General features: G+C 63.9%; 49 protein-coding genes, 2 tRNA genes and 1 pseudogene (1 of these 52 running past the window's edge). 37 read left to right on the top strand and 15 right to left on the bottom strand.

Features of this window, described 5'->3' with window-relative positions; genetic code table 11:
• The 3 genes from BSG08_RS16655 to BSG08_RS16645 all read left to right on the top strand — a co-directional run.
• Window positions 1-531: the 3' portion of a YIP1 family protein gene (locus BSG08_RS16655; protein ID WP_245770732.1), read on the top strand. 66 nt of this gene lie to the left of the window's left edge; only the last 531 of its 597 coding nucleotides appear in the window; the start codon falls outside the window, past its left edge; the stop codon is at window positions 529-531.
• Between the two features lies 1 nt (window position 532).
• A complete protein-coding gene (locus tag BSG08_RS16650; RefSeq protein ID WP_093038977.1) occupies window positions 533-1,753 on the top strand; it encodes a cysteine desulfurase in 1,221 nt (406 codons plus the stop codon).
• 48 nt (window positions 1,754-1,801) lie between these two features.
• Window positions 1,802-1,878, top strand: a tRNA-Arg gene (locus BSG08_RS16645).
• A gap of 25 nt (window positions 1,879-1,903) precedes the next feature.
• Here BSG08_RS16645 and hpt read toward each other — a convergent pair.
• On the bottom strand, window positions 1,904-2,443 hold the full coding sequence (hpt, locus tag BSG08_RS16640; protein ID WP_093038976.1) for a hypoxanthine phosphoribosyltransferase: 540 nt from the start codon (window positions 2,441-2,443) through the stop codon (window positions 1,904-1,906).
• Window positions 2,444-2,514: 71 nt separating this feature from the next.
• On the opposite strand from hpt, the gene BSG08_RS16635 reads away from it, so the two are divergent.
• On the top strand, window positions 2,515-2,961 hold the full coding sequence (locus BSG08_RS16635; RefSeq protein ID WP_093038975.1) for a type II toxin-antitoxin system RatA family toxin: 447 nt from the start codon (window positions 2,515-2,517) through the stop codon (window positions 2,959-2,961).
• Window positions 2,962-2,970: 9 nt separating this feature from the next.
• On the opposite strand, the gene BSG08_RS16630 is transcribed toward BSG08_RS16635, so the two are convergent.
• The 3 genes from BSG08_RS16630 to ispF are packed head-to-tail and all read right to left on the bottom strand — an operon-like array spanning window position 2,971 to window position 5,077.
• Entirely contained in the window at window positions 2,971-3,441 is a 471-nt protein-coding gene (locus tag BSG08_RS16630) for a CinA family protein (protein ID WP_093038974.1), read from the bottom strand.
• A complete protein-coding gene (locus BSG08_RS16625) occupies window positions 3,438-3,935 on the bottom strand; it encodes a phosphatidylglycerophosphatase A family protein (protein ID WP_093038973.1) in 498 nt (165 codons plus the stop codon). Before BSG08_RS16625 ends, BSG08_RS16630 begins: the two co-directional genes overlap by 4 nt.
• Entirely contained in the window at window positions 3,917-5,077 is a 1,161-nt protein-coding gene (gene ispF, locus BSG08_RS16620; protein WP_093038972.1) for a 2-C-methyl-D-erythritol 2,4-cyclodiphosphate synthase, read from the bottom strand. The genes BSG08_RS16625 and ispF overlap by 19 nt, the downstream gene beginning before the upstream one ends.
• Before the next feature lie 160 nt (window positions 5,078-5,237).
• Here ispF and dusB point away from each other — a divergent pair, with 160 nt between their 5' ends.
• From dusB to ntrX, 5 genes are all read left to right on the top strand, one after another.
• Window positions 5,238-6,236, top strand: a complete 999-nt coding sequence (gene dusB, locus BSG08_RS16615; protein ID WP_093038971.1) for a tRNA dihydrouridine synthase DusB — start codon at window positions 5,238-5,240, stop codon at window positions 6,234-6,236.
• Window positions 6,233-7,306, top strand: coding sequence for a two-component system sensor histidine kinase NtrB (locus tag BSG08_RS16610; RefSeq protein WP_093038970.1), 1,074 nt, complete (start codon window positions 6,233-6,235; stop codon window positions 7,304-7,306). The genes dusB and BSG08_RS16610 overlap by 4 nt, the downstream gene beginning before the upstream one ends.
• A 3-nt stretch (window positions 7,307-7,309) precedes the next feature.
• On the top strand, window positions 7,310-8,674 hold the full coding sequence (locus tag BSG08_RS16605; RefSeq protein WP_093038969.1) for a response regulator: 1,365 nt from the start codon (window positions 7,310-7,312) through the stop codon (window positions 8,672-8,674).
• 98 nt (window positions 8,675-8,772) lie between these two features.
• The gene (locus BSG08_RS16600) at window positions 8,773-11,046 is read left to right on the top strand and encodes a sensor histidine kinase NtrY-like (RefSeq protein WP_342742622.1); all 2,274 of its coding nucleotides are present in this window, start codon (window positions 8,773-8,775) and stop codon (window positions 11,044-11,046) included.
• Between the two features lie 7 nt (window positions 11,047-11,053).
• Complete coding sequence (gene ntrX, locus BSG08_RS16595) at window positions 11,054-12,463, top strand: nitrogen assimilation response regulator NtrX (protein WP_093038967.1); 1,410 nt, start codon at window positions 11,054-11,056, stop codon at window positions 12,461-12,463.
• Window positions 12,464-12,969: 506 nt separating this feature from the next.
• Here the strand turns inward: ntrX and BSG08_RS16590 are convergent.
• Window positions 12,970-13,506, bottom strand: a complete 537-nt coding sequence (locus tag BSG08_RS16590) for a hypothetical protein (protein WP_093038966.1) — start codon at window positions 13,504-13,506, stop codon at window positions 12,970-12,972.
• A gap of 32 nt (window positions 13,507-13,538) precedes the next feature.
• Between BSG08_RS16590 and trkA the strand changes: the two genes are divergently transcribed.
• The 4 genes from trkA to hflX all read left to right on the top strand — a co-directional run bounded on the left by trkA (window position 13,539) and on the right by hflX (window position 18,102).
• The gene (gene trkA / locus BSG08_RS16585; RefSeq protein ID WP_093038965.1) at window positions 13,539-14,918 is read left to right on the top strand and encodes a Trk system potassium transporter TrkA; all 1,380 of its coding nucleotides are present in this window, start codon (window positions 13,539-13,541) and stop codon (window positions 14,916-14,918) included.
• A gap of 4 nt (window positions 14,919-14,922) precedes the next feature.
• Window positions 14,923-16,443 carry a potassium transporter TrkG gene (locus BSG08_RS16580; RefSeq protein ID WP_093038964.1) on the top strand — a complete coding sequence of 507 codons (1,521 nt, stop codon included), beginning with the start codon at window positions 14,923-14,925 and terminating at the stop codon, window positions 16,441-16,443.
• A 145-nt stretch (window positions 16,444-16,588) separates the two neighbouring features.
• Window positions 16,589-16,828, top strand: coding sequence for an RNA chaperone Hfq (gene hfq, locus BSG08_RS16575; RefSeq protein WP_093038963.1), 240 nt, complete (start codon window positions 16,589-16,591; stop codon window positions 16,826-16,828).
• Entirely contained in the window at window positions 16,825-18,102 is a 1,278-nt protein-coding gene (gene hflX / locus BSG08_RS16570) for a GTPase HflX (RefSeq protein WP_093038962.1), read from the top strand. Before hfq ends, hflX begins: the two co-directional genes overlap by 4 nt.
• Window positions 18,103-18,210: 108 nt before the next feature.
• Here the strand turns inward: hflX and purL are convergent, their stop codons facing one another.
• Window positions 18,211-20,376, bottom strand: a complete 2,166-nt coding sequence (gene purL, locus BSG08_RS16565; RefSeq protein WP_093038961.1) for a phosphoribosylformylglycinamidine synthase subunit PurL — start codon at window positions 20,374-20,376, stop codon at window positions 18,211-18,213.
• Window positions 20,377-20,560: 184 nt separating this feature from the next.
• Between purL and BSG08_RS16560 the strand changes: the two genes are divergently transcribed.
• On the top strand, window positions 20,561-21,592 hold the full coding sequence (locus BSG08_RS16560) for a pyridoxal-phosphate dependent enzyme (protein WP_093038960.1): 1,032 nt from the start codon (window positions 20,561-20,563) through the stop codon (window positions 21,590-21,592).
• On the top strand, window positions 21,592-22,719 hold the full coding sequence (locus tag BSG08_RS16555; protein WP_217649907.1) for a M24 family metallopeptidase: 1,128 nt from the start codon (window positions 21,592-21,594) through the stop codon (window positions 22,717-22,719). Before BSG08_RS16560 ends, BSG08_RS16555 begins: the two co-directional genes overlap by 1 nt.
• A gap of 217 nt (window positions 22,720-22,936) precedes the next feature.
• Here the strand turns inward: BSG08_RS16555 and BSG08_RS16550 are convergent, their stop codons facing one another.
• Window positions 22,937-23,842 (bottom strand): LysR family transcriptional regulator, encoded by a 906-nt coding sequence (locus BSG08_RS16550; protein ID WP_093038958.1) that lies wholly within the window; start codon window positions 23,840-23,842, stop codon window positions 22,937-22,939.
• A 168-nt stretch (window positions 23,843-24,010) separates the two neighbouring features.
• On the opposite strand from BSG08_RS16550, the gene BSG08_RS16545 reads away from it, so the two are divergent.
• The 10 genes from BSG08_RS16545 (at window position 24,011) to BSG08_RS16500 (ending at window position 35,347) form a co-directional block, all read left to right on the top strand.
• Window positions 24,011-27,430 carry an indolepyruvate ferredoxin oxidoreductase family protein gene (locus BSG08_RS16545; protein ID WP_093038957.1) on the top strand — a complete coding sequence of 1,140 codons (3,420 nt, stop codon included), beginning with the start codon at window positions 24,011-24,013 and terminating at the stop codon, window positions 27,428-27,430.
• 78 nt (window positions 27,431-27,508) lie between these two features.
• On the top strand, window positions 27,509-28,372 hold the full coding sequence (locus BSG08_RS16540) for a lysophospholipid acyltransferase family protein (protein WP_093038956.1): 864 nt from the start codon (window positions 27,509-27,511) through the stop codon (window positions 28,370-28,372).
• Between the two features lie 18 nt (window positions 28,373-28,390).
• Window positions 28,391-29,203, top strand: coding sequence for a glutamate racemase (locus BSG08_RS16535; protein ID WP_093038955.1), 813 nt, complete (start codon window positions 28,391-28,393; stop codon window positions 29,201-29,203).
• A gap of 76 nt (window positions 29,204-29,279) precedes the next feature.
• On the top strand, window positions 29,280-30,308 hold the full coding sequence (gene argC, locus BSG08_RS16530; protein WP_093039004.1) for an N-acetyl-gamma-glutamyl-phosphate reductase: 1,029 nt from the start codon (window positions 29,280-29,282) through the stop codon (window positions 30,306-30,308).
• Between the two features lie 15 nt (window positions 30,309-30,323).
• Complete coding sequence (gene ccmE, locus BSG08_RS16525) at window positions 30,324-30,770, top strand: cytochrome c maturation protein CcmE (protein ID WP_093038954.1); 447 nt, start codon at window positions 30,324-30,326, stop codon at window positions 30,768-30,770.
• 60 nt (window positions 30,771-30,830) lie between these two features.
• Complete coding sequence (locus BSG08_RS16520; RefSeq protein WP_093039003.1) at window positions 30,831-31,439, top strand: holin-associated N-acetylmuramidase; 609 nt, start codon at window positions 30,831-30,833, stop codon at window positions 31,437-31,439.
• Complete coding sequence (locus tag BSG08_RS16515; RefSeq protein ID WP_093038953.1) at window positions 31,433-32,023, top strand: holin family protein; 591 nt, start codon at window positions 31,433-31,435, stop codon at window positions 32,021-32,023. The genes BSG08_RS16520 and BSG08_RS16515 overlap by 7 nt, the downstream gene beginning before the upstream one ends.
• A 58-nt stretch (window positions 32,024-32,081) precedes the next feature.
• A complete protein-coding gene (locus BSG08_RS16510) occupies window positions 32,082-34,046 on the top strand; it encodes a heme lyase CcmF/NrfE family subunit (RefSeq protein WP_093038952.1) in 1,965 nt (654 codons plus the stop codon).
• A complete protein-coding gene (locus BSG08_RS16505) occupies window positions 34,043-34,495 on the top strand; it encodes a cytochrome c-type biogenesis protein (protein ID WP_093038951.1) in 453 nt (150 codons plus the stop codon). Before BSG08_RS16510 ends, BSG08_RS16505 begins: the two co-directional genes overlap by 4 nt.
• Before the next feature lie 72 nt (window positions 34,496-34,567).
• The gene (locus BSG08_RS16500; RefSeq protein WP_093038950.1) at window positions 34,568-35,347 is read left to right on the top strand and encodes an enoyl-CoA hydratase-related protein; all 780 of its coding nucleotides are present in this window, start codon (window positions 34,568-34,570) and stop codon (window positions 35,345-35,347) included.
• A 63-nt stretch (window positions 35,348-35,410) separates the two neighbouring features.
• Here BSG08_RS16500 and gltA read toward each other — a convergent pair whose 3' ends face one another.
• Complete coding sequence (gene gltA, locus BSG08_RS16495) at window positions 35,411-36,706, bottom strand: citrate synthase (RefSeq protein ID WP_093038949.1); 1,296 nt, start codon at window positions 36,704-36,706, stop codon at window positions 35,411-35,413.
• 74 nt (window positions 36,707-36,780) lie between these two features.
• A complete protein-coding gene (gltX, locus tag BSG08_RS16490) occupies window positions 36,781-38,193 on the bottom strand; it encodes a glutamate--tRNA ligase (protein WP_093038948.1) in 1,413 nt (470 codons plus the stop codon).
• An 80-nt stretch (window positions 38,194-38,273) separates the two neighbouring features.
• Between gltX and BSG08_RS16485 the strand changes: the two genes are divergently transcribed.
• The gene (locus BSG08_RS16485; protein ID WP_093039002.1) at window positions 38,274-40,289 is read left to right on the top strand and encodes a ComEC/Rec2 family competence protein; all 2,016 of its coding nucleotides are present in this window, start codon (window positions 38,274-38,276) and stop codon (window positions 40,287-40,289) included.
• On the opposite strand, the gene lexA is transcribed toward BSG08_RS16485, so the two are convergent.
• From lexA to trpA, 3 genes are all read right to left on the bottom strand, one after another.
• Window positions 40,283-40,984: a transcriptional repressor LexA gene (gene lexA / locus BSG08_RS16480; RefSeq protein WP_093038947.1), complete on the bottom strand. Its 702-nt coding sequence runs from the start codon at window positions 40,982-40,984 to the stop codon at window positions 40,283-40,285. The two genes, BSG08_RS16485 and lexA, sit on opposite strands and share 7 nt — an antisense overlap.
• An 89-nt stretch (window positions 40,985-41,073) precedes the next feature.
• On the bottom strand, window positions 41,074-42,237 hold the full coding sequence (locus tag BSG08_RS16475) for an alpha-hydroxy acid oxidase (RefSeq protein ID WP_093038946.1): 1,164 nt from the start codon (window positions 42,235-42,237) through the stop codon (window positions 41,074-41,076).
• A gap of 120 nt (window positions 42,238-42,357) precedes the next feature.
• Window positions 42,358-43,149, bottom strand: a complete 792-nt coding sequence (trpA, locus tag BSG08_RS16470; RefSeq protein WP_093038945.1) for a tryptophan synthase subunit alpha — start codon at window positions 43,147-43,149, stop codon at window positions 42,358-42,360.
• 125 nt (window positions 43,150-43,274) lie between these two features.
• Here trpA and ychF point away from each other — a divergent pair, with 125 nt between their 5' ends.
• The 9 genes from ychF to BSG08_RS16425 all read left to right on the top strand — a co-directional run bounded on the left by ychF (window position 43,275) and on the right by BSG08_RS16425 (window position 52,240).
• The gene (gene ychF, locus BSG08_RS16465; RefSeq protein ID WP_093038944.1) at window positions 43,275-44,372 is read left to right on the top strand and encodes a redox-regulated ATPase YchF; all 1,098 of its coding nucleotides are present in this window, start codon (window positions 43,275-43,277) and stop codon (window positions 44,370-44,372) included.
• A gap of 136 nt (window positions 44,373-44,508) precedes the next feature.
• Window positions 44,509-44,598 (top strand) — tRNA-Ser (locus tag BSG08_RS16460).
• A 308-nt stretch (window positions 44,599-44,906) separates the two neighbouring features.
• On the top strand, window positions 44,907-45,083 hold the full coding sequence (locus tag BSG08_RS16455) for a phage head-tail joining protein (RefSeq protein ID WP_425439304.1): 177 nt from the start codon (window positions 44,907-44,909) through the stop codon (window positions 45,081-45,083).
• Window positions 45,083-46,627: a phage portal protein gene (locus BSG08_RS16450; RefSeq protein ID WP_093038943.1), complete on the top strand. Its 1,545-nt coding sequence runs from the start codon at window positions 45,083-45,085 to the stop codon at window positions 46,625-46,627. The genes BSG08_RS16455 and BSG08_RS16450 overlap by 1 nt, the downstream gene beginning before the upstream one ends.
• Before the next feature lie 5 nt (window positions 46,628-46,632).
• Window positions 46,633-48,699, top strand: a complete 2,067-nt coding sequence (locus BSG08_RS16445; RefSeq protein ID WP_093038942.1) for a prohead protease/major capsid protein fusion protein — start codon at window positions 46,633-46,635, stop codon at window positions 48,697-48,699.
• A gap of 74 nt (window positions 48,700-48,773) precedes the next feature.
• Window positions 48,774-49,109 carry a DUF2190 family protein gene (locus tag BSG08_RS16440; RefSeq protein ID WP_093038941.1) on the top strand — a complete coding sequence of 112 codons (336 nt, stop codon included), beginning with the start codon at window positions 48,774-48,776 and terminating at the stop codon, window positions 49,107-49,109.
• Window positions 49,109-50,275 (top strand): phage tail tape measure protein, encoded by a 1,167-nt coding sequence (locus BSG08_RS16435; RefSeq protein ID WP_245770731.1) that lies wholly within the window; start codon window positions 49,109-49,111, stop codon window positions 50,273-50,275. Before BSG08_RS16440 ends, BSG08_RS16435 begins: the two co-directional genes overlap by 1 nt.
• Window positions 50,268-51,317, top strand: a complete 1,050-nt coding sequence (locus BSG08_RS16430) for a hypothetical protein (RefSeq protein WP_093038940.1) — start codon at window positions 50,268-50,270, stop codon at window positions 51,315-51,317. Before BSG08_RS16435 ends, BSG08_RS16430 begins: the two co-directional genes overlap by 8 nt.
• Before the next feature lie 74 nt (window positions 51,318-51,391).
• A complete protein-coding gene (locus BSG08_RS16425) occupies window positions 51,392-52,240 on the top strand; it encodes a phage BR0599 family protein (RefSeq protein WP_093038939.1) in 849 nt (282 codons plus the stop codon).
• Window positions 52,241-52,247: 7 nt separating this feature from the next.
• Here BSG08_RS16425 and BSG08_RS16420 read toward each other — a convergent pair whose 3' ends face one another.
• Window positions 52,248-52,682, bottom strand: a complete 435-nt coding sequence (locus BSG08_RS16420; RefSeq protein ID WP_093038938.1) for a hypothetical protein — start codon at window positions 52,680-52,682, stop codon at window positions 52,248-52,250.
• A 191-nt stretch (window positions 52,683-52,873) separates the two neighbouring features.
• Here BSG08_RS16420 and BSG08_RS16415 point away from each other — a divergent pair, with 191 nt between their 5' ends.
• Together BSG08_RS16415 and BSG08_RS19735 are read left to right on the top strand one after the other, a co-directional pair.
• Entirely contained in the window at window positions 52,874-53,182 is a 309-nt protein-coding gene (locus BSG08_RS16415) for a hypothetical protein (RefSeq protein WP_245770730.1), read from the top strand.
• Window positions 53,179-53,400: pseudogene (locus tag BSG08_RS19735) on the top strand (DUF6127 family protein); the annotation flags it as partial. The gene BSG08_RS16415 and the pseudogene BSG08_RS19735, both read left to right, overlap by 4 nt.
• A 182-nt stretch (window positions 53,401-53,582) precedes the next feature.
• Here BSG08_RS19735 and BSG08_RS19530 read toward each other — a convergent pair.
• Both BSG08_RS19530 and BSG08_RS19525 read right to left on the bottom strand, forming a co-directional pair.
• Complete coding sequence (locus tag BSG08_RS19530; protein ID WP_175544814.1) at window positions 53,583-55,421, bottom strand: helicase-related protein; 1,839 nt, start codon at window positions 55,419-55,421, stop codon at window positions 53,583-53,585.
• Window positions 55,418-57,328, bottom strand: coding sequence for a hypothetical protein (locus BSG08_RS19525; protein ID WP_175544813.1), 1,911 nt, complete (start codon window positions 57,326-57,328; stop codon window positions 55,418-55,420). Before BSG08_RS19525 ends, BSG08_RS19530 begins: the two co-directional genes overlap by 4 nt.
• Window positions 57,329-57,671: the final 343 nt, after the last annotated feature.

Genomic DNA, 57,671 nt, shown 5'->3' with positions numbered 1-57,671 from the left:
GTGCTGATCGGGATGGATTTGCCCCGGCAATGGCTGTGGATGGCGCTGGCGCTGATGTCGGTGCTCAACGCAATCGTCTATTCGCTCTCGTTGCAGATGACTGCGTCGGGCGATCCTACCGCAACGGCGCTGATGCCACCTGCGTTTCACGCGCCCCTGCTTTTCGCGATATTTCTCTTCGGCGCGCTGGCGATCACCGTGCTGACACTCACCTGGATCGGGCAGAGGCTGGGCGGCAGGGCGGAGATGGATGATATCCTCGTGCTGATCGGCTGGCTTCAGGTGCTGCGCCTGATCCTGCAGGTGGTGGTCGTGGTTCTTGTTCTCGTGGTCCCTGTGCTGGGCGCGATGGTGATCTTTGTGGGCTCGCTCTGGGGCATTTATATTCTGGTGGGGTTTGTCGATGCCGCACATCGCTTTGACAACATGTTCAAGGCGGTCGGGGTGATCCTGTTGTCGTTGATCGCAATGGCGGTGGCGCTGAGCATCGTCCTTAGCGTGCTCGGCGTCGCAGTCGTGGGAGGGGCATGAGATGTTCGATGTGGAAAAGATCCGGGCCGATTTCCCGATCCTCGCGCGGCAGGTGAACGGCAGACCGCTGGTCTATCTCGACAATGGCGCATCGGCGCAGAAGCCGCAGGCGGTGATCGATGCGATCACACATGCTTATTCACAGGAATATGCAAATGTTCACAGGGGTCTGCATTACCTGAGCAACCTCGCGACCGAGAAATACGAGGCCGTGCGCGGCACTATCGCCCGATTTCTGGGTGTGGCGGACGAGCATCAGATCGTGCTCAATACCGGCACCACCGCGGGGATCAACATGGTCGCCTATGGCTGGGCCATGCCGCGGATGCAGGCGGGGGATGAGATCATCCTGAGCGTGATGGAGCATCACGCCAACATCGTGCCCTGGCATTTCCTGCGCGAACGGCAGGGGGTGGTGCTGAAATGGGTCGATGTGGATGCGCGCGGGCACCTCGATCCGCAAAAGGTGATTGACGCCATCACGCCGCGCACCAAGTTGATCGCAGTTACCCATCTTTCCAACGTGTTGGGAACAAAAGTTGATGTAAAGGCGATTTGCGACGGGGCACATGAAAAGGGCGTCCCGGTCCTGATCGACGGCTCTCAGGCGGCGGTGCATATGGCGGTCGATCTCGACGAGATGGGCTGTGATTTCTACGCCATCACCGGGCACAAGCTTTACGGGCCATCCGGGTCGGGCGCGATCTTTGTCCGCAAGGACCGCATGACCGAGATGCGCCCCTTCATGGGCGGCGGCGACATGATCCGCGAGGTCAGCAAGGATCAGGTGATCTACAACGACCCACCGATGAAATTCGAGGCCGGAACGCCCGGCATCGTGCAGACCATCGGGCTTGGCGTGGCGCTCGACTACATGATGGGTGTGGGCATGGACGCGATCGCGGCGCATGAGGACGATCTGCGTGACTATGCGCAGGCGCGGCTGGCGGGACTGAACTGGATCAGCGTGCAGGGCACCACGCCGGACAAGGCGGCGATCTTTTCCTTCACGATGGAGGGGGCGGCGCATGCGCATGACATATCAACCATCCTCGACAAGAAGGGCGTCGCGGTGCGCGCTGGCCATCATTGTGCCGGGCCGCTGATGGATCATCTGGGCCTCACGGCCACCTGCCGGGCGTCGTTCGCCATGTACAATACCCGTGCCGAGGTGGACGCGCTGGTCGACGCGCTGGAACTGGCGCACGAACTGTTTGCCTGATTTTGCGATTGCGGGGCAAGGCGCGCCCCGCTATATCACGGCCCCAGTGGACCCATAGCTCAGCTGGATAGAGCGCTGCCCTCCGAAGGCAGAGGTCAGAGGTTCGAATCCTCTTGGGTCCGCCAGATCACACTTGTCCGCGCCGGGAGTTCAGTCGGTGAACCGCACCTTGCCGATATAGGGCAGGTTGCGGTTGCGTTGGGCAAAGTCGATGCCGTAGCCGACGACGAATTCATCCGGGATTTCGAAGCCGATCCAATCGGCGCGGATATCGGTCTCGCGGCGCGATGGTTTGTCGAGAAGGGCGATGGTGCGCAATTTGCGCGGTTGGCGGCTGGCCAGCAGATGCAGCACATGCGCGAGCGTGTATCCGGTATCGACGATATCCTCGACCACCAGCACGTCGCGCCCTTCAATGTCGCCGCGCAAGTCCTTGAGAATACGGACTTCGCGGCTGCTCTGCATCCTGTCGCCATAGGAGGAGGTTTCGACGAAATCGACCTCAACCGGCAGATCGAGTTCGCGCACCAGATCGGCGATGAAAACGAACGAGCCGCGCAGCAGCCCGACCACTACCAGTTTCTTCGTATCGGCGAATTCAGCCTCGATTTCATGTGACAGCGCTTCGATGCGGGCGGCGATGCTCTTGGCGGAAATGAGTTTGTCGATGACATAGTTGCGTTCCGGCATGTGACCCTCTTGAATCTTCCGCCTCAGTCTAAGACAAAGCGCGCCACTGTCACGTGGAAACCGGGGGCGCGATGCCATCACATTCCGAAACGCGAAGGCTGCATTACACTGCGGACCAGATGTATGCGCTGGTTGCGGATGTGGCGAGCTATCCGCAGTTCTTGCCCTGGACAGCGGCGGCGCGGGTACGCAGCGTGACGCCACAGGCGGACGGTTCCGAGGTGATGGAGGCGGATCTGGTGATCAGCTTCAAGGTATTCCGCGAGCGGTTCGGCAGCCGTGTGTTGCTCTGGCCGGAACGGCGGCGGATCGAGACCGAATACCTGGACGGGCCGTTCCGGCATATGCGCTCGAACTGGGAATTTCACGACGCCAAAGGGGGTTGCGAGGTCAGTTTCGATGTCGATTTCGCGTTCAGGAACAAATTTCTGCAATCCGCTGCCGATCTGTTTTTCCATGACGCGATGAAGCGGATCGTGCGCGCGTTCGAGGAGCGGGCGGCAGATCTCTACGGGTGAGGCGCAGGGCTACCGGGTCAGGGCGTCAAGCAGCAGCGTCAGCGCGTGATCGCGGGCAAGCCCGCGCACCATGGCCCGGCCCTGTGCGCCGTAGTCCTGCGTTTCGGTCTGCGTGGCGCGGCCGCGCATGGCAAGGCCGAAGCAGACCCGGCCCTCGGGCTTGTGGTCCGAGCCGCCGGGTCCGGCAATGCCGGTGACCGAAACGGCGAGTTGCGCGGCACTATGAGCTAGGGCGCCGTCAGCCATCTCGCCCGCCACCACTTCGGAGACCGCACCATACGCTGCAAGCGTATCAGGCGACACTCCGAGCATCTCGATTTTCGCCTTGTTCGAGTAGGTTACAAAGCCCCGTTCGACCACGTCGGAGGAGCCGGGAATATCAGTGAGTGCAGCCGCAACCATGCCGCCCGTGCAACTTTCGGCGGTGGCGATCATCACACCCTGCGCGCGGGCGGCGCGGAGAATCTCTTCTGTCCTCACAGCCCCAGAATCCCGTGATAGAGCGCGGCGGCCAGCACGACAAACATCCCGGCGGCGATCCCGGCGAATATGTCATCCAGCATGACGCCCAACGCCCCCCGGCGACTGTCGGCCCAGCCGATGAGACCGGGCTTGAGGATGTCAAACATCCGAAAGGCGAGAAAGGCGACGACAAAACCGGGCCAGAGGTCAGGGACTACCGCACCGGCATGGGCGGCTCCGATCGAAACCGGCAGCACGGCGAGCCACTGCCCCGCCACCTCGTCAATCACGATCTCGGACGGATCATGATCGTCTTTTCCGCGTGTTTCCAGATGGGTAGCCCACAATCCTGCCGCAAAGACCAGAACGATTCCCAACCCAAGCAGCCAGGCTCCGCCCGCGACATGCAACCCCCAGGCCAGTGGCAGCGCGGCCAGCGATCCCCAGGTGCCTGGCGCGGGGCGCAGATAACCAACATAAAAGAACGTACAGATCAACCGGGTAAGGTGCATTTTTTCACCAATAATACAACGGCCTGCGCGGCGATGCCTTCCTCGCGACCAGTAAAACCAAGCCGTTCCGAGGTCGTGGCCTTGACGGAAATTCGGTTCGGGGCGACCCCGGTGACGGCTGACAGGGCAGATTGCATGGCGGGTGCATGCGGGGTGATCTTGGGGTGTTCGCAGATCAGTGTGATGTCTACGTTGTTGATTGTAAATGCGTTTGTCAGCGCAAGGTTAACCGCGTGACGCAGGAATACATGGCTCCTGGCCCCCTTCCATTGCGGATCGGTGGGCGGAAAATGGCGGCCGATATCGCCCATCGCCATTGCACCATAGATCGCATCGGTAAGTGCGTGCATGCCGACATCCGCGTCGGAATGACCCTGCAGCCCGCGATTGTGCGGAACGGCCACGCCACAGAGCATGCAGTGATTGCCGGGGCCGAAGCGATGCACGTCAAAGCCGAAGCCGATTCTTGTATCCATGTGATGTCCCAGAATTCTGCCCGCCCTTGCAAAGTCAGCCGGGTAGGTGATCTTGAGGTTGTCGTCGTCGCCTTCGACAATGGTAACGCCCAGTCCGGCGGCGCGGGCCACCTCGACATCATCGGCGGCGGCGCCAGGATGCGCACGATGGGCGGCAAGGATGGCGGCGAAATCAAAACCCTGCGGCGTTTGTGCGCGAAACAGACCCGAGCGATCCTGAGCGCCGCTGACGCGATCGGCAGCGCCTACCCAGAGCGCGTCGGTCACGGCGACAGCGGGGGCGACGGCGGGGGTGTCAGCGCCCTCCAGAGCGCGAAGAATGCTGACAACATGCGAGGGCTTTATGCAGCAGCGCGCGACATCGTGAATGAGGACATGCGCCGGGGCAGAGTCCGGGCATTGCGCGAGGTATTCCAACCCTCCTCGCACCGATGCGGTGCGGGTCGCGCCGCCGATCGTGACCTCGACGCGCGGCGGCGGGGCAAAATGGGCGGCATCGTCCGGGTGCAGAACCACGACGATACGGTCGATTTCCGGCACGACCAGAAACGCATCGAGCGTCCAGTCGATCACGCGTCGCCCGACGAGGGGCTGCCATTGCTTTGGGGTATCCCCGCCTGCGCGGGTGCCCCGGCCTGCGGCGACAATGAGGGCTGCGGTTGTCATGCTATCTGATTACGGTGAGGCGCAGGACAGCGCAATGGCTGAGCGCGCGCCTAAAACTTAGGCATCACCCCGCGATGTGATCGCAACTTAAGCCAGAACGCATTGTTTCAGGGGTGATTCACGGTTAGACAAACGGTGTTGCACAAGGATTAGGCACAAGATGCGTGCATTCGCTGACAGACAACTCTACCCACCGGTGATTCTGGCGCCCATGGCGGGAATCACCGATTTACCGTTTCGCGCTCTGGTGGCGCGGTTCGGCGCGGGGCTGGTGGTCAGCGAGATGATTGCGAGTCAGGAAATGGTGCAGGCCCGACCGGTCGCGCGCGACAAGGCGGAACTGGGTCTTGGCATCGAAAATACCGCCGTGCAGTTGGCGGGATGTGACCCCTACTGGATGGCCGAAGCCGCGCGCATGCTCGAGGCGCGCGGTGCGCGGATGATTGATATCAACATGGGCTGCCCGGCCAAAAAGGTGGTGAGCGCCAGCGGTACCGGCGCCTCGGGTTCTGCGCTGATGCGCGAGCCGGATCACGCGCTGCGGTTGATCGAGGCGGTGGTGAGCGCGGTCGGCGTGCCGGTTACGCTCAAGACACGGTTGGGCTGGGACGATGACAGCCTGAATGCGCCCGAAATCGCGCAGCGGGCCGAAGCGGCGGGCATTGCCATGATCACCATTCACGGGCGCACCCGATGCCAGTTCTACAAGGGGCGGGCCGACTGGGCGGCTATCCGCGCTGTCAGGGCAGCCGTGCGCGTGCCGGTCATCGCCAATGGCGATATCGTTGACGCAGCATCGGCACGTGCGGCGCTGGCAATGTCGGGGGCCGATGGGCTGATGGTGGGGCGCGGGGCTCGCGGGCGGCCGTGGCTGCTGGCGGGGATCGCGGCGGCAGTGCATGGCGGACCGCGCCCGCACGTGCCGGAAGGGGCGGCGCTAGCCGATCTGGTCGCCGGGCATTACGAGGCGATGCTTGGCTTTTACGGGCGCGATCTAGGCCTGCGCGTCGCGCGCAAACACCTGGGCTGGTACATGGATCACGCCGGCACGGACGCCACGCTGCGCCGTGAAGTACTGACGGCGGTGGAGCCGGCCGAAATCCTGCGGCTATTGCCCGGCGCGATGACGGGTCAAAGTGCCCGCAGGAAGGCGGCATGAGCAAGGACGAGGCAATCTGGACCTCTCTGCCAGTTCCGGCGCTGGAACTTGACGAGGCCGACCGGATCGTGCGCATCAATCCCGCCGCCGAAGGGTTCATGATGACCTCGTCGCGCGCGCTGGCCGGTCAGCCGGTCTGGGACCGGCTGGCGGTCAACGCTCCGCTGGAAGAGGCGTTTGAGCGGGCACGCGCCAACGATGCGCCGCTTTTCGTCAATGATGTGGATGTGGGGACGGGCGAACGCGCGCCTATGCAGTGCAACCTGCAGGTAGCGCCGCTGAGCGGGACGCCGGGGCATATGCTCATGCTGATCAGCCCGCGCGAACTGGCCGGCCGCATGGTGCAGAACAGCAGCGTGAAATCGGCGGCAAAATCGGCCATCGGCATGGCTGAGATGCTGGCGCATGAGATCAAGAACCCGCTGGCGGGGATTACCGGCGCGGCGCAACTGCTGTCGATGACGCTGGGCAAGGAGGATCTGGAACTGACCGACCTGATTGTCAGCGAAAGCCGTCGGATCGTGTCCCTGTTGGAGAGGGTCGAGCAGTTCGGTAATGTCAGCGCGCCTGATTTGCGGCCCGTGAATCTTCATGATGTGCTGGACCGGGCGCGGCGTTCGGCGATGCTGGGCTTTGCCGCGCACATGACGCTGGTCGAGGATTACGACCCCTCTCTGCCGGCGGCGCTTGGCGACATGGATCAGCTCTTGCAGGTGGTGCTGAACCTGCTGAAGAACGCGGCCGAGGCGACGGGCGGCAGACCTGGCACGATCCGGCTGCATACCTATTACGAACAATCGCTGAGGGTGCGGCGCGGCGATGGCGTAGGCAAGGCGCTGCCGCTGCAGATCGAGATCATCGACGACGGGCCCGGATTGCCGCCCGAGATCGCCGATGAGGTATTCGATCCTTTTGTCTCGGGACGCGAGAACGGCACCGGGCTGGGATTGGCGCTGGCGGCCAAGATCATTTCCGACCATGACGGCTGGATTTCGGTGAGTTCGGTGCCCGGGCGCACGGTGTTTCGCATTTCGCTGCAACGCGCAGAAATGACAAGTCAGGGAGACTAGGCAATGGATGGCACGGTATTGGTGGCAGATGATGACCGCACGATCCGTACGGTTCTGACGCAGGCGCTGACGCGGGCGGGATGCCGGGTGCATGCCACGTCGTCGCTGACCACGCTGATGCGGTGGGTGGCCGAAGGCAAGGGCGATGTGGTGATCACCGATGTGATGATGCCCGATGGCAATGGGCTGGAGATGCTGCCCAAGATCGGACAGGATCGCCCCGGCCTGCCGGTGATCGTGATTTCGGCGCAGAACACGATCATGACGGCAATCAAGGCGGCAGAGGCCGATGCCTATGATTACCTGCCCAAACCGTTCGATCTACCCGATCTGATGAAGCGCACGGCGCGGGCGCTTGAGGCGCGCGCGCGGCGACCCGCGCGCGCGGCCGAGGTGGAACGACCCGAGGATCTGCCGCTGATCGGGCGCACCCCGGCGATGCAGGCGCTCTACCGCGTGGTCGCGCGGATCATGAACACAGACCTGCCGGTGATGATCAGCGGCGAATCGGGTACCGGAAAATCGCTGCTGGCCAAGGCTATCCATGACTTCTCGGACCGGCGCACGCTGCCATTCATCACTGTCACGCCGGGCGATCTGCGCGAGATGGACGGACCCTCGCGGGTGATGGCGCGCGCGCGCGGCGGCAGTATCGTGCTTGACGAACTGACCGATCTGCCGCTTGAGGCGCAGGGTCGCGTGGTGCGGATGATGGATGCGCCGGGCGATCATGTGCCGCGCTTCATGGCCACCAGTCGGGTGCCGCCCGCTCAGGCACTGGACGAGGGGCGGCTGCGGGAGGATCTGTATTACCGCCTGAGCGGCGCGGTGATCGACGTGCCTTCCTTGCGAGAACGGGTCGAGGATATCCCGCTGCTGGCCGGGCATTTTCTGGCGCGCGACGAGCGTGACGGACAACCATTGCGGCGGCTGTCGGAGCCTGCGGCGGAACTGATGCGCGCCTATAGCTGGCCGGGCAATGTACGGCAACTTGAGAACGCGGTGCGGCGCATTGGCCTCACGGCTATGGCCGAGGAGATCAGCCGCGCCGAGGTGGAGGCGGTGCTGGGCAATCAGCCGAGCGCTGAACCGGTGGTCCTTGGCAAGCTGCGCGGTGAGAGCCTGTCCGCCTCGGTGGCGGGGCATCTCAAGCGCTATTTCGATCTGCACGGAACAGAACTGCCGCCTGCCGGACTCTATACCCGAATCCTGCGCGAGGTCGAGGCGCCGCTGATCGGGATCGCGCTGGATGCCACGGCGGGAAATCAGGCGAAATGCGCCGATCTGCTGGGGATAAACCGGAATACCCTGCGCAAGAAGATCACGGAACTGGATATTCAGGTGACACGCCGCCGCAAGTTGATGTAAAACTGCAACAGGACTGTGACCTGATGTGAATCCAAGCACGTTACGGTCCATATGTTGCGGGGCGCACCAGTTGCGCCACTACTTGAATGAGGGAGCGCGTGGCAACACGGACACGCACGTTGAAGGGCAGACGCCTGTCCTGGGACGGAATCAGCCGCCTGCGTCGCCTGCAGAGATTGCAGAACGGGGCGACGCTGGGTCTGGTGGTGCTGGGGCCGTTGCTGGCGCTGGCCACCTATCTGTTGATGGGGCCGCTCGATCAGGGGGCCTCGTCGAACGGGCTGCGCCTCGTGCTGCTCTTCGACATGATCTATGTGCTGATGGTCGCGGGGCTGGTGCTGCAACGGGTGGCGCGGATGGTGGCCGCGCGCCGCAGCCGTTCGGCGGGCTCGCGGCTGCATCTGAGGCTGACGGGGGTGTTCGCGCTGATGGCGCTCTTGCCCACGGTGATGGTGGCGGTGTTTGCCATGCTGTCGGTCAACATGGGGCTGGAGGCGTGGTTCTCCGACCGGGTGGGCCGGGTGGTGGACAGTTCGGTCGCCGCAGCACAAGCCTATGAAGACGAGCATCGGCGTGATCTGGTGACCGATGCGCGGGTGTTGGCGCAGGTGATCGACGCCACCAAGCGCGCCTCGGTCTTCATGACCGACGGCGATATCCGGCAAGTGCTCTCCTCCGGGCAGCGCGAGATTCAGCGCGGGTTGCGCGAGGCTTTCGTGATCGACGGCAGTGGCACGATCCGGGCGCGCGGCGAGCGGTCCTATCTCTTCGATTACGAAGAACCGACCGCAGAGCAGATTGCGCAGGCCTATGCCGAGGGCGTGCTGGTGATCCGGGACTGGGACAATGACGAATTCCGCGCCCTTATCCCTCTGGCCGGGTTTGCCGACCGCCTGCTCTATGTCAGCCGGACGGTGGACGGCGCAATCCTGAACCTGCTCGACGACACGCAGGAAACGGCGGTCTTCTACAAGCAGCGCGAGAGCGAACGGGGTCGGGTGTTGTTCGAATTCGGGCTGCTCTATCTGGGGTTCGCGGTCATTCTGATCCTGGCGGCGATCTGGCTGGGGATGTGGTTCGCCGAACGCCTGTCGCGCCCGGTAGGGCGGCTTACATCGGCTGCGCAACAGGTGGGCGAGGGCGATCTGGACACGCAGGTGCGCGAGGAAGAGGGCGATGACGAGATCGCGCAGTTGAGCACTTATTTCAACCAGATGACCCGGCAACTGAAACGCCAGCGCGACACGCTGCTGGCCAATACCCAGCAGATCGAGCGGCGGCGGCGGTTGTTTGACTCGGTGCTGGGTTCGGTTTCGTCGGGTGTGGTGGGGCTGGACGCCAAGGGGCGGATCACTTTTGTCAATCGCGCCGCCGAGCGGCTGCTGGACTGGCAGGAGGATCAGCAGTCGCTGTCGCTAAGCGTGGCAGTGCCGGAATTTGCGGCGCTGTTCGACCGGCTGCGGGCCAACCCCGGTGGGTTTGTCCAGGAAGAGATCAGGGTGGCGCGCGGCACGCGGCAGGAAAATCTGCTGGTGCGGATGTCTACCCGGATCGGTGAGGCGGGACGGCGCGAAGGCTATGTGGTGGCGTTTGACGATGTGACCGATCTGGTCACTGCACAGCGCATGGCCGCCTGGGGCGATGTGGCGCGGCGGATCGCGCACGAGATCAAGAACCCGCTTACACCCATTCAACTGAGCGCCGAGCGGATCAAGCGCAAGTTTTCCCGGCAGTTGGAGCCGGATCAGTCGGAAAGCCTGGAACAGTTGACAGATGTGGTGATCCGGCAGACCAGCGACCTGCGCCGAATTGTCGACGAGTTTTCGAAATTCGCCCGCATGCCCGAACCCCAGACCACTCAGGAGAGCCTGACCAAGGTGCTACGCGAGGCGATTCTGCTGCAGGAAAGCGGGCAACCCGACGTGCGTTTCGAGGTGGCCCTGGATGAGGCCCCGCTCTGGGCAGAGATCGACGCGACGATGATCAGCCAAGCGCTGAACAATCTGATCAAGAACGCCGGCGAGGCGATAGAGAGCCTGCGCGAACGCGGTGCGCCCGAGGAATTTGCCCCCGAGATCCGGGTAGAGAGCACCGCCGAGGGGGGCGAGGCGGTGATCCGCATCTCGGACAACGGCATTGGCCTGCCGCAGGACCGCGCCCGGCTGTTCGAACCCTATGTGACGACGCGCGAAAAGGGCACGGGGCTGGGTCTGCCGATCGTCAAGAAGATCATCGAGGAACATGTCGGCACGCTGGTGCTGGAGGATGCAGAGCCGTTTCATCCGGGCGCACACGCGGGCGCCATGGCAGTGATCCGCCTGCCGCTTGTCGGCGCGATGCCCGGATTAGCAGAGGCCAAGGCGGCCGTATGAGGAACCAATGAGTGATATTCTGATTGTCGATGATGAGCGCGATATCCGCGAACTGATCTCGGATATCCTGAAGGACGAGGGTTACAGCACCCGCTTGGCCGGAAATTCCGATGAGGCGATGTCTGCGATTGCCACCGAGCAGCCGGGTCTGCTGATCCTCGACATCTGGCTCAAGGACAGCAACATGGACGGGATTGACATCCTGAAGACGGTCAAGCGCGACTATCCGGATGTGCCGGTGGTGATCATCTCGGGTCATGGCAATATCGAGATCGCGGTGGCCGCGATCAAGCAGGGCGCCTATGATTTCATCGAAAAGCCTTTCAATATCGACCAGCTGATGGTGGTGATCCGGCGCGGTATGGAAACCAGCCGCCTGCGCCGCGAGAACCAGGCGCTGCGGCGGCGCGAGACGGCGCCCTCGGAGATGTTGGGCGGTTCGGCGGCGTTCCGCGCGCTGGTGAGCCAGCTCGACAAGGTGACGAAATCCAATGGCCGGGTGCTGCTCACCGGGCCTGCCGGTTCGGGCAAGGAACTGGCGGCACGCTATATCCATGCCAATTCGCTAAGGTCCAATGCACCATTTGTCTGCGTCGGCTGCGCCTCGATAGAGGCGGACCGGATGGAAGAGGTGCTGTTTGGCCGCGAAAGCGCGGATAGTGGCGTGACACCCGGGCTGCTCGAAGAGGCCAATGGCGGGGTGATCTATTTCGACGAGGTGGCGGACATGCCACCCGGCACGCAGTCCAAGATCCTGCGGGTGCTGGTGGATCAGACATTCCTCAGGGTGGGCGGCAACGAAAAGGTCAAGGTCGACCTGCGGGTGCTGTCCTCGACCAGCCGTAATCTCGAGGCCGAGATCGCCGCCGAGCGTTTTCGCAGCGAACTCTATCACCGGCTGAACGTGGTCCCGATCGCGGTGCCCAGCCTTGAGGAGCGGCGCGAGGACATTCCGGCGCTCGCCGCGCATTTCATCGAGATGTTCCACAAGACCCAGGGTCTGCCGCTGCGTGATCTGAGCGAAGAGGCGGCGGCACTGTTGCAGACCATGCGCTGGCCTGGCAATGTACGGCAGTTGCGCAACGTGATCGAGCGGGCGCTGATCCTGGGCGACGAGACCGGTCCCATTGCCGTGCGCGACCTGCCCGGCGAGGCCGGCGGCGGTGTGGACGAGGGGCGCGTAGTGTTGTCGGGTGCGATTGCCACCATGCCGCTGCGCGAGGCGCGCGAGGCGTTCGAGCGTGAGTATCTGCTGACCCAGATCAACCGCTTCGGCGGCAATATCAGCCGCACGGCGGAATTTGTCGGCATGGAACGCAGCGCGCTGCATCGCAAGCTGAAATCGCTGGCGGTGATGAGCGGCGTCAGGAACGGCCGGTCCGGCGAGGATGAAATGGAGAGCGAGGCGGCGGACTGAGCGCACTCATACGCAGTGGCGGAGCCGCCAGTCACCGGGGTGCAGTCGCCATTTGCCACTGTCGGTCAGCGCCACGACACGGCTGCGATTCCCAGCACGAGCCAGAACGCAGTCTGCGCCAGGCCGGGCAGAGCGGGAATCAGCATATGCGACAGCACAGTGGGCGGCGGCCGATTTTGAGATCGTGCTTCGGGGTCGGGCTGGAGCGATGAAAGTGGCCAAGTTCGGTCGCGGCATTTCTCATTGAGCAGCATCTGAGGACGGCCAGGACAACACGAGGATCGTCATAAAGTTGGGAAAACGAGGCGGTGGAGTCGAGAGATTTCACTACTGGCAAGGGCCTTTCATCAGGGGGGATTGAAAACGGCGGGCAAAAGGTCCGCATTGTTGACCAACATGGCCTGAGGCAATCACACAATCACAATTTGCAACCGGAGTCGCTGCATAGCCGCTATTATATGCGGACATCCCCGGTCCGGGAGGGCGAAAACGACTTTGGAACCGTGCTACTGCGGCGTCACGATCCGCCACTTGCCCGAGGCCAGGCGCAGCGCGCAGCTGCCGGGGCCAAGAGGCGGCTGCGCCGGATCGGCGGGCAGGGCGGACAGCCGCACCTCGGCGGGGTCGCATTGCGGTAGCGAGACCGGGCGATAGCCCGCCTCGGCCATACACTGCTCGGTGACTCGGCCACGCAGGGCTGCGTTGGCGTCATAACTCTCGGTGCGCGCCGGCTGGACGAGGTAGGTTCTGGGATAACAGCGACCATAGCTGTTGCAATAGGTCCGGGTCGAATACTGCGCCGGGATGAACCGTGTGCGTATATCGCGCGGTACCCGGTCCAACGCCGCCACTGCGCAGTTGGTGAGGTTGCTCTCGACCTGCGCAGGGCTGGCGCCGGGCTTGTAATAGAGCGCAGGCGGCGCGCAGGCGGTGAGCGCGGCAAGAAGGACGGCGGGGCCATGTTTCAGCAGTTGCATGGCGGCAGTATAGAAGCTGGTCGCGGTCAGGACAAAGCAATTGACCAGGGTTGGGCCATCTGTCATGCAACAGCCTCAGACAGGATGAGGCAAGAAGCATGAAGGTCATCATCTGCGGCGCCGGTCAGGTGGGCTGGCAGATCGCACGGCATCTGTCGGGGGAAAGGAACGACGTTACGGTTGTCGACAACAACCCCGATCTGGTGCGCCGCGCCAGCGATACGCTAGACGTTCAGGGCATCACCGGCTTTGCCTCTTATCCCGATGTTCTGGAGCGCGCGGGCGCGCGCGACGCCGACATGATCATCGCCGCCACCCATTCCGACGAGGTGAACATGGTGACCTGTCAGGTGGCGCATTCGGTCTTCGGCATCAGCCGTAAGATCGCGCGCCTGCGCAGTCAGTCCTATCTGGATGCGATCTATTCCGATCTCTATCGGCGCGATCATGTGCCGATCGACGTGGTGATCAGTCCCGAGCGCGAGGTGGCGCAGGCCGCGTTGCAACGTCTGGCGGCCCCGGCGGCCTTTGACACCGAGATGTTCATGGGCGGCACCGCGCAGCTGATGGGACTGCGGTTGGAAGAGGACTGTCCGGTGCTCAACACGCCGCTGCGGCAGTTGAATGATCTTTTCTCGACCCTACGGGTGGTGGTTCTGGCGGTACGCCGCGAGGGGCGTCTGTTTGCGCCCGAGGCGGGCGATCAGCTTTTTGAGGGCGACGAATGCTATCTCTTTGCGCCGGTCGAGGATGTGCCGCGCACGCTGGAGGTGTTTGGCAAGTCGCAGAAGAAACAGGAGCGCGTGGTCATCATCGGCGGTGGCAATATCGGTCTTGCGGTGGCGCAGGCGCTGGAAACCCGACCCGGCGGGCGGATTCGCGCCAAGATGATCGAAAAGAGTCGCGCGCAGGCCGAACGAGCGGCGGATGCACTTGAGCGCACCATTGTGCTGAATGGCGACGGGTTGAGCGCCGCGCTGCTCACCGAGGCGGGAATTGCCCGCGCCGACGCGGTGCTGGCAGTCACCGATGACGACAAGACCAACATGCTGGCGGCCGTGCGCGCCAAGTCCGAAGGCTGTCCCTTTGCCATTTCGCTGATCAACGATCCCACCATGGTGCCCTTGCTGGAACCTCTGGGGATCGACGCATATATCAACCCGCGCGCCACCACCGTCAGTTCTATCCTGCGCCATATCCGGCACGGCAAGGTGCGTGGGGTCTATTCCATAGGCGACGCCGAGGCCGAGGTGATCGAGGCCGAGGTGATGTCGACCTCGTCCATCGCCGGGGCGGTGCTGCGCGATATCGACTTTCCCGAAGGTGTGCTGGTCGGCGGTGTCCGAAAAGGCGGCAAGATCGTCAAGCCCGCAGGCGGATTGCGGATCGAGGCGGGTGATGTGGTCGTGATCTTTGCGCTTGCGGCGGATGTGGCAGCGGTCGAGCAGCTGTTGCAGGTCTCGATCGACTTTTTCTGATCCGATGACCGCGCGGCTGCTCAGCTTTCCCCTGATCCTGGTCCTCGCCGGAATGGCGGCGCTGCTGATGTTCCTGCCCGCCATCGACGCCCTGATGCGCGATGACACCAGCGTGGCGCGACCGTTTTTCTATTGCGGCATCCTGGGTCTGGCGCTGATGCTGGTGATCGGGTTGGCGATGTCCGGGCCAAACCGGCGGGCTGCCAGCGATACGCAGAACCTTTTTTCGCTGTTGCTGGCCTATGCGTTCCTGCCATTCTATCTGGCGATTCCTTTTTATGAGGGGGTTGGCAACACCACCTTTCTGAATGCCTGGTTTGAGATGGTGTCGAGCTTCACCACCACCGGGGCCACACTGTTTGGCGCGCCGGGCCGGATCGCGGACAGCCTGCATCTGTGGCGGGCGCTGGTGGGCTGGGGCGGCGGGCTGCTACTCTGGATCTCGGCCTCGGCGGTGCTGGCTCCGCTGAGCCTTGGCGGGTTCGAGGTGACGGCGCGGGCCGAGCCGGGGCAGGATGACACGCTGCAGGGTCGATTCGAGCGTGCCAATCCGGCGCGGCGGCTGGCACAGGCCACGGCCACGCTCGGGCCTGTCTACATAGGACTGACCGGGGCCCTCTGGATCATCCTGATGATCGGCGGCGAGCGCGCCTTTGTGGCGCTGGTGCATGCGATGTCCACCATGGCCACAAGCGGCATTTCCTCGATCGGCGGGGTGCAGAACGGGGCGGCGGGCTTTGCCGGAGAGTTCGCTATCTTTCTCTTCCTATTCTTTGCTCTGTCTCGACTCACGTTCTCGTCGGACACGATCACCACGGCACGGGCCGGTGTGATCCACGATCCTGAATTCCGGCTGGGCATGATCCTGATCACCGGGGTGCCGCTGGTGCTGTTCCTGCGCCACTGGATCGCGGCCTTCGACGTCGACGAGATTGAAAATCTTGGCTTGGCGTTGCGGTCGCTGTGGGGGGGGCTGTTTACCGCGCTGTCGTTCCTGTCGACCACCGGGTTCCAGAGCGCTGACTGGCAGGCGGCGCGCGACTGGTCCGGGCTGGGCACGCCGGGCCTGATCCTTTTGGGCCTATCGCTGGTGGGCGGCGGGGTTGCGACCACGGCGGGCGGGGTCAAGCTGTTGCGGGTCTATGCGCTCTATCTGCACGGTCGGCGCGAGGTCGAGCGGTTGGTGCATCCGTCCTCGGTCGGGCGCGACACCGGTCTGGGTCGGCGGATCCGGCGACAGGGGGCCTATATCGCATGGATATTCTTCATGCTGTTTGCGATGTCACTAACGGTTGTAGCGGCACTTCTGGCGCTATTCGGGCAGGGGTTCGAGTCCGCGCTGATCCTTGCCATATCGGGTCTGTCGACCACCGGGCCACTGGTGCAGACCGCAAGCGATGTGCCGATCCGGCTGATCGAACTGAGCGCGGGGGCCAAGATCGTCTTCGCTGGGGCGATGGTGCTGGGACGGCTGGAAACGCTGGCGCTCATCGCACTTCTGAATCCTGCATTCTGGCGCGATTAACCGAGGTCGCTCCGCCACGTCCTGAGCCTTGGAATGATTTCATTTTTGGGCTGGAAACTCGCGCGTGGGCAGGACATACTCACGCTCGATTACCGACCCTGAGCGCCGATGCGCGGCGCAGGCAAGAAAAAAGGCAGGAAGACGCATGGCTTCTGATCGACAAAATTTGCAGGACGCATTTCTCAATCAGGTACGCAAGACCAAGATCCCGGTCACGATATTTCTGATCAACGGGGTCAAGTTGCAGGGTGTCATCACCTGGTTCGACAATTTCTGCATCCTGCTGCGCCGCGACGGGCAATCGCAACTGGTCTACAAACATGCGATTTCGACGATCATGCCGTCGCAGCCGGTGAATCTATATGACGGTGACGAGGCGACTTGAGCGATACCGCGCGCCCGCGCACACGGGCCTGGGTCATACATCCTGACATTGCCGGGGCCGGCAGGCTCCGCGATCCGGCGCTGGCGCTGGAAGAGGCTGTGGCGCTTGCCCATGCCCTGCCGGATCTGGAGGTGGTGGGGTCAGCGGTCGTGCGCCTGCGCAAACCCGACGCCGGGCGGCTTCTGGGCCGGGGCAAGCTGGCGGACCTGGGGCAGGCGATCACCGCATCGGAGGCGGATCTGGTGCTGATCGACGGACCCGTCAGCCCGGTGCAGCAGCGCAACCTGGAAAAGGAATGGGGTGTCAAGCTGCTCGACCGCACCGGGTTGATCCTCGAAATCTTCAGCGACCGCGCCGCCACCCGCGAAGGTGTGCTGCAGGTGGAAATGGCGGCGCTGAGCTATCAGCGCACCCGGCTGGTGCGGGCCTGGACCCACCTTGAGCGGCAGCGCGGCGGCCTTGGCTTTGTCGGCGGTCCCGGCGAGACTCAGATCGAGGCGGACCGGCGGGCGATCGACACGCAACTGGTGCGCCTGCGTCGACAGCTGGACAAGGTGGCGCGCACCCGTGGCCTGCACCGCGCCGCCCGCGCCAAGGTGCCCTTTCCGATCGTGGCGCTGGTGGGTTATACCAACGCTGGCAAGTCCACTCTGTTCAACCGCCTTACAGGGGCCGAAGTTCTGGCAAAAGACATGCTTTTTGCCACGCTTGACCCGACCATGCGGCGGGTGCACCTGCCGGATGGCGGGCCCGAGGTGATCCTGAGCGACACGGTGGGTTTTATCAGCGATCTGCCAACCGAACTGGTGGCTGCGTTCCGCGCCACGCTGGAAGAGGTGCTGGAGGCCGATCTGATCTGCCATGTGCGCGACATCGCCCACCCCGAAAGCCGCGCGCAGGCGGCGGATGTGGCGGCGATTCTGGGCAAGCTGGGGGTCAGGGACACGGTGCCCCGGATCGAGGTCTGGAACAAGATCGACCGGCTGGATGAAGAGACCCGCATCGCGGCCGTGACGCAGGCCGCGCGCCAGGGTAATGTGCTGGCGGTCTCGGCGGTCACCGGGCAGGGTATCAGTGATCTGGTGGCCGCGATCACCCGTGCACTCGCCGACGTAACCCACGAGAGCCAACTGCGCCTTGGCTTTGACGAGGGGCGCAAGCGGGCTTGGCTGTTCGAAAAGGATCTCGTCGAAACAGAACGTCAGACCAGCGAAGGGTTTGAGATTACCGTGCGCTGGTCCACCCGGCAGGAGGCGCAGTTTCACGAACTGTGACGGGGTGCGCGGTCTGGCAATCGCAGCGTCTGACGAGGGTTTGGTGATCGTGCAACCTATCACCGGGGCCCAGATATCCGTTCCAGATCACAAGAGCGTATCTGTTCTTCAACCAAAGATCATGTCAAATGTGCTGCGAAAGATGTCAGACAACTCGGCGAGCGGGGCTTCGGAGCGGCCCATGCGGACTATGTCGCCGGTAAACCGGCCCACACAGCTGAGCGACACACCCGCCTGTCCGGCAGCGATCATCAACGCCTCGGCCTGATCGAAATTGCAGGCGATGAGATAGCGCGCCTGATCCTCGCCAAAAAGCGTGGCGGTATCGTCGGCATCAAGGTGAACGCCGATGCCCGCCGCCTCTGCCATCTCGAAGGCCGCCAACGCTAGCCCGCCATCGGAAAGGTCGGTGCAGGCGCGGATCAGCGCGTGATTTGCGCGGATGAAATCGCCGTGACGTTTCTCGGCCTCGAGATCGACCGTAGGTGCGTCGCCCTCAGTGCGGTTGAATACCTCTGCCAGCAGCGCCGATTGTCCGAGATGGCCACGGGTTTCACCCAGGACCAGCGCCACATGCCCCTCGCGCGCCTGCCCGGTGATCGCCGTGGCGGGGTCGCGGATCAGACCTACCGCGCCGATGGTGGGGGTGGGCAGGATCGCCGCACCATCGGTCTCGTTGTAGAGCGAGACGTTGCCCGAGACGATGGGCATGTCCAGGGCCGCGACGGCCTGACCGATGCCTTTGATCGCGCCGACGAATTGCCCCATGATTTCAGGCTTTTCAGGATTGCCGAAATTTAGGTTGTCAGTGGTGGCGAGCGGCAACGCGCCAAGTGCTGTAAGGTTGCGATACGCCTCGGCAACCGCCTGTTTGCCGCCCTCAAAGGGGTTGGCCCTGACGTAGCGAGGGGTCACATCGGAGGTGAAGGCCAGCATCTTATCGGTGCCGTGCACGCGGATCAGCCCCGCGCCCTGTCCTGGCGTGCGGACGGTATCGGCCATGACCATGGTGTCGTATTGCTGATAGACCCATTCGCGCGAGCAGTAGTTGGCCGACCCGATCAGCGCCCGAAGCCCGTCGATCGGATCGACCGAGGGCACCGAGGCGGAGTCAAGCGGCGCAGGCGGTGGGGTTTCCGCCCAAGGCCGGTCGTATTCCGGGGCCGATCCCGATAGTGTGGCGAGGGGCAGGTCGGCCTTGACGTCATTGCCATGCAGGATGAGAAAGCGGTCCTCGGCGATGGTCTCGCCAACGATGGCAAAATCGAGATCCCATTTTTCGAACACCGCGCGCGCCTCGGCCTCAAGTTCGGGGCGCAGGACCATGAGCATGCGTTCCTGGGATTCCGAGAGCATCATCTCGTAGGCGGTCATGCCCTCTTCGCGCTGTGGAACGGCGTCGAGTTGCAGCTTGACACCAAGCCCGCCCTTGTCGCCCATTTCCACTGCCGAACAGGTCAGGCCGGCGGCCCCCATGTCCTGAATGGAAATGACCGCGCCGGTGGTCATCAGTTCCAGACAGGCCTCCATCAGGCGCTTTTCGGTGAATGGATCGCCGACCTGCACTGTGGGACGCTTCTCCTCGATGGTTTCGTCGAATTCGGCCGAGGCCATGGTCGCGCCGCCGACACCGTCGCGCCCCGTCTTGGCACCGAGATAGACCACCGGCATGCCGACACCGGAGGCGGCGGAATAGAATATCTTGTCGGCATCGGCCAGGCCTGCGGCAAAGGCGTTGACGAGGCAGTTGCCGTTATAGGCCGGATCGAACCGCACTTCGCCACCCACGGTCGGTACGCCAAAGCAGTTGCCATAGCCACCGATGCCCTCGACCACGCCATGCACGAGGCGGCGGGTTTTAGGGTGATCAAGCGCACCGAAGCTGAGCGCGTTCATCGCGGCTATGGGGCGTGCGCCCATTGTGAACACATCGCGCAGGATGCCGCCCACGCCGGTGGCCGCACCCTGATAGGGCTCGATATAGGAGGGATGGTTGTGGCTCTCCATCTTGAAAACCACGGCTTGCCCGTCGCCGATGTCGACGACTCCCGCGTTTTCACCTGGCCCGCATATCACCTGCGGCCCGGTGGTGGGCAGGGTGCGCAGCCATTTCTTCGAGGACTTGTAGGAGCAATGTTCGTTCCACATGGCCGAGAAGATGCCAAGCTCGGTGAAGGTCGGCTCGCGTCCGATGATGTCGAGAATGCGTGCGTATTCATCGGGCTTGAGGCCGTGGGCCGCGATCAGCTCTGGCGTGATGGACGGTTCCTGCATGGCGCGACGATCCTTCAAGGCTGTGGATGCGCGCGTCTTTAAAGCATGGTTGCGGCGGGGGGAAGGGGCCTTGCGGGCAGTGCGAGTGGCGGATGCGGGATATGGGTATTTTTGCCAAGAAGAAACAGGGACGGCTTGACCTCAGGACGGATATCGCCTTGCCTGTGTGAAAAAGGGGGATGAGATGCAGCGGCTAGATAATCCCTGGCGGGGCAAAGGGCTGCCCGAAGCGGTGCTGGCGGGTGCGCCTTGGCCGAGTGTCAAGGCGAGCGCGGTACGCGACCTGCTGGCGCGCTGCCCGGCGGCGGCGGAAACGCCGCTGCTGCGCGTACCGGGGTTTGGTGTGGATCTCTGGGTGAAAGATGAGCGCGGGCGCATGGGGCTGGGCAGTTTCAAGGCGCTTGGTGCGGCCTATGTGATCGCTCATGCCGCCGCCGGGACGGGCGCGCAGGACATGGTGCGCGCGCTGGCGGGGTGGACCTATGTGACGGCAAGCGCGGGTAATCACGGGCTTTCGGTGGCGGCGGGGGCGCGGGCTTTTGGCGCGCGGGCGGTGGTCTGTCTTGCCGAGACAGTGCCTGAGGGTTTTGCCGGGCGACTGCATGCCAAGGGGGCGGAGGTGATCCGCGCGGGCGCGGATTACGAGGCGAGCATGGTGGCGGCGGGTCGGCTGGCGCAGGACAACGACTGGATATTGCTGTCGGACAGTTCCTGGCCAGAATACTTCGAACTGCCGCACCGGCTGATGGAGGGCTATCTGGCGATGGCCGAAGAGGTGACGCGGGCCATGACAACCCGGCCCTCGCACATCCTGTTGCAGGCCGGTGTTGGCGGGCTGGCGGGGGCCTGTGCGGCGTGGTTTCGCAATGTCTGGGGGGATGGTCCGCAGATCATTGTGGTGGAGCCGGACCGCGCGCCCGCGTTGCAGGAGAGCATCCAAGCGGGCCGCCCGGTCGAGACGACGGGGCCGGTGTCGGTCATGGGACGGCTCGACTGCAAGGTGCCCTCTCTGATTGCTCTGAAGGGGTTGGCGCGGGACGCGGATGCCTTTGTAACGATCACCGATCAGGAGGCGCAGGCGGTGCTGGGGGATCTGGCGGCGCGGGGGCTGGCCACAACGCCGTCCGGCGGGGCAGGGATTGCGGCGCTGCGGCATCTGGACCTGCCGGAAGCGGCGCGGGTACTGTGCATCCTGAGCGAAGAGGCCGAGGCGTGATGCGCGGATTCGATGTGGCGGAGTATCGTGCGCGAGTGGCGCGCGCGCAGTCGATGATGGCACGCGAGGGACTGGGGGCGCTCTTGCTGACGACCGAACCGGAACTGCGCTATTTCACCGGATTTCTGACGAGGTTCTGGGAAAGCCCCAGCCGCCCGTGGTTCCTGATCCTGCCCGCGGCGCGCGATCCGGTGGCGGTCATTCCCTCGATCGGGGCGACGCTGATGGAGTGGACATGGCTGCGTGATATCCGCACATGGGCCGCACCCGACCCGGATGACGATGGGGTATCGCTGCTGTGTGAGGCTCTGCGTGAGGTGGGCGGACCCGTGGGAGTACCCTCGGGGCCGGAGAGCCATCTGCGCATGCCGTTGGCGGATTTCGAGCGGCTGAAGCGTGCGAGCGATCTGGAATGGTGCGGCGATGCGGGGATTGTGGCGGGGTTGCGCGCGGTGAAATCGCAGGCCGAGATCGTCAGGATCGCGCATGTCTGCGGGATCGCGGGACGCGCGTTCGACCGGGTGGCCGAGATTGCGGCGCCGGGCGTGGCGCTCAGCCGGGTATTTCGCGATTTCCAGCGGCTATTGCTCGAGGAGGGGGCGGACTGGGTCCCCTATCTGGCGGGCGGTGCGGGGCCGGAGGGCTATGCCGATGTGATCTCGCCCGCCTCTGACGTGCCGCTGGCGTGGGGCGATGTGCTGATGCTGGACACGGGCGCGGTCCAAGACGGGTATTTCTGCGATTACAACCGGAATTTCGCGATTGGTGCGGCACATGGGCGGGCAAGGGCCGCACATGCCCGCCTGATCGAGGCAACACTGGCGGGCGAGGCCGCGGCGCGCGCCGGGGTGCGGGCCAGCGATGTCTGGCAGGCGATGGCCGCAATCACCGGTGGCGGGGCGGGCGCGGGGCGATTGGGGCACGGGCTGGGCATGCAACTGACCGAGGGGTTGTCGCTGACGGCGAAGGACCATACCGTGCTGACCCCCGGTATGGTCATCACGTTGGAGCCAGGGGTGGAGACCGTGCCAGGGCGGATCATGGTGCATGAAGAGAATATCGTGATCACGCAAGGCGCGCCGCAGCGACTGTCGCGGTTTGCCGGTCCGGACCTGCCCGTGATCTGACAGATCTGCATAAAATCCGGGCAGCGCGAAAAAAAGGCCGAGCACTAAGCTCGGCCATAGTCCAACAGGGAGGTATGATAGTGACCGCCTTGCGGCTATCACCGTCACAACCGGCAATTAAGGGTGCGTCCCTGTCCGATCAAGGGAAATAATGCCGCAGGTGCAGCATGGCCGCTATGCGACTGGCGCATATCTCACGCGGCGCGCGCTGAAAAGGTCAGCCAAGCGCCTGTTCCTTCATCGTTTTGCGGTAGGATGAGATCTCGTCCTGAATGAAATCACGAAAGGCGGCGATCCGCTTGGAGTGGCGCAATTCCTCGGGATAGGCGAGGAACACGGGCACCTCGACCGATTGCACTTCGGGCAGAACGCGTATCAGCTGCGGCACATCGCGGATCACGTAATCCGGTAGAACGCCGATCCCGAGATCCTGAAGCACGCCTTGCAGAACGCCGAAATAGTTGTTGACGGTCAGCAGGGATTGAATGTCATTGGTCATCAGTTCACTGACCAACGTCGCGGCTGCGCCCACCTGTGCAGAGCGGGGATTCTGACAGATCAGGCGATGATACTGCAAATCCTCGGGCGTTTCAGGCGCGCCGTGCTTTTCAATATAACTTTTTGTGGCGCACAGGCACATATGCACGCTCATCAGGCGTTTGCGGATAAGATCGGCCTGGCTTGGCTCTTTCATACGGATGGCGACATCGGCCTCGCGCATGGGCAGATCAAGCACGCGTTCCTCGAGCATCAGGTCGATCTTGAGGTCAGGGTATTTTTCGTAAAGTTTGGGCAGACGCGGTGCGAGCCAAAGAGTGCCAAAGCCAGTTGTTGTGGTCACGCGCAATTCGCCGAACACCTCTTCTTCGCTGTCGCGGATGCGGGCGGTGGCGGTTTCGAGCCGTTTGAGCATGGCGCGAGTGGCGTCGAACAGAAGTTCTCCCTGTTCCGTGAGAATCAGCCCGCGCGCATGGCGGTGAAACAGCGTCGCGTTAAGCGATTCCTCAAGCGCGCGAATCTGACGACTGACGGCGGATTGCGACAAATGCAGCTGATCCCCGGCATGGGTGAGGCTGCCCGCATCGGCCACGGCATGAAAGATTCTGAGCTTGTCCCAATCCATAACGCTAACTTTCTGAGGAAATGAACATCTGAAACGCAATAGCAGATAATCCCTCTCCGGCCATAGCAAACGATCAGGATTCTCACGAAATTCTGCTTGGTAGGTCATTAATTATGACCTAATATTGCCCTATATTGAGGCATGGCCCTCAGACAAGGGAGGCAGGACATGACCACGCAGAAGGTATCGCTGAACGATCGTTTCGACCTGGAAAAATCTCCGGTTCTCTTGAACGGAACGCAGGCTTTGGTGCGCTTGATGCTGATGCAGGCCGCGCGCGACCGGGTCGCGGGGCTGAACACCGCCGGGTATGTGACGGGCTATCGTGGCTCGCCCTTGGGCGCGGTGGACATACAGATGCGCAGGGCCGAGAAAATCCTGACCGCATCCAATGTGCGTTTCGAGGAGGGGTTGAACGAGGATCTGGCCGCGACCGCGCTCTGGGGCAGTCAGCAGGCGGAACTGCGCGGCGAGGGGCGCTATGACGGCGTCTTTGGTCTGTGGTATGGCAAGGGTCCGGGAGTGGACCGCTCGGGTGATGTGATGCGGCACGCCAATATGGCGGGCACCTCGCAACATGGCGGTGTGCTGATGGCCATGGGGGATGACCACACCGGCGAATCCTCGACCGTGTTGCATCAGAGCGAGTGGGCACTGGTAGATGCCTATATGCCCGTGGTCAGCCCGGCGGGCGTGCAGGAAATTCTGGATTACGGCATCTACGGTTATGCGCTGAGCCGCTTTTCAGGTCTCTGGGTGGGGCTCAAGACCATGAAGGACACGGTCGAGGCGACGGCGGTGGTCGACGGGCGACCGGACCGTATGAGGCTGATCACGCCCGATTTCCCGATGCCCGAGGGCGGGCTGAATATCCGGCTGATTGACACGCCGCACGCGCAAGAGGCGCGGATGATCGATTTCAAGCGGTTCGCGGCAGAGGCGTTCAGCCATGCAAACCGCATGGACCGGCGCGTCTGGGGCAAACCGGGGGCCAGAATCGGGTTTGTGGCTGCGGGCAAGAACTGGCTCGATCTGGTGCATGCGCTGGACCTGTTGGGGATCGACGCCGCTGAGTCGGAGCGGCTTGGCATCACCACCTACAAGGTTGGTCAGACCTTTCCGCTGGACATGAAAGGGTTTCACGACTGGGCCGAGGGGCTGGATCTGATTGTCGTGGTCGAGGAAAAGCGCAAGCTGATCGAGGTGCAGATCAAGGAGGCGATTTTCGACGACCGGCGCGGACGGCGTGTCTATGGCTGGTACAAGGGCGGCGCGGGCGGCATGCACCGGGACGAGTTGTTCCCGACGCGCGGTGCGCTCGATCCCATATGGATCGCGGAAAAGCTGGGCGGCATCCTGATCGAGGAGGGCCGCGGCACCGACCGGATCAAGGCGGGGCTGGCGGCGCTCAATGAGGCGCGGGCGGGCGACAATGCCGAGGAGATTGCGACGCGACTGCCTTATTTCTGTTCGGGCTGCCCGCATAACACCTCGACCCGTCTGCCCGAGGGCGCTCGTGCCTATGCCGGGATCGGCTGTCACTACATGGTGCAGTGGATGGACCGCGAGACGGTTGGGTTCACTCATATGGGCGGTGAGGGTGCGAACTGGATCGGTGAGGCACCGTTTTCCACGCGCAAACATGTGTTCCAGAACCTCGGCGACGGCACCTACAACCATTCCGGCGTGCAAGCGATCCGCGCGGCCCTGGCCGCTGGCACGACGATCACCTACAAGATCCTCTACAACGATGCCGTGGCGATGACCGGCGGGCAAGCCAACGAAGGCGGGCTCGATGCGCCGCGCATCGCCGCCGAATTACAGGCGATGGGGGTAAAACATCTTGCGGTCGTTTATGATGAAAAGGAAGATGTGAACTTCAAATCATTCCCGCAAGGGGTTGAATTCAAAGAACGATCAGACCTCATGGCGGTGCAGGAGCGGCTCTCGAAGATCGCGGGCGTCAGTGTTATTCTTTATATTCAGACCTGCGCGGCAGAAAAGCGTCGCCGCCGCAAGCGGGGAAAGTTCCCCGATCCCGACCGGCGGGTGTTCATCAATACGGATGTCTGCGAGGGCTGTGGCGATTGCGGGGTGCAATCGAATTGCGTCTCGATCGTGCCGGTCGAGACGGAACTGGGCCGCAAGCGGGCGATTGATCAGTCAAGCTGCAACAAGGATTTCTCTTGTCTCAAGGGGTTCTGCCCTTCGTTCGTGACACTTGAGGGTGCGAAGATCCGCAAGGACAGCACCGCCGATCTGACCTTGCCCGAGATGGCCCAACCCGAATTGCCGAAGATTGATGGCACCTATAATGTGGTGATCACCGGGGTTGGCGGCACTGGCGTCGTCACCATCGGCGCGGTTCTGGCGCAGGCCGCGCAGCTCGACGGCAAGGGTGCCGGCATGATGGAGATGGCGGGGCTTGCGCAGAAGGGTGGCGCGGTGCATATCCATTGTCGTCTGGCGGAAAGACCCGGCGATATCAGCGCGATCCGTGTGGCGACCGGCGAATGCGATGCGCTGATCGGTGGCGATCTGGTGGTGAGCGCCGGGGCCAAGACGCTTGGTCTCACCCGTCAGGGCCGTACCGGGGCGGTGGTCAACAGCCACGAGATCATCACCGGCGATTTCACCCGGAAGCCCGAGTTCAGATTGCCCACCGACCGGCTGCGGCTGTCGCTGGAGGCGCGTCTGCGTGATGCGGTGCAGATGTTTGATGCGTCTGAACTGGCCAGGATAGCAATGGGCGATTCGATCTATTCCAACATGATGATTTTCGGCGCTGCCTGGCAGCGCGGACTGATACCGCTGAGCCATGACGCGATCGCCGAGGCGATCCGGCTGAACGGTGCGGCGGTCGAGGCCAATCTGCGCGCCTTCGAGATTGGCAGATGGGCTGCGCTTTATCCCGAAGAGGTGGAACGGCTGCTCACGCCCAAAGTGGTCGGGAAACCTCGGACCCTGGCCGAAAGGATTGCCTATCGTGCCGATCACCTGCGTGCCTATCAGGGCGCGGGGCTGGTGAAGCGTTACAACCGGATGCTGGACGGGATCGCCGACGAACGGGTCAGGGAGGCGGTGGCAAAGGGCTATCATAAGCTCTTGTCCTACAAGGACGAATACGAGGTGGCACGGTTGCATCTGGAGACGGCGGAAAAGGCGCGCGCCGAGTTTGGTGGCGATTTTCGGATGAAGTTCCACCTCGCCCCGCCGATCCTGTCGAAAACCGGCAGTGACGGGCGACCGAAAAAGCGCGAGTTTGGCCCCGGCATCCTGCGCGCCTTCAGGATTCTGGCGCGGCTGAAGGTGCTGCGCGGCACGCCGCTTGACCCCTTTGGCTACAGCGCCGAGCGCAGGATGGAGCGGGCGCTGATCCGGCAATATGAGGCGGATATGGCCGAGGTGCTGCCGAAACTGACGGATGCCACCCGCGATGCGGTGATAGCGCTGGCCGAACTGCCGCTTGATATCCGTGGTTTCGGACCAGTCAAGTCCACCAACGAAGCCAAGGCCGCGAAGCGGCGGGAGGAGTTGCTGGCGATGATCCGCTCGGGTGGCACGGGAATGGCGCAGGCGGCGGAATAGCTGTCACAAAAGCGTCACGTGATCTGGTCACATGGGTCGCATTATCCTAGCAGAACGCGACTCAGCCAAGGAATGCCGATGCGCCCGGACAGCCATATCGCCCGTGACATCTCTTACGCCTATTCCGCCCAGAGCAGGGGCGGGCGGGCGATGATCCGCACGATGGAGAACCTGACCGGACGTATCGCCCTGATCAAGCGCGCCGCGGGATATGAGCGTGATGTGGCCATGGGGCGCGATTTCTGGCAGGTGATGGTCGAGCGGTATGGGCTCACCCTCGATGTGGTCGGCGGTAGTCTGGACAATGTTCCGCGCACAGGGCCGCTGATTCTGATTGCGAACCATCCTTACGGCATTCTCGACGGTCTGATGATGGGGCACATTCTCAGCCGGACACGCGGCGATTTCCGGATTCTGGCGCATCAGGTATTTCGCAAGGCCGAGGATCTGCAAAGGATCATCCTGCCGATCAGTTTTGACGGCAGCAAGGAGGCCGTGGCGCTAAACCTCGCCACGCGCAGGACTGCGCTGGATTATCTGGGGCAGGGGGGCGCCATCGGCATATTTCCGGGCGGCACGGTCAGCACCTCGGCCAGGCCGTTCTCACGGCCGATGGATCCGGGTTGGCGCGGGTTCACCGCCAAGATGATCGCGAAATCCGACGCCGTTGTTGTACCAGTCTACTTCGACGGGCATACGAGCCGTCTTTTCCAGCTGGCGAGCCATCTGCATTACACCCTGCGCATGGGCCTGCTGATCAAGGAATTCCGCAAGCGGGTGGATACACCCGTGCGCGTCGTCGTGGGCGATCCGATCCCACGCAGCACGCTCTCGCAATATGCGGGCGATACGAAATCTCTCATGGCATTCCTGCGCACAAAGACCTATGAATTGTCGCCGAGCCCGGTCATCGCCTCTGAAATCGGGTTCGAGTTCGAATAACAACTCCGGACGCGGGACATGGCGGTAGGGATTTTCGACAGCGGGCTGGGCGGCCTGACGGTTTGGAATGCGGTGAGCAAGCGCCTGCCGGATGTTCCGTTCGTCTATCTGGGTGACAATGCACATGCGCCCTATGGCGTGCGGGATGCCGACGATATTTACGAACTGACCACGACATCGGTGGACCGGCTGTTTTCGGCGGGTTGTGATCTGGTGGTGCTGGCCTGCAATACCGCCTCTGCCGCAGCCCTCCGGCGGATGCAGGAATCCTGGGTGCCGCCAGGCAAGCGCGTGCTGGGGGTATTCGTACCGCTGATCGAGGCCCTGACAGAGCGGCAATGGGGCGACAATTCCCCGCCCCGCGAGGTGGCGGTCAAGAACGTGGCGCTTTTCGCCACGCCCGCCACGGTGGCGAGCCGCGCGTTTCAGCGGGAACTGGCCTTTCGCGCCATAGGCGTGGATGTCGAGGCGCAGGCCTGTGGCGGGGTGGTGGATGCCATCGAAGAGGGTGACATGATTCTGGCCGAGGCGCTGGTTCGGTCGCATGTGGATGCGCTCAAGCGCAAGATGCCACACCCCGAGGCTGCCGTGCTGGGCTGTACGCATTATCCGTTGGTGCAGGAGGTATTTCAGGACGCACTCGGACCGGAGGTGGCGGTCTACAGTCAGGCCAACTTGGTGGCCGAGAGCCTCGCCGATTATCTTGAGCGGCATCCCGGCATGCGCGGTCCGGGCGAGCAGGCAATGTTCCTGACCACTGGCGACGCCAAGCGGGTATCGTCGCGCGCGACGCAGTTCCTGCGACGACAGATCACGTTCGACGCCGCCTGACCGGTGGCACCCGGCTGAATTGCGCCCCCTGCGCATCTATCTGAACCCTGATTCAAAATCTGAAAGCGAGGTCAAGATGACCCATAAAGTGGCCATTCTCGGTGCATCCGGCTATACGGGGGCCGAACTCGTCCGCCTCATCGCCACCCATCCTGCGATGGAAATCGCCGCCCTGGCCGCGAATTCCAAGGCGGGGCAGAGCATGGGACAGGTTTTCCCGCATCTGCGTTATCTGGCGCTGCCCGATCTCGTGACGATCGAAGAGATCAACTTTGCCGATATCGACCTGTGCTTCTGCGCCCTGCCGCACAAGACAAGCCAGGAGGTCATCAAGGCCCTGCCACGCGATCTGCGCATCGTGGACCTTTCGGCCGATTTCCGGTTGCGTGATCCGGCGGCCTATCAGAAATGGTACGGCAATGTGCATGCCGCATCCGAATTGCAGAAAGAGGCGGTCTATGGCCTGACCGAGTTTTACCGCGAGGAGATCATCTCGGCCCGGCTGGTGGCGGGGACCGGCTGCAATTCCGCTACGGGGCTTTACATGCTGCGCCCGCTGATCGCCGCAGGGGCGATTGATCCCGACGAGATCGTTCTTGATCTCAAATGCGGCGTGTCGGGCGCAGGCCGCAGCCTCAAGGAGAATCTTCTGCACGCGGAGTTGAGCGAGGGCTATCACGCCTATTCGGTGGGTGGCACACACCGGCACCTTGGCGAGTTCGATCAGGAGCTTTCGGCGGTCGCCGGTCGGCCCGTCGAGATACAGTTTACCCCGCACCTGGTGCCCGCCAATCGCGGCATTCTCGCCACCGGCTATGTGCGCGGTGACGCGCGGGCGGTGTATGATACGCTGAGCGCGGCCTATGCGGACGAACCCTTTGTCGTGGTGCTGCCGATGGGCGAAACCCCGAGCACGCGCCACGTCCGGGGCAGCAATTTCTGTCATATCGGGGTGGTCGCCGACCGGCGAGCAGGGCGCACGATCGTTATAGGCGCGCTCGACAACCTGACAAAAGGTAGCAGCGGGCAGGCGTTGCAAAACGCCAATCTGATGTTATCTCTGCCCGAGACAGAGGGGCTCTTGCTGGCCCCGGTCTTTCCGTAGCAGAGGGTAAGGCCGATGAAATCGCTCAAGAAAAAGCGCCGGGTGCAGGTGATCGGCATCGCCGCCGTGGCGCTGGTGCTGGCGACGGCGCTGATTGGCTATGGCATGCGCGACGGGATCAATTTTTTCCGTTCCCCCTCGCAGGTGCTGGCAGAACCGCCCAGTCCGACGGAGGTATTCCGCATCGGCGGCCTGGTCGAGGAAGGCAGCCTGAAACGTGGCGAGGGCGAAGTGATCCGTTTCAACGTCACCGATGGCGGTGCGGTGGTGTCGGTGACCTATCGTGGGGTGCTGCCAGATCTTTTCGAGGAAAATCAGGGCATGGTCGGCACTGGCAGCTATCGCGACGGGGTCTTTGTCGCCACCGAGATTCTCGCCAAGCATGACGAGACCTACATGCCCAAGGAAGTGGTGGACGCGCTCAAGGCGCAGGGCGTCTACGTGGATCCGGACGGTAGCTAAGGCCTGCGTTAACCGATCTGCCTGCAGCCTTGCATCCCAACGATGCAAAAGGCGGGGCAGATGCAGAGCGTATCACGGATTGCCGAGGAAATCGTCGCCCGCGAGGGCGGCTATGTGAACGATCCCGACGATCCGGGCGGGACCACGAATTTTGGCGTGACAATTCATACCATGCGGCGGCTGGGGCTGGACCTGACGCGCGATGGGATAATCGACGCGGCCGATGTCAGGGCGCTGACCCGCGAGCGGGCGGTCGAGATATTCATCGACCAATATTACCACCGTCCCGGCATCGCGCGCCTGCCCGACAGTCTGAGGGCGAGCGTGTTCGACATGTATGTCAACGCGGGGGCGAATGCGGTCAGGATCCTGCAACGGCTGCTGCGCGAGATGGGACAGCCGGTCGAAGTGGACGGGGTGATCGGTCCGCAGACGGCGGCGGCGGCGGAGCACGCGGCAGAGGCCGCGCCGGATCACATCGCCGACGCCTACGGGATAGCGCGGCGCAATTATTACCTTCGTCTTGGCGATGCCCGCCCGGCAAGCCGCAAGTTCGCCCGTACCCGCGCGGGCGGCAAGGGCGGCTGGATCAGGCGGGCCGAGGAATTCATCTCGCCCCGGTTCCATCTGAGCGAGGCGCAGTTCAGCGAAAGGGTCGCAGCATGGTAAGGGATATCCTGCGGGCGCTGTTCGGCGATGGCGGTAATGTCATTGCCGAGACTGTGGAGGTGTTTCGCGTCAATGCCGAGGCCGCCGATCAGCGCAGCGTCGAGACGCAGCACGCCGCGCTGGAACAGATGGCGGGCGAGTTCCGGCTGGAAAACCGGGGCCTGTTCGACCGGATCATTGACGGGCTGAACCGCATCCCGCGCCCGGCGATGGCTCTGGGCACGCTGGGCCTGTTCGTGGCCGCGATGGTCGATCCGCTGTGGTTCGGAGAGCGGATGACGGGGTTGGCGCTGGTGCCGGAACCGCTGTGGTGGCTGCTGGGTGCGATCGTGAGCTTCTATTTCGGGGCACGCTATCAGTCCAAGGGGCAGGATTTCCAGCGCGCGGTCGCCCTAACCATGGCGCGCGCGCCGCAGATGGTCGAGAGCATCCGCACGCTGCGCGCACTGCGCTACGACAGCCCCGGAGTGGCCGACAGCGGCAGTGATGCGAGGTTGGTGATGTCGGCGCTTGCGTCCTCGGACAATCCGGCGATTGACGAGTGGCGCCGCCGCGCCCAAGCCGCACCCCCCGCGACAATGTGATCCGGCACCTGTGCCGATTGCGATTGGCCGTGTCGTATCGCTGCCCTATACTCGGAGCATGATCACAGAACTTGGCCTCTTCGCCCTCATCCTCGCTTTTCTGGTGGCCTGTTTCCAGGCCACCATTCCGCTTATCGGTGCCTACAAGCGATGGCCCGGCTGGATGGCGGTCGCGGAACCGGCGGCGACGATCCAGTTTCTGCTGACGGCGGGGTCGTTCGCGGCGCTGACATGGGCCTTTGTCACCTCGGATTTCTCGCTGCAGGTGGTCGCGTCCAACAGCCATACCGACAAGCCGATGCTCTACAAGATCACCGGAGTCTGGGGCAATCACGAGGGCTCGATGCTGCTCTGGGTGTTGATTGTCACGCTCTTTGGTGGGGCGGTCGCGTGGTTCGGGGCAAATTTGCCGCCGTCGCTGCGCGCGCGGGTGCTGAGCATCCAGGCGATGGTGGCAGTGGCGTTCCTTGCCTTTATCCTGCTGACCTCCAACCCGTTCCTGCGCCTGTCGGTGCCACCGTTCAACGGGCAGGATCTGAATCCGCTGTTGCAGGATCCGGGTCTCGCCTTTCATCCCCCCTTTCTTTATCTGGGATATGTCGGCCTATCCATGACGTTCTCGTTCGCCGTGGCGGCGCTGATCGAGGGGCGGGTGGATGCGGCCTGGGGACGCTGGGTGCGGCCCTACACGCTGGCTGCGTGGATTTTCCTGACCATCGGTATCGGCTTGGGCAGTTGGTGGGCTTATTATGAACTGGGTTGGGGTGGATTCTGGTTCTGGGATCCGGTGGAAAACGCAAGTTTCATGCCTTGGCTCATCGCCGCAGCACTGCTGCATTCCGCTATTGTGGTGGAGAAGCGCGAGAGCCTTAAAAGCTGGACCATCCTGCTGGCGATCATCGCCTTCGGGTTCTCGATGGTGGGCGCGTTCATTACCCGGTCGGGCGTGCTGACCTCTGTGCATGCGTTTGCCACCGACCCGACGCGTGGTGTGTTCCTGCTGGGTATCATGGCGGTGTTCATGGTGGGTGCGCTGACGCTGTTTGCCGCACGGGCCAATGTGATGCAGGCCAAGGGCGCGTTCAGCATGGTCAGCCGCGAATCAATGCTGGTGCTGAACAACATTCTGCTGGCGGTCGCGTGTTTCGTTGTCTTTGTCGGCACGATCTGGCCGCTGGTCGCCGAAATGGCATTCGACCGCAAGCTGTCAGTGGGCGAACCGTTCTTCAACGCCGCCTTTACTCCTTTCATGGTCGGGCTGGGGTTGATCCTGCCGGTCGGTGCGATGCTGCCCTGGAAACGCGCCGCCCTGGGTAGGGTGTGGCGACAACTGCTGCCTGTCTTTATCCTGGCGGTGGCGATTGCCGCACTGGCCTGGGCGTTGCAAACCGGACGCTCGGCACTTGGGCCGCTCGGGCTTTTCTTTGCCGCTTGGCTGATCGGTGGGGCAACGGTGGATCTGTGGTCGCGCACCGGGCGAGGGCAGGATCGGCTGGGACGTCTCAGCCGTCTGCCACGGGCCGATTGGGGCAAGGCGGTAGCGCATGGCGGGCTTGGCGTGACCATGGCCGGAGTTGCCGCCATGATGGCCTGGGAGGTGGAGGATATTCGCGTCTTGCAGGTGGGCGAAGATCTGAAAATTGCCGGCTATGGCCTGCGTCTCGAAGAGGTCCTTCGCGAGGATGGTCCCAATTACATCGCCACCAGAGCCACCTTTGCCCTGACACGGGACGGGCGCGAAATCGCAAAGATGTACCCTGAGAAACGTATCTATCCGGTGGCGCAGATGCCCACCACCGAGGCGGCGCTGAATAACGGGTTCCTCCGCGATATCTATGTCGTCATCGGAGATCCGCAGGAGGGCGGTGGCTGGGCGGTGCGTAGTTATTACAAGCCGCTTGCCAACTGGATCTGGGGCGGCTCGATCCTGATGGCGCTTGGCGGGTGCCTGTCGCTGAGCGATCGACGCTACCGGGTGGCGGCGGGGGCGCGCAAGCTGCCGCAGGGGGTGCCGGCCGAATGAAACGCCTGATCCTAGCCCTTTGCATGATCGCAGCGCCGGTATTTGCCGTGCAGCCCGATGAGGTTCTCGACGATCCGGAACTGGAGGCGCGGGCGCGTGATATTTCCACCGGGCTGCGATGTCTGGTCTGCCGCAACGAGAGCATAGACGACTCCAATGCCGAACTCGCCCGCGATCTGCGCCTGTTGGTGCGCGAGCGGCTGGTGGCGGGGGACACCAACGAGGAGGCGGTGGATTTCATCGTCGACCGCTACGGTGAGTATGTGCTGTTGAAGCCGCGCACTGGCGGCGCGAACATTCTGCTCTGGCTTTCCGGACCTCTGATGATGGGTGCGGGCCTGGTCATGGCGGGGCTATACCTGCGCCGTCGTGCGGGTATGCCCGAGCCGCAAGTGGCGCGGTTGAGCGAGGCAGAAGAGGCCCGTCTGCGCGAAATCCTCAAGGACTGACGCGCGGTTTTTCTTGGCCTGGGGCCATGCCTGCGGTTTGATGCACGAAACCAGACCGGGAGGCCCGAATCCGTGAAAGACTATCAGACCATTACGCTTGAGATCAGTGAAGGCGTCGCCGTGTTGTGTCTCGACCGCGCCGAGAAGATGAATGCGCTCAACAGCCAGATGCGTGCCGAGATTACGGACGCGGTGGCCCATGCGGGGCCGAAGGCGCGTGTGCTGGTTCTTACCGGCAATGGCCGCGCCTTCTGTTCCGGGCAGGATCTGAGCGATGGCGGCAATGCCGCGACGCTGGATCTGGAGCGGGTGCTGCGCGAGGAATATGTGCCAATGTTGCGCGCGATCACCGACTGCCCGGTGCCGACGATCAGTGCGGTCAACGGGCCTGCGGCGGGGGCAGGGGCCAATCTGGCCCTGGCGGCGGATGTGGTGATCGCCGCCGAGAGTGCCTATTTTTTGCAGGCATTCGCGCGCATCGGCCTGATCCCTGACGCGGGGGGGACCTGGTTCCTGCCGCGCCAGATGGGTATGGCCAAGGCAATGGGTGCGGCACTCTTCGCCGAGCCGATCAGCGCGCAGCAGGCCAGCGATTGGGGCATGATTTGGGAAGCGGTGAGCGACGAGGGTTTCCACGCTCATTGGCGCGCGCGCGCGGCGCAGCTGGCCAAGGGACCGACGCAGACCTATGCGGCGGCCAGACAGGCGATCCGGGACACATGGAACAACACGCTGGAGATGCAGCTTGATCTCGAGGCGAAACTGCAAGGGACCTGCGGTCAATCACGCGATTTCAAGGAAGGTATCCTGGCCTTTCTGGAAAAACGTCCGCCGCATTTCGAAGGCCGGTAGAGATTCTGCGAGTAACAAGACGGCCCGCTTTGGCGGGCCGTTGCTACGTTGAAACCGCAGGGTTCAGCGCTTTTCGATATCAACGTAGTCGCGCAGCGTCTCACCCTTATAGAGTTGACGCGGGCGACCGATCTTGAGTTGTGGATCGGCGATCATCTCTTTCCACTGCGAAATCCAGCCGATGGTTCGCGATACTGCGAAGATCGGCGTGAACATCGAGGTGGGAAAACCCATCGCCTCTAGAATGATTCCGGAATAGAAGTCCACATTCGGGAACAGCTTTTTCTCGGCGAAATAGGGATCGGCCAACGCCTGTCTCTCAAGTTCCTTGGCAACCTGCAGGGTTGGGTTGTTCTCGATGCCCAGCAGTTCCAGAACCTCGTCGGCGGATTGCTTCATCACTGTGGCGCGCGGGTCAAAATTCTTGTAAACCCGGTGGCCAAAGCCCATCAGGCGAAACGGATCGTCCTTGTCCTTGGCCCGTGCGATGAATTCCGGGATACGGTTCGGCGTACCGATTTCGCGCAGCATTTCCAGGCAGGCCTGATTGGCACCGCCATGCGCGGGTCCCCACAGACAGGCGATGCCAGCAGCGATACACGCGAATGGATTTGCGCCCGAGGACGAGGCCAGCCGCACTGTCGAGGTCGAGGCGTTCTGTTCGTGATCGGCATGCAGGGTGAAGATCCGGTCCATCGCGCGGCTCAGGATCGGGTTGACCTCGTAATCCTCGGCCGGCACGGCAAAGCACATGCGCAGGAAGTTGGAGGCATAATCAAGATTGTTGCGCGGATATTCGAACGGTTGCCCGATGGTGTATTTATAGGCCATCGCGGCTATCGTCGGCATCTTGGCGATCATCCGGATCGACGCGACCTCGCGCTGCCAGGGATCGGAAATATCGGTGCTGTCATGATAGAATGCGCTGAGCGCGCCGACCACTCCGACCATGATCGCCATCGGATGTGCGTCCCGGCGAAAACCGCGGAACAGGAAATGCATCTGTTCGTGGATCATCGTATGATTGGTCACCCGGCTCTCGAAATCCTCGAGCTGCGCGGGGCTGGGCAGCTCGCCATAGAGCAGCAGATAACAGACCTCGAGGTAGTGTGATTTTCCGGCCAGTTGATCGATCGGATAACCCCGGTGCAGCAGCTCGCCCTTGTCGCCGTCGATGAAGGTGATCGTGCTGTCGCAGCTGGCGGTCGAGGTATAGCCGGGATCATAAGTAAACACGCCCGCATTGGCATAAAGCTTGCGTATGTCGATCACGTCGGGTCCTGCAGTGGGGGAAAAGATTGGCAATTCATGGATCTTGCCTTCGATTTCCAGCTTTGCGACTCTCTTTCCTTCTGACATCTGGGGTCCTCCCACTCAGCGCCCGCAGGGTATCTGCGCCCCGGGCTGGATAAACGTAAGGCCTTGCCAAAGGGTTAAGCCCTTTCGCAGGCGGCGTCGGTCAGTCGGGCGATCGTCTCATCTCGCCCGAGCGCCAGCATCATGTCGAACACACTTGGTGTCGATGTCCGACCTGCCAAGGCGGCCCGGAGCGGACCGGCGAGCTTACCAAACTTCATTTCATGGTCCTCGGCGAATTGGGTCGCTAGGGCCTCAATCCCGTCACGTGTCCACGTAGCATTTTGCAATTGCGGCGTCAATTCTTTCAGTATACCACGGGATACACTGTCAAGTAGTGCTATGGCCTTCTCATCAGGCGCAATAGGCCGACTCGCCAGTATAAACGCCGCTTTATCAAGCAGTTCCGGGAAGGTCTTGGCGCGCTCCTTGAGACAGTACATCGCCTTTGAAAACAATGTTACCTGCATGTCATTCAAGGGCGGTTGACCCGTCGCAACAAGGAACTCGCGCAATTCATGCAGCAGCGCAGCATCATCCGTCGCCGCGATATGCTGACCGCAGAGATTCTCCAGTTTCCTGAAGTCCAGCCGCGCGGGCGACTTGCCGATACCTTCCAGATCGAACCATGCGCGCGCCTGCGCATCGTCAAAAAATTCGTCGTCGCCATGGCTCCAGCCCAGACGCACCAGATAGTTGCGCATGCCCGCTGCCGGATAGCCCAGGCGTTGATATTCCTCGACGCCGAGCGCGCCATGGCGTTTGCTCAACTTCTTGCCGTCAGGACCATGAATCAGCGGGATATGGGCATAGACCGGCAGCGGCCAGCCCATCGCCTGATAGATCATCATCTGGCGCGCGGCATTGTTGAGATGGTCGTCGCCCCGGATCACATGGGTCACACCCATGTCATGGTCATCCACCGCCACCGCCAGCATGTAGACCGGCGTGCCGTCGCCGCGCAGCAGGACCATGTCGTCAAGCTGATCGTTGCGGATGGTGACATTGCCCTGGACCCGGTCGGCGATGACGGTGACGCCATCGCGCGGCGCCTTGATGCGGATCACATGCGGCACGCCATCGGGGTGCTGATCGGGAGTGGCCTCGCGCCAGGGACTCTGAAACAGGGTCGAGCGTCCTTCGGCACGGGCGGTTTCGCGGAATGTCTCGATCTCTTCCTGGGTCGAGAAGCATTTGTAAGCCTTGCCCTGGGCCAGAAGCTGATGGGCGACCTCGGCGTGGCGGGGCGCGCGCGCGAACTGGCTAATCGCTTCGCCGTCGTGATCGAGGCCGAGCCATGCCAGCCCGTCGAGAATTGCCTGTGTTGCTTCGGGTGTCGAGCGAGCGCGATCCGTATCCTCGATCCGCAGCAGGAATCGGCCGCCGCGACCGCGCGCAAAGAGCCAGTTGAAAAGCGCGGTCCGCGCCCCGCCGATATGCAGGTAACCTGTGGGCGAGGGAGCAAAACGGGTCACGACCTGCTGCGACATTGGACGAGTTAACCTTTCGGTAACGATGAGGGGGCAAGGTTTGAGCACTGTCTATCGACCCGCCAAAGAGGAAACAAGTGGTGCGCGTCTGGCATCTGATCGAAGGTGGCTGGCTGGCGCAACGCGGCGCGCTTTTCCCCTGGGTGCCGGTTCTGTTGGCCAGCGGTGTTGGTGGATACTTCGCCCTGCGCGCCGAGCCTGGGATCTGGATACTTCTGGCCTGCGGGATCGGAGCGGCCCTGCTGATGCTTGCCGCGCGGTGCGGGCGCGAATGGAGCGGACCGTTGTTGTACGCGATAGCCCTGGTGCTGGCAGGAGTTGCGCTTGCAGGGTTGCGGGCGCATCTGGTGGCCGGCCCGGTGCTGGGCTGGCGCTATCATGGTCCTGTCGAGGGGAGAATCGTGGGTATCGACCGTTCGGCGTCGGATGCGTTGCGGTTGACACTGGACCGGGTTGTGCTGGCGCGCACGGATCCTGATCGCGTGCCACGCCGGGTGCGGGTGGCGTTGCATGGCGAGCAGGGGCATTTCAGGGTTCAGCCGGGGCAGCGGGTGATAATGACGGCGCATCTCGGAGCACCGGGCGGGCCGGTCGAACCGGGCGGGTTCGATTTTCAGCGGCATGCGTGGTTTCTGGGGGTCGGGGCGGTGGGCTATACTCGCACGCCGGTGCTGAGCGCCGGCCCGGCGGAGGGTTGGCAGATGCTCTTTCGGGCGCGGATGGCGCTGTCGGGCCATGTGCAGACGCGGATGCCGGGGCAGGTGGGAGCCTTTGCCGCAGCGATCATGACGGGGGATCGTTCCGGTCTCAACCTGACGACGCTCGAGGCGATGCGGGTGTCCAACCTGGCGCATCTTCTGGCGATTTCGGGGCTGCATATGGGGCTGCTGGCGGGGTTTGTCTTTGCTGCATGCCGGCTGGGTCTTGCGGCGATTCCACGTCTGGGCCTGCGACTGCCAGCCAAGAAACTGTCGGCACTCGTCGCGCTGATGGCGGCGGCGGGATATCTGGGTCTCTCGGGCGGCAATGTCGCCACCGAGCGGGCCTTTGTCATGGTGGCGGTGATGCTGGTGGCGGTGCTGCTCGATCGGCGCGCATTGACCCTTCGGGCGGTGGCGGTGGCGGCGGTGATCGTGCTCTGCTTGCGACCCGAGGCGTTGCTGGGGTCGGGGTTTCAGATGTCCTTTGCCGCAACGGTGGCGCTGGTCGCGGTGTTTGGCTGGCTGCGGGACGCGCGGGTATCGCTTGGGCCCCGTTGGCTGCGGCCCATTCTGACGGTGGTGATTTCCTCGGCCGTGGCTGGGGCAGCCACCGCGCCGGTGGCTGCCGCGCATTTCAACCAGTTCGCGCAATACGGTCTTGTCGCCAACCTGCTCAGCGTGCCGCTGATGGGTGTGCTGGTCATGCCAGCCGCGGTGCTGGCGGCGCTTCTTTTGCCAGTCGGGCTTGACTGGATCGCGCTCTGGATTATGGCGCTGGGGCTTGAATGGATCCTTGGCGTGGCGCATCGGACGGCGGCGCTGGAAGGCGCGCGGGTGGCGGTTATTGCACCGGATTCCGAGGTGTTGCCGTTGCTTGCGGCAGGCGCGCTGTTTGTCGTGCTCTGGCAGGGACGGGTGCGGTTGGCCGGTCTGGTGCCGGTCCTGCTGGCAGTCTGGTTCTGGGCCGGGACCGAACGCCCGGCAGTGCTGATTTCGGACACCGCCGCGCTGGTGGGGGTGATGACGGACGAAGGGCGCGCGCTGAACAAACCGAAGGGCGGCGGCTTCGTGGCGGCGAACTGGTTGGAAAATGATGGCGACAGCGCAGCGCAAGACGAGGCGCATGAACGCTGGCCGGGCGACGCATCGTTGTTTCCCCTGCCGATCCGGGTGATCGGTGGCAAGGCCGTTGCAATGCCCCCGGTCTGCGAGGGGGCGTGGATCCTGATTGTAACCGGTGGCAGGATTGAACCGTCCATAGGGCAGGGGTGCGAGGTGATCACCCCGGACACAGTACGAAAAACCGGATCAGTGGCGATCTACGGCGATGCGGGCCGTCTGCGCCTGGTGACCGCGCGCGATGTCACCGGCACACGGCTATGGAATGATCAATAGGTGCGGATGAGACCCACGAGACGGCCCTGAATCCTGACCTGATCCTCCGGGAAGAGGCGTGTTTCATAGGCCGGATTCGCAGCCTCGAGGGCAATTGCGTTGCCACGGCGGAAGAAGCGCTTGAGCGTGGCTTCCTGATCCTCGATCAGCGCCACGACGATATCGCCGTTATCCGCGACCGCGGTCTCGCGGATGATGACCACATCGCCATCGTTGATCCCCGCCTCGATCATTGAATCGCCCTTGACCTCAAGCGCATAATGCTCTCCGCGGCCCGAGATCATGGCACCCGGCACGGCGACGTTGTCGCGCACATGGGCGATCGCCTCGATCGGTACGCCGGCGGCGATGCGGCCCATCAGCGGCACCTCGATCGCCTGCGCCGTCACAACGGGCCGGGCATTGGCGGGCTGTGCGGCGGTTGGCCGGTCGCCCTCGATCACGCGGGGGACAAAGCCGTGGCTGGCTTCACCGCCCATGCTTTCGGGAAGTTTGACGATTTCGAGCGCCCGCGCCCGATGCGCCAGCCGGCGGATGAAGCCGCGTTCCTCCAGCGCGGTGATCAGCCGGTGGATGCCCGATTTGGAGCGCAGATCAAGCGCCTCCTTCATCTCGTCGAAACTGGGGGGAACGCCGTCGCGCTGCACCCGCTTGTGAATGAACTCCAGCAGATCGAGTTGTTTTCTGGTCAGCATCGGCGCGTTCTCCGGTTCATGCGTTTCTTTTTGTTCTACGCATGTTCCTGTTTTGTGTCAAACGTTTCCCGAAGCTGCATCATTCGAGTCTATTCCCAATCGCCACTGAAACCCCTGGGGATCATCAGGATGTCGCGGTCCAGATCACGCACATCGCGCCGTCCGCAGAGGCCCATGGAGGTATCCAGTTCCTTATAGATCAGCTCCAGCGTCTTTGTGACCCCGGCCTCGCCCATGGCACCCAACCCATAGACAAAGGCGCGCCCGATATAGGTACCTTTCGCCCCCATTGCCAATGCCTTGAGCACGTCCTGACCGGAACGGATACCGCTGTCGAGATGCACTTCGATCCTGTCGCCCACCGCATCCATGATCTCTGGCAGCGCGCGGATGGCGGAAATCGCCCCGTCCAGTTGCCGCCCGCCATGATTCGAGACGATGATCGCATCCGCGCCCACGTTAAGCGCCTCGCGTGCGTCGCGCGGATCCATGATGCCCTTGATGATCAGCGGCCCCTCCCACATCTTGCGGAACTGCCGGATTCGGTCCCAGTCGAGCGCCTGGTCAAAGGCTTCGGCGGTCCAGGCCGAGAGCGAGGAAGGATCGGTCACCCCCTTGGCGTGCCCCACGATATTGCCGAAAAAACGCCGTTTCGTACCCAGCATGCCAAGACCCCAGTGAACCTTGGTCATCATGTTGGCGACGCTCGCGGGCGTCAGCTTGGGCGGGGCGCTGAGGCCGTTCTTGAGATCCTTGTGGCGCTGGCCCAGCATCTGCAGATCGACCGTGATCATCGCCGCCGAGCATCCGGCATCGCGCGCCCGGTCAAACAGGCGTTGCATGAAATCGTCGTCCTTGAGCGTGTAGACCTGCATCCAGAACGGTTTGGTCGTGTGTTCGGCCACATCCTCGATGCTGCAGATCGACATGGTCGAGAGGGTGAAGGGCACGCCGAATTTCTCGGCCGCGCGGGCCGCCTTGATCTCGCCATCGGCGTGCTGCATGCCTGTCAGTCCCACGGGGGCAAGGCCTACCGGCATCGCCACATCCTGACCGATCATTTTCGAGCCCATGTTGCGCCCGGTCATGTCGATCGCCACCCGTTGCCGCAGGTAGATCCTGTCGAAATCGGTCGTGTTCTCGCGGAATGTCTGCTCGCTCCAACTGCCGGATTCCGCGTAGTCGTAGAACATTCTGGGCACGCGGCGGGCGTATATCCGCTTGAGATCGTCGATGCTGGTGATCACGGGCATTGGGGAGGCTCCGAAGATTGGTCAATTCCCTTTACCAACCCGGTGCCCGCCGCGCAATGTTCAGCTTGCCGCGGGGGGTGGGGTGACACGCACCCCTTCTAGCACCGTTTCGCGCTGCGCTCAGGCGCGATGCGCGCCTGCGGCCAGTCCGCGCACGAAATCCAGAACCCCGCTCACCGGTCCGCCCCTGGCGATCTCGCTGACGATGGCCGAACCCACGACGCAGCCGTCGGCTACGCCTGCGATCATCTCTGCTGTCTCCGGCGTGCGGATGCCAAAGCCGACGATGACCGGCAGATCGGTCTGCGCCTTGATCCGGGTCACCTCTGGACCGACATCCGCCGCCTCAGCCGCCGCCGCCCCGGTGATCCCGGTGATCGAGACGTAATAGACGAACCCGCTCGTGTTCTGCAGCACCTTGGGCAGCCGCCTGTCGTCCGTGGTCGGGGTGGCCAGCCGGATGAAATTCAGCCCTGCCTTGCTGGCGGGAATACACAATTCCTCATCTTCTTCGGGCGGCAGATCAACCACGATCAGCCCGTCGATCCCTGCCGTCTTAGCCTCATCCAGAAACCGCTCCACGCCACGGTTGTAGATCGGGTTGTAATACCCCATCAGCACGATGGGCGTGCTGTCGTCGGTCTTGCGGAATTCGGTCGCCATTGCCAGTGTGCGCGTCAGCGTCATGCCTGCCGCCAGCGCCCGCTGTCCGGCAAGTTGGATCGTCGGCCCATCCGCCATCGGATCTGTAAAGGGCACGCCCAGTTCGATGATGTCGACGCCTGCGGCGGGCAACCCCTGCATCACCGCAAGAGAACGGTCATAATCGGGATCGCCAGCCATGATATAAGAGACGAACGCCTTTTTTCTGGCGGCTTTCAACTCTGCGAATTTCGCGTCGATGCGGGTCATGGGAATTGTCCTCTGAATACGTCCGTGCGGGTTTGGCGTAAACGGGTGCGGAAATCAATGCCCGGCTTGACCTTGGCCTGCGCAAACCCGTAGATGCGCGCAATTCAAGGCGTGGAGGGCCGCAGATGGGCTTTAAAATGGGAATCGTGGGCCTGCCGAATGTGGGTAAATCCACGCTCTTCAACGCGCTCACGCGCACCGCCGCCGCGCAGGCCGCAAATTTCCCGTTCTGTACCATCGAGCCCAATGTGGGCGAGGTGGCGGTACCGGATGCGCGGCTCGACAAACTTGCGGCAATCGCCGGGTCGAAGCAGATCATCCCGACCCGGATGACCTTTGTCGATATTGCGGGGTTGGTCAAAGGCGCGTCGAAAGGCGAGGGCCTGGGCAATCAGTTCCTTGCCAATATCCGCGAGACCGATGCCATCGCCCATGTGCTGCGCTGCTTTGATGACGGCGATGTCACCCATGTCGAGGGCCGCGTCGACCCTGTAGCGGATGCCGATACAATAGAAACCGAACTCATGCTTGCCGATCTCGAGTCGGTCGAAAAACGCCGCGCGACCCTCGTGCGCAAGCTCAAGGGCGGCGACAGGGAGGCGGCGCAGGCCGACCGGCTCTTGGCGCAGGCGCAGGCGGCGCTGGAGGCGGGCCGTCCCGCTCGCTCCGTTGAGGTCGATGTAGAGGACGCCAAGGCCTGGAAGATGCTGCAACTGCTAACCTCCAAACCGATCCTCTATGTCTGCAATGTCGACGAGGTCAATGCCGCCACAGGCAACACCCATTCCGACGCCGTGGCTAAGATGGCGGCAGAGCAGGGGGCTGCCTCGGTTGTGATCTCCGCCCAGATCGAGGAAGAAATATCCAAGCTGGAACCGGACGAGGCCGAAATGTTCCTCAGCGAGATGGGACTGGAGGAGGCCGGACTCGATCGTCTGATCCGCGCAGGCTATGAGTTGCTGCATCTCGAGACCTACTTTACCGTAGGTCCCAAAGAGGCGCGCGCCTGGACCATCCCCGCAGGCACCCCCGCGCCAAAGGCCGCAGGTGTCATCCACGGCGATTTCGAACGCGGCTTCATCCGGGCCGAAACAATCGCTTATGACGATTTTGTCAATCTGGGCGGCGAACAGAAGGCCAGGGATGCAGGCAGGATGCGCGCCGAGGGCAAGGGTTATATCGTCAGGGACGGCGATGTGCTGCATTTCCTTTTCAATACCTGAGGTTTGCTGGATCACGGCGCTGCAGGCATTCCCGGAATGAACCGCGGGCTGCTTGAAAAACCTGCAAAACCAGCAGTTCTAAAAAATCCGAAAATGACCCTTGTTCCCCCGGCGCGCTGCAATTAAACGGGTCAGCGGAGCTGTGGCCGAGTGGTCGAAGGCGCTCCCCTGCTAAGGGAGTAGGCCCGGAAGGGTCTCGTGGGTTCGAATCCCATCGGCTCCGCCACACTCAGATACTGAATCCGACCAAGGGCCCCGATTGGGGCCTTTTTTCTTTTTGTTTCAAAGGGCGTTGGCAGGGCCATCCGCCCTTCGGAGACTGGGCGCTTGACGCGGAATGGGTCTCCGAATGGCCTGCGTCTCTCTTCGAGCGCCCCTCGACGGCCACGGGACGGCGTAAAACATCTTCGCATTTCCAATGGGTTGCCGCGTTCATGGGGTCGTCCCGTTCGCGAGATAATCCGGTGGCGGAGACTGACACGAAGGCGCAGGGCGGTCAGAAGGACGGCTCCGTGGCGGCCGATCACTAGGCCGGTGCGCCGGGCCTATGCCAGCGGCACGACGAGGGTGAGCTATGACGGCAAGTCGGTGGACTACGGCTCGGCCGAGGATCTGCTCGCTCGCATCCGCACCATCGAGCGCGCCATCGCGGGCGCCACGCGGCCGCTGCCGGTGGCCGGGCTCGCCGGCTTCTCGCGCGGGGATCGCTGATGTCGGCGACCTGGTTCGATCACGCCATCGCCACGGTGGCGCCGCGCATGGCCGCGCGCCGCGTGATGGCGCGTCAGGCCTTCGAGACCCTGACGCGGGGCTATGACGGCGCCGCACGCGGACGGCGCACCGAGGGCTGGCGCGCGCCCGGATCCTCGGCCGATACCGAGATCGGCGTCGCCGGGGCGCTCTTGCGCGACCGGATGCGGGATCTGGTGCGCAACAACCCGCATGCGGCCAAGGCCGTCGCGGTGCTGGTCAACAACATCATCGGCGCGGGCATCATGCCGCGCGCCGCCAGCGGCGACGACACGCTGGATCGGAAGGTCGATGCGCTCTTCGAGCGCTGGACGGCGGAGTGCGACGCCGATGGGCAGCTCGACTTCTACGGGCTGCAGACGCTGATCTGCCGGGAGATGGTCGAGGCGGGCGAAGTCCTGGTGCGCCGCCGCCTGCGCCGCGCGAACGACGGCCTGCCGGTGCCGCTGCAATTGCAGGTGATGGAGGCGGACTTCCTCGACGCCACGAAATCCGGCGTTCTTGGTGCAGGACGGCTGGTGCAGGGGATCGAGTTCGACCCGGTCGGCAAGCGCCGGGCCTACTGGCTGCATGCCGAACATCCGGGCGATGCCTGGGGCGCGCTGCAGGGCGGGCTCGGATCGCACGCGGTCCCGGCGACCGAGATCGCCCATGTCTACGAGAAGCAGCGCACGCAGGCGCGTGGCGTTCCCTGGGGCGCGCCGGTGATCCGGTCCTTGCGCGATCTCGACGATTACGAGGTAGCCGAGCTGGTCCGTAAAAAGACCGAGGCTTGCGTCACCGCCATCGTCTTCGGCGACGACGAGGCGCAGCAGGGTATCGCACCCTCCGTGGTCGATGCCGACGGCAATAGGGTCGAGCAGTTCGAACCGGGGCTGATTGCCTATGCCCGCGGCGGCAAGGACATCCGCTTCAATCAGCCCTCGGCCACCGGCGGCTACGGCGACTACAAGCGCGCCAGCCTGCACACGATCTCTGCCGGGTTCCGGGTGCCCTATGAGTTGCTCACTGGCGATCTCAGCCAAGTCAACTATTTCTCGATCTGCGCGGGCCTCGTCGAATTCCGTCGGATGATCGACGCCGTCCAGTGGCAGCTCTTCATCCCGATGTTCTGCGCGCCGGTCTGGCGCTGGTTTACGGAAGCCGCGTGGGCGGCGGGCCAGATCCCGTGGCCCATCGTGCCGGTCGAATGGTCGCCGCCGAAGTTCGAGGCAGTCGATCCGCAGAAGGATGCGATGGCGAACCTGCTCTCGATCCGCTCGGGCACCATGACGCTCGCCGAGGTGATCGCGAAGCAGGGCCGCAACCCCGACGCCGTTCTTGCCGAGATCGCCGCAACCAACGCCAAGCTCGATGCGCTGGGGCTGGTGCTCGACAGCGACCCGCGCCGCGTCACCAAGACCGGCAGCGCGCAGACGAGCGATCCGGCCGACGACGAACCGGACACCGACGACCCGACCGCCGACGCGGGCAATGACCCGGCGCAGGCCGACCAACAGGACTGACCTTCATGGACACGATGATCGAACTGCCGGCCATGCGCCGGTCGGCGGAGCTTGCGCCGAACACGGCCGACGCCGACAGCCGCACCGTCGAGGTGGTCTGGTCGGCCGGGGCCCGCGTCCGCCGCGCCACCTTCTTCGGCGAGCCCTATGACGAGGAACTGAGCCTCGACCCCGCCCATGTCCGGCTCGACCGGCTGAACGCGGGTGCGCCCTTCCTGAAGGTGCACGAGCTCGACACGCTCGACGCGGTGATCGGCTCGGTCGTGCCGGGATCGGCGCGGATCGAGAACGGACGCGGCATCGCCTTGGTGCGGATCAGCGAACGCGCCGACGTCGAGCCGATCTGGCGCGACATCCAGGCAGGCCACATCCGGGCGGTTTCCATCGGCTACCAGGTCCACCGCTTCGAGGTCTCGAAGCCCGAAGCCGCCCGCGAACTCTGGCGCGCGGTGGACTGGACGCCGTTCGAGGTCTCCGCCGTCGCGGTCGGCGCCGATCCCGCCGCGGGCTTCAGCTCCCAGCATCCCCTTCACGACTGCGTCCTTCACCGCCGGGACGCCCCTTCCACCACGAAAGGACCGATCCCGATGACCGACAAGACCCAGACCCCGGGAAGCGACGCCGCGACCCCCGCCACCACCCAGCCGACCGAGCCGAATGATACCGAGGACACCCCCATGACCGAGCCGAAAGCGGCTGCGCCCGACCCGAAGGTCGCCGCAGTGGAAACCCGCACCCAGCCGAAGCTTCAGAATACCGATGCCCCCGCGGCGCCCGACACCGAGGCCGTCGCCACCCGCGCCCGCGAGGCCGAGCGCGACCGGGTCTCCACCATCTACGATCTGGCCGGGCGGCTGAACCTCGAGCGCGGCTTCGCCGAGGATCTGGTCAAGCGCGGCGTCAGCGTCGATGAATCCCGCCGCCTGATCCTCGACCAGGTCGCCGCGAAGTCCGACGAGACCCGGACCTTCGGCCATGTCTCCGTGCCGCTCGGCGGCCGGGACGAGCGGATCACCCGCCGCGACGCGGTGGCGAACGCGCTCTTGCACCGCTACAGCCCGACGCTGTTCCAGCTGGAGGACGCCGCCCGCCAGTACCGCGGCATGACGCTGCTGGAACTCGCCCGCGAAAGCCTCGGCAACGCCGGGGTCAACACGCGCGGCCTGTCGCGCGACGAGGTGGCGACGCGGGCGCTGCACTCGACCTCGGACTTCCCCGAGATCCTGTCGGCCGTCACGAACAAGACGCTGCGGCAGGCCTACGAGGCCTATCCCCGCACCTTCATGCTGTTCTGCCGCCAGGTGCTCGCCACCGACTTCAAGGCCATGCACCGGGTCCAGCTCGGCGAGGCCCCGCAGCTGCTGGAGGTCGGCGAGAGCGGCGAGTTCAAGCGCGGCACGCTCGGCGAGAGCAAGGAGAGCTACAAGGTCAAGACCTATGGCCGGGTGGTCGCGATCACCCGCCAGACGCTGATCAACGACGATCTCGACGCCTTCACCCGGATCCCGGCCATGTACGGCAACTCCATCGCGCAGCTGGAAAGCGACGTGGTCTGGGGCATCATCACCGCCAACCCGGCGATGGCCGACGGCAACGCGCTCTTCCACACCACGCACAAGAACCTCGCCGGCACCGGCGCGGCGCTCGACGTGAGCAGCGTCGGTGCGGCGCGCGCGGCGATGGCCAAGCAGACCGGCCTCGACAAGAAGACGGTGCTGAACGTCCGCCCCGCCTTCCTGATCGTGCCCGCCTCGCTGGAACTGAAGGCCGAGCAGCTGGTCGCGCAGAACCTCGTGCCCGCCGCGACGTCCAGCGTGGTTCCGCAGTCGATCCGCACGCTGGCGCCGATCAGCGAGCCCCGCCTCGACGCCGCCAGCGAGACCGCCTGGTATCTGGCGGCCAGCCCGAACCAGATCGACACCATCGAGTACGCCTATCTCGAGGGCCAGCAGGGCGCCTACATCGAGACGCGCAACGGCTTCGACGTCGATGGCGTCGAGATCAAGTGCCGCCTCGACTTCGGCGCCAAGGCCATCGACTGGCGCGGCCTCTACAAGAACCCGGGCGCGTAAGGCCCACGTCCTGAACACTGACACGCGGGCGGTCCTCACGGGCCGCCCTCCGTCTTTCCAGGAGGATCACCCCCATGAAAAACTACGTCCAGCCCGGCAACACCATCACCCTGACCGCGCCCTATGCCGTCGCCTCCGGCGATGGCCTGCTCGTCGGCTCCATCTTCGGTATCGCCGCCGGAGACGCCGCCCTCGGCGAGAGCGTCGAGACCGCGCTCGTCGGCGTGTTCGACATCACCAAGGTCGGCTCCCAGGCATGGACCGTCGGCGCCAGGGTCTATTGGGACGACACCAACAAGCACTGCACGACGGTCGCGACCGACAACACGCTCATCGGCGTGGCGACCGAGGCGGTGGCGAGCGGCGCGGGCGACACCATCGGCAGGGTGCGCCTGAACGCGACGTTCTGATGAGCGCCTTCGAGGGTGTCGAGGCCATGCTGAATGGCGTCGTCACACGGATCAACGGCTTCATCGAGGGCGTGAACGCCGGGCTGGAGGCGCTCGGCGTCGAGCGGCGCATCGGGGTCATCGCCGAGCTTGATCTCGGCCGCCTCGAGAACCGCTTCGCTGGTGCGGCCACCGAGGCCGCAACGGCCGCACGCGATGCCTTCGCCTCGGCCTTCTCTGACAACCCACTCGCCGTTCCCGATCTCGGACTGACGGCGGCGGCCAGCGAAGCCGCTGCCTCGGCGGAAGCCTGGCGTCAGACGGCCTCCACGCTGGCCGACGGCGCGCTTCAGCCGCTTGCCGCACTCGATGTCCTGCGCGCCGCCGTCAGCAGCACCGGCACGGAGGCAGAGACGGCGCTCGATGGCGCGACGGTCGCTGCCGAGCGTTTCGATGCAGCACTGTCCGGTGAGGACGGGGCAGGACCGGCCGCCGCGCTCGACGAGACCGCCGAAGCCGCGGGTCGCGCGGGCGGTGCCATGCAGAGTGCGGCCGATGTCGCGCGCCAGTCCTGGGATGCGGCCCGCGCTGCCGTGGAACGCACGCAGGAAATCGCGAAGGGGCTGGCCGAAGACATCACCGGGCCGATCAAGGAGGCGCTGAAGTCGGGCGAGCTCAGCTGGCAGACCTTCGCGGGTGCCGTGGCGGGGATCGCGCGCAATCTCGCGAACCGCCTCATCGACCAGGCCTTCAAGCCGATCGAGGATGCGCTCTTCCGCGCCTTCTCCGGCACGGGCACCGGCGGCGGTCTCTTCGGCTGGATCGGGAGCGCCATCGGCGGGCTCTTCGGCATCGCTGGCTTTGCCCGAGGCGGGGCGTTCTCGCAAGCCGGCGAGGTCACGGCCTTCGCCCGGGGTGGTGTTGTGTCCCGTCCGACGGTTTTTCCCTTCGCGCGGGGGATCGGGCTCATGGGCGAGGCCGGACCGGAGGCGATCCTACCCCTGCGGCGCGGTCCGGGCGGGCGGCTCGGCGTAGAGGCCAACGGTGGTGGCCCGGCGCCCCAGCCCGCGACTCGCATCGTCAACGTGCTCGATCCCGCGATCGTTGGGGACTATCTCGCGACGCCCGCGGGCGAGCGGCTCATCGTCAACGTGATCCGGCGCAACCGGGGAGGTCTCGATGCCTGACCGGCTCTGGCCCTTCGCAGCGCAGACGCCGGTCACGGAAGTGCTGGAGTGGTCGACCGACGTCCTCGTCACGGAGGCTGGCGAACAGCGCATCGCGCTTCGCACGGGTCCACGGTCCACAGTGACCCTCTTGCATCTTCTCGATGCCATGGGGCTCGCCGAGGCGGCAGAACTCGGCCGTGCCGGGCAGCTCGACGACTGGATCCTGCCGCTCTGGCATCTGGCGCGCCCTGCGACGGCAGCGATCGACGCGGCTGACCTGACGGTCTTCGTCGACACGAGCGACGGCGCCTTTGACGGGGCGGCGCAGGCCATCATCGCTGCCGATGGCGGCAGGGCACATCTGGTCGAGATTGCCGCCGTGCTGTCCGACCGGCTGGAGCTTGCAGTGGCGGCGGGCGTCAGTCTCGCGCACGCCGTCGTGGCCCCGGTCGGCAGTGCCTTCCTCGCACGGCCCGTCGAGATCGACCGCCGCCGCCAGGGGCTCGGGACGGTCACGGCGAGCTTCACGCTCCGGCTCAGCGACGGCAGCGCTGCTGCCAGTCCTTATCCCCAGCACCTGGGGCTCGACGTGCTGACCGATCCAGCTGTCCTGCGCCAGCCGCTCGCAGAGACGCTCGGCCAGACCGTGGAAGCCATCGACAACGGCTTCGGGTCCGTCGTGCTCGAGCCCGTCCTCACCCAAGTCCAGCGCCGGTCGACCATCTCGCTCATCGACCGCGGCGCCGCGCGGCTGACTCGCCGGCGCTGGCTGCTCTCCCTGCGCGGTCGCCAGCGCGCCCTCTGGCTGCCGACCTGGGGCCGGGAACTGGTCCTGCAGGCCGCCGCCACCTCTGGCGCGACGTCCATTGTCGTCGCACCGCTCGCTGATCCCTCCATCTGGATCGGCCGACACCTGATGATCGACCACCCGACCGGGCCGGTCTTCCGCGAGATCACTGCCGCGGCATGGGACGCGCTCGGGATCCGGCTCTCGATCGCTGCCCCCGGCAAGAGCATTGCGCTTGGTACGCCCGTGCATCTTCTCCTGAAGGTCCGCTAGGATGCCGACCGGATCGAACTCACGCACGGCCCGAACCGGACCGAACTGGCGCTGCCGCTGATCGAGACGCCCTCATGACCTACGATCTTGCCGAGACCTCGACCGCCGAGGGGCGGCCGTATTTCCTCTACCTCTTTGCGGAAGGTGCGGCCGTTTGGCGCTTCACCAGCCGCGCGAGCGCCTGGACCTCGCCCGCGGGCGCGATCGGCGAGGAGACCGAGGATCTCATCTGGGAGCCCTCGGCCGCGAGCCACGGCTCCGTCGTCCAGAGCAGCGACCCGCGTCGGGTGGACCTGTCGGTGACCTTCCCGCTCTCCGATCCTTTCGCCCGCCGCTATCTCGGGCCCCGGGGCCGGTCGGTTACGACGCTCACCATCTACCGCGGCCACGAACAGGCCCCGGCCGAGGTGGTCGCGCACTGGAAGGGCCGCATCGTCTCGGCGCGCGTAGAGGGACGGCGGATCACGCTGCGCGCTGAATCGCTCTTCACCTCGATGCGCCGGGAAGGCGTGCGGGCGAAGTACCAACGTCTCTGCCGCCACGCGCTCTATTCCCGCGGCTGCCGCCTCGACATCGAGACCTTCTTCGTGGGCGGAACCGCGACCGCACGTTCCGGTCTCGAGATCACCGTGGCCGAGGCCGCGCTCCTACCGGACGGTTGGTTCCGTGGCGGCGTCCTGCGCCATGCGGGGCTGCTCGGGTTCATCACCGGGCACGTGGGGGACAAGCTGACGCTCGCGGGGCGCATGCCGGAGCTTGAGACCGCGATCGGCGATCCAGAGACGGTCGCCGTCATCGACATGGCGCCCGGCTGCGATCTCCGCCGCGACACGTGTGCCGCCAAGTTTGGCAACCTTCTGAACTTCGGGGGTTTCCCCGACATCCCGGGCCGCAATCCCTTCGGCGGCACCAGCATCGTCTGAGGGCAGCTCAGCCGAGGTAGCGGGAGGTGTTCTCTGTATTGAAGTTCCGCCAGACCGTCTGAATCCCGGCCCATTCGTGAAGATGAGCTTCCAACCGCTTGCGGAGCAATTCGTCCTCCAAAGCTGGATCGGCAGAGATGACGAAGGCCTCGAGTCCGCCTGCGCCGTACTGGCGCGCATAGTCGGGGAGAATGCCCCGACGGCTGATGTTGCGGTCAGTCCCGTCCTTCATCGCGCGATACCACCGCAGCGCGCCCCTGTGTCGGCTGAGGATATTCTTCGAATGACCGATGCGGATACCGCGCACCGGCCAGAGGACTTCAACGTAGACGCCGGCGCAACGCGGCAAGTTCTGACCGTGACCCATTCGCCAGTCCATGTTCAGGGGAAGGCCGAGGAATGTCGGCTGTTGGCCAGACAGTGAGTGGTCAGTCTCAAGCATGTAATTATCTCAACGTGTCGTGTCGGCGCCGCCTTATGGGGAAGCAAAAAGACGCCTTGACGTAATCCTCGTCTAACTTCGTGATCCCTTAGCCGGGCTTCCTGGCCAGAATGTGACCCAGATCGGTCACGGCCCAGAATCAACATCACTGCGCGCACGCCGGCGCGACTGCCACCAAGGACGACGACATCGTGACCCGCGTGGCGAGCGATATCGCCGGCCAGCGACTGTCCTTCTCGCTCGCGGGCCCGACCGGCCCAGCCGGGGCCACGACCATCGCGGGCGTGCACGTGAAGCAACTGGCACAGCTCGGCACCGCCGGTCCGACCGGGATCGCGGGCTTCCTGCGCATGGGGGGCGTGGACTATGACGCTACGCCCGGCACGCCCTCGGCCGACCTGCCATCGCCGGTCTATTCGAGCTGGGATCTGAACCCGGCCGACAGCACCCCCTGGACGGCGGCGACGCTGCCGGCGGAAGCGGGGATCGTCTCGTCATGATCTTGCCCCGAACGGACAAGGGCGACCTGAGGATGTCGGAGGCCGAGTTCCGGGCCTTCCTGTCCCAGGCCGCGGAAGAGGGCGCGAAGCGTGCGCTCGCTGATGCCGGGATCGACGGCAAGGATGCCGCCCTCGACATTCGCGATCTCCGCTCGCTTCTCGACTGCATCCGCTTCGTACGCCGCACCGCGGTCCAGACCGCCGTCCATCTCATCACCACCGGCATCATGCTCGCGCTCCTTGCGGGCATCTGCATCGAAGCGAACGAAAATTCCTTCACCGTGGACTTGAGTGGCCGGCACCCAGTTCGGTGCTGCCCGTGCGAGCGGGGCCCGTGGAGCTGCCTCATCTCCCATTCCTTCGTCAGGAGACTCGACTCGTGTAAATCCAAGGAGGGCGTTCACCTCTTCATCTCCGCCTCGGTCAGGGTCTTCTTCCCCGAGTCTTCAATGACTTCCCAGGTACGAGCGGCAACTGCGCCTATCGTATCCAACATCTCTTTGCGGCTAGGACTGTTCATGGCGCCAGCGCCGTCGTTTGCGGCGAAGGGATCGTAGGTGTGACGCATGATGGAGAGCATCGCGCCGGTAAGCCCTCGGTCCAACGCCCGTGGCGAGAACGGCGTGACGGATTGAGCTTCGACGTGCTGATAGAAGGTCGCGTGGTAATGCTCGAAGGTCTCGTAATGCGACAAGTCCCGAGGCCGCGCCCACGTCAGCACAGTGGCCACCAGTCCTGGCGGCGTTCGGCCCACACGGCTCGTCGCCTGGATGTACTCGGCCGTTCCCTTGGGTTGGCCGTTTACGACCATCACTCCGAGACGATTCACGTCGACACCGACCGACAGCATGTTCGTCGCGAGAACTGCATCGATCGGCCGGGCCTCCCCTGGCTTCCTATTGGTCACCCATTTGCCTAGTGCTGGGTCGAAGGTGCCATCGAAAGGAACCTCGAGCTGATCGAGGTATCTCGGGATGTCCTGACTGGAGACCCGCGATGTCAGTTCGCTGATTTCCTCGACCCGCCGCTGCGCGAGCCCCGGTCGGTCCACCAGGCTCATATCAACACGGAAGGAACGCGTTTGGACGTCGTCTTCGGCCAGACGCTTCATCCCTCCGAGTTCTCGCAGCGAGTTGAAGTAGCCGACGAGGGTCATATAGGGGTCGGCCACCGGGCCGAACCGATCGAATAGCGCCTGCGCGGCGGTGAGGAACGCCGTATAGGTTCTGATCAGCACTGCAGGGCGAGAGCTGCCGGGAGCGCAGATTCCCATGTACCGTCGACTGGGTCTCTCGAGAATGGGTCTCTGGACCAAGAAGAAATTGTCTTCGACGTCCAGGCCGGAAGGCGGAAACACGGAAATTCGGCGCATGAAAACGTTGCGCACCTGGTCGTCGGCCCGCCGCACGGTCGCGGTGGAAGCCACGACCTTGGGACGAACCTTCTCGTCGCCCAGAACCCAGCTGCTCAGTTCGTCGACGGCCGTTTCGTAAAGACCCACCATGGTGCCCAACGGACCGCTGATGAGGTGGAACTCGTCCTGGATGATCAAGTCTGGTGGTCGAATTGCGCGGACCGGCTTCACACTGGCGGCCGGATATGCCCCCCTCGCTCGGTGCCCCGTGCCGCAGTCGTGACTCGGCCAGAGCAAGCCATGGCGTCCGCATTCCTGCTCGACGCGGCCGAAAAGGTTCCGAACCTCGGGACGCCACGCCATCATCGCGAACTTGTCCACGGTCGCGATCATCATCGTCGGCGGGCGGTGATAGATTTCCTCGTCGACGACTTTCACGGGAAGCCCCGGGTGAGGCTGCCCAGTGGATTTCGCCTTCGAGAAATCGCAGCCGCCCAGCTTGTCGCCGCAGTAGATCAGCGTTCGGCCGGCGATCCTGTCGACCTCGATGTCGCGACCTCCGGAGATCTCCGAACCGCACCAAGGGCAGCTGGTCAGTTGTGCAGGCGAAGCGATTCCCGCTTTGTTGCGGTCGTTGTTTCGAATGGCTTCGACAGCCTGGTGAGACGCATCTGTCGTGCCCGGTGTCACGCGATTACCGACCCAGAGACCTAGCGAAAATGGTTCCTTGCCCCAGGTCTTGTCTTCTGCACGACGGATGACCTCCATCGCGCAGAGCAGCGTCGTCGCCCTCTGGAACTGCTGCAGAGTCAGCAGTCGCAGTGTGTACCGCATGATGACGGCGAGACCACGTGATGCGTCGAGACCGCCGAGATCATTCTTCAATCGGCGCATGCCATGGCGAAGGCCGCCACACCGAGATAGGCCTCGGTCTTACCACCACCCGTCGGGAACCAGAGGAGATCGGCGAACGCCTCGACTGGCTTCGTCCGGTCCGGGTGAGTCGGATCAGAGAGCGACGGGATCGACAGGAGCAGGAACGCCAGCTGGAACGGGCGCCACGACCTGTTCTTCGGCACGTTCAAAGTGGTCACGTCGACGGCTTCGTTCCGTCTGCGCTTCAGAGCGTAGATGCTTCGGACACGCTGCATGGCCATGAACCGGTTGGCGAAGCGGAATGCCTCCAGCGCCTTCGGATCGGCGAAAAGCGTGCCCATGCCCTCTCGAAGGCGGCGCAGGATCTCCTCGCAGCGCTCAATGACGTCCTTGCCCGGATCGTCGAAGCCGGTGATCTCGGACCCTAGCCGGGCCTTCTGCTCACCGATCCAGACGGCGTAGTCGTCGACGAGGCAGGAGAGGGCTTCGCGCAGCGCGTCCGGCGCCATCTCCGCCAGCCGCGTCATGTCGAGCCAGCCCTCGTCGACCATGCGCCGCATGGCTGGACGGTCCCTTGGGTCAAGCCCGGGCGTTTCGGTGACAGCGACTTCGTAGCGCGGGATAATCTCGGTTCTGACGCGATGCGCCTTCGTCGGCTCCTCGGGCGTCGTATCCGCGTGAACGGACACTCCGTGGCCGACCGCGAACTCGAGCCGGTTGCGATAGATGAGGGCGAGACGGTCACGTTCCGGGTCGTCGACTACAACTTCGTTGGAGGGGCGACGCCGAAAGACCGACCTGTCACCGTGATCTTCGGGGGCCTCGACAGTGATCTCCGGCTGGAACAGCCATGCGCGATCCTTGTTATCGTCGGGCTCCAGCTGTCCGTTTACGAGGAACAGAGTGACGAGGCGTTCGCCCTTGGCATTCGTCCGAACCGTGCCCTGTAGACGAATGTCGGGTTGGTCGGCGTCGGGAGTGGACGGTTTGATCTGACCGTCGACGAGCGGCAGCGAGACGACACCGCCACAAGGGATGCGGCGCCAGACCCTGACCTTCACCTCTTCTTCTCGGCCGGTCTGGCGGTTTCGCCGGGTCTTGGTGATGTCATGCTCATCATTCGGGACGCGCTCGTAACGGCCCCACCGAGCCTCTACCGCCAAAGCCTGCACATCTGGCGCGACGCAGAAGGTCAGCCCCATGCTCGAAGGCACCAGTGACTGGTTGTTTGTGGTGTCGATCTCGTCGAGCGCGTCGTCTTCGGGCTCCACCCGGCCGGTGGCACTCGGGAATTCTGCCCCCGGCTCGTGCAGCGAGGCGGTCCGCTCTTCCTCGAGGTCCCCGGCCTCATCGGCGGCGGAAGCCGGTTCCACCTGAGCGGTCTGATCGTCCCCCGGGTGTCGGGGCGCCAACTTGCCGACGAGGTAACGATCGCGGACGCTCATGTCCTTGATCAACTCGCGTGGCCCTTCCGCGGGGCCGAGTAGGTCATCCCGCACGGAAAGCTCGAGAAGATCGCGAACGTAGACCACGTCCTGGATCAGCGGCACCGCGTCAGGTGAGGCGGCGCCGAGCAACGGAAGGACGCGCAAGAAATCACCCCACGGCAGCCGTGTTGCCGGTGCGCTGGGCGCGGTCAGGCCGAGCGCGGTCAGGGGAGCCGCCGGGTCTATGGCTTGAGCCTGATCGAAATAAATGGTTCGACCATGGGCATCCGACCGGATGCGCAGAATGCGGCCGACGATCGTCACCGCATCGACGTCGGACCCTACGACGACTGCCCAATCACCAGGGGCGACCACACTTTCGTCGGTGGGACCAGATCCGAGACGGACGGCGTATCCGGTTGAGGCAGGTTCCCCGCGGATGATCCACGCGGTATGCTGGGGGGCGGCTTGTTCAATCAGCTCGGTCATCCGCGCCTTTAATCTGCGACATATCCGGTAGCCGTGAAGTAATTCCAGCTTCGTCGGGTGAGTAGAGGTCGCAGATTTCGGCGATTGCGTTGAACATGTCCGTGAATGTGCGCACACCGAGCGGAGCTATTAGGAACACGTGTCACAGGGAAACTAGACCCTCCAAACAGAGCTGATACTGGGCATAGCGGTTGGGTCCGTGGTGAACGGACGGTTTATGGAAATTTTTCAGGAACAATGACTTAAGGTGGAGATGGGGTGGATGCCGCTCTCCCCAGACGGCATCGCAATGTGCCAAGCTTGCGGTGTTGAATCACAAGCTGAAGGAGAGGGCATCCATGGG

The organism is Roseovarius azorensis (assembly GCF_900109455.1).
Classification (GTDB): domain Bacteria; phylum Pseudomonadota; class Alphaproteobacteria; order Rhodobacterales; family Rhodobacteraceae; genus Roseovarius; species Roseovarius azorensis.
Note: the sequence above shows the minus strand (reverse complement) of the source record. Positions and strands in the feature narration are given on the sequence as shown.

Bases quoted from the DNA above. Each gene is read 5' to 3' on its own strand.
- BSG08_RS16540 (WP_093038956.1), top strand. From the start codon at position 27,509: ATGCGCCCGGACAGCCATATCGCCCGTGACATCTCTTACGCCTATTCC.
- BSG08_RS16605 (WP_093038969.1), top strand. From the start codon at position 7,310: ATGGATGGCACGGTATTGGTGGCAGATGATGACCGCACGATCCGTACG.
- BSG08_RS16625 (WP_093038973.1), bottom strand. From the start codon at position 3,935: ATGCACCTTACCCGGTTGATCTGTACGTTCTTTTATGTTGGTTATCTG.
- hfq (WP_093038963.1), top strand. From the start codon at position 16,589: ATGGCTTCTGATCGACAAAATTTGCAGGACGCATTTCTCAATCAGGTA.
- BSG08_RS16590 (WP_093038966.1), bottom strand. From the start codon at position 13,506: ATGACAGATGGCCCAACCCTGGTCAATTGCTTTGTCCTGACCGCGACC.
- BSG08_RS16440 (WP_093038941.1), top strand. From the start codon at position 48,774: ATGAAAAACTACGTCCAGCCCGGCAACACCATCACCCTGACCGCGCCC.
- ispF (WP_093038972.1), bottom strand. From the start codon at position 5,077: ATGACAACCGCAGCCCTCATTGTCGCCGCAGGCCGGGGCACCCGCGCA.
- BSG08_RS16420 (WP_093038938.1), bottom strand. From the start codon at position 52,682: ATGCTTGAGACTGACCACTCACTGTCTGGCCAACAGCCGACATTCCTC.
- BSG08_RS16550 (WP_093038958.1), bottom strand. From the start codon at position 23,842: ATGGATTGGGACAAGCTCAGAATCTTTCATGCCGTGGCCGATGCGGGC.
- BSG08_RS16560 (WP_093038960.1), top strand. From the start codon at position 20,561: ATGCAGCGGCTAGATAATCCCTGGCGGGGCAAAGGGCTGCCCGAAGCG.
- purL (WP_093038961.1), bottom strand. From the start codon at position 20,376: ATGCAGGAACCGTCCATCACGCCAGAGCTGATCGCGGCCCACGGCCTC.
- lexA (WP_093038947.1), bottom strand. From the start codon at position 40,984: ATGCTGACCAGAAAACAACTCGATCTGCTGGAGTTCATTCACAAGCGG.
- BSG08_RS16430 (WP_093038940.1), top strand. From the start codon at position 50,268: ATGCCTGACCGGCTCTGGCCCTTCGCAGCGCAGACGCCGGTCACGGAA.
- gltA (WP_093038949.1), bottom strand. From the start codon at position 36,706: ATGTCAGAAGGAAAGAGAGTCGCAAAGCTGGAAATCGAAGGCAAGATC.
- argC (WP_093039004.1), top strand. From the start codon at position 29,280: ATGACCCATAAAGTGGCCATTCTCGGTGCATCCGGCTATACGGGGGCC.
- hpt (WP_093038976.1), bottom strand. From the start codon at position 2,443: ATGCCGGAACGCAACTATGTCATCGACAAACTCATTTCCGCCAAGAGC.
- gltX (WP_093038948.1), bottom strand. From the start codon at position 38,193: ATGTCGCAGCAGGTCGTGACCCGTTTTGCTCCCTCGCCCACAGGTTAC.
- BSG08_RS16545 (WP_093038957.1), top strand. From the start codon at position 24,011: ATGACCACGCAGAAGGTATCGCTGAACGATCGTTTCGACCTGGAAAAA.
- trkA (WP_093038965.1), top strand. From the start codon at position 13,539: ATGAAGGTCATCATCTGCGGCGCCGGTCAGGTGGGCTGGCAGATCGCA.
- trpA (WP_093038945.1), bottom strand. From the start codon at position 43,149: ATGACCCGCATCGACGCGAAATTCGCAGAGTTGAAAGCCGCCAGAAAA.
- BSG08_RS16610 (WP_093038970.1), top strand. From the start codon at position 6,233: ATGAGCAAGGACGAGGCAATCTGGACCTCTCTGCCAGTTCCGGCGCTG.
- BSG08_RS16445 (WP_093038942.1), top strand. From the start codon at position 46,633: ATGGACACGATGATCGAACTGCCGGCCATGCGCCGGTCGGCGGAGCTT.
- BSG08_RS16435 (WP_245770731.1), top strand. From the start codon at position 49,109: ATGAGCGCCTTCGAGGGTGTCGAGGCCATGCTGAATGGCGTCGTCACA.
- dusB (WP_093038971.1), top strand. From the start codon at position 5,238: ATGCGTGCATTCGCTGACAGACAACTCTACCCACCGGTGATTCTGGCG.
- BSG08_RS16505 (WP_093038951.1), top strand. From the start codon at position 34,043: ATGAAACGCCTGATCCTAGCCCTTTGCATGATCGCAGCGCCGGTATTT.
- BSG08_RS16555 (WP_217649907.1), top strand. From the start codon at position 21,592: ATGCGCGGATTCGATGTGGCGGAGTATCGTGCGCGAGTGGCGCGCGCG.
- ccmE (WP_093038954.1), top strand. From the start codon at position 30,324: ATGAAATCGCTCAAGAAAAAGCGCCGGGTGCAGGTGATCGGCATCGCC.
- BSG08_RS16450 (WP_093038943.1), top strand. From the start codon at position 45,083: ATGTCGGCGACCTGGTTCGATCACGCCATCGCCACGGTGGCGCCGCGC.
- BSG08_RS16535 (WP_093038955.1), top strand. From the start codon at position 28,391: ATGGCGGTAGGGATTTTCGACAGCGGGCTGGGCGGCCTGACGGTTTGG.
- ychF (WP_093038944.1), top strand. From the start codon at position 43,275: ATGGGCTTTAAAATGGGAATCGTGGGCCTGCCGAATGTGGGTAAATCC.
- BSG08_RS19525 (WP_175544813.1), bottom strand. From the start codon at position 57,328: ATGACCGAGCTGATTGAACAAGCCGCCCCCCAGCATACCGCGTGGATC.
- ntrX (WP_093038967.1), top strand. From the start codon at position 11,054: ATGAGTGATATTCTGATTGTCGATGATGAGCGCGATATCCGCGAACTG.
- BSG08_RS16650 (WP_093038977.1), top strand. From the start codon at position 533: ATGTTCGATGTGGAAAAGATCCGGGCCGATTTCCCGATCCTCGCGCGG.
- BSG08_RS16475 (WP_093038946.1), bottom strand. From the start codon at position 42,237: ATGCCCGTGATCACCAGCATCGACGATCTCAAGCGGATATACGCCCGC.
- BSG08_RS16425 (WP_093038939.1), top strand. From the start codon at position 51,392: ATGACCTACGATCTTGCCGAGACCTCGACCGCCGAGGGGCGGCCGTAT.
- BSG08_RS16520 (WP_093039003.1), top strand. From the start codon at position 30,831: ATGCAGAGCGTATCACGGATTGCCGAGGAAATCGTCGCCCGCGAGGGC.
- BSG08_RS16580 (WP_093038964.1), top strand. From the start codon at position 14,923: ATGACCGCGCGGCTGCTCAGCTTTCCCCTGATCCTGGTCCTCGCCGGA.
- BSG08_RS16510 (WP_093038952.1), top strand. From the start codon at position 32,082: ATGATCACAGAACTTGGCCTCTTCGCCCTCATCCTCGCTTTTCTGGTG.
- BSG08_RS16635 (WP_093038975.1), top strand. From the start codon at position 2,515: ATGCCATCACATTCCGAAACGCGAAGGCTGCATTACACTGCGGACCAG.
- BSG08_RS16515 (WP_093038953.1), top strand. From the start codon at position 31,433: ATGGTAAGGGATATCCTGCGGGCGCTGTTCGGCGATGGCGGTAATGTC.